Source organism: Ruminococcus flavefaciens, assembly GCF_900119075.1.
Classification (GTDB): Bacteria; Bacillota; Clostridia; order Oscillospirales; family Ruminococcaceae; genus Ruminococcus; species Ruminococcus flavefaciens_Q.
Map to the genome: position 1 here is coordinate 57,672 of NZ_FPIP01000004.1, position 57,671 is coordinate 115,342.

Annotated in this window: 48 protein-coding genes and 1 tRNA gene (2 of these 49 cut by a window edge); 36 read left to right on the plus strand and 13 right to left on the minus strand. The window is 47.3% G+C overall.

The window, feature by feature from the left end:
* On the plus strand, positions 1 to 98 hold the 3' end of the coding sequence (locus BT105_RS07220; RefSeq protein ID WP_072300104.1) for an EAL domain-containing protein. Its footprint begins 1,825 nt before the window's first position; only the last 98 of its 1,923 coding nucleotides appear in the window; the start codon falls outside the window, past its left edge; it ends in the stop codon at positions 96 to 98.
* 127 nt (positions 99 to 225) lie between these two features.
* Here BT105_RS07220 and BT105_RS07225 read toward each other — a convergent pair whose 3' ends face one another.
* A complete protein-coding gene (locus tag BT105_RS07225) occupies positions 226 to 3,570 on the minus strand; it encodes an EAL domain-containing protein (RefSeq protein ID WP_072300105.1) in 3,345 nt (1,114 codons plus the stop codon).
* A 383-nt stretch (positions 3,571 to 3,953) separates the two neighbouring features.
* On the opposite strand from BT105_RS07225, the gene BT105_RS07230 reads away from it, so the two are divergent.
* The 16 genes from BT105_RS07230 (at position 3,954) to BT105_RS07305 (ending at position 20,423) form a co-directional block, all read left to right on the plus strand.
* Positions 3,954 to 5,153 (plus strand): ABC transporter substrate-binding protein, encoded by a 1,200-nt coding sequence (locus BT105_RS07230; RefSeq protein ID WP_072300106.1) that lies wholly within the window; start codon positions 3,954 to 3,956, stop codon positions 5,151 to 5,153.
* Positions 5,140 to 5,958, plus strand: coding sequence for an ABC transporter ATP-binding protein (locus tag BT105_RS07235; protein ID WP_072300107.1), 819 nt, complete (start codon positions 5,140 to 5,142; stop codon positions 5,956 to 5,958). Before BT105_RS07230 ends, BT105_RS07235 begins: the two co-directional genes overlap by 14 nt.
* The gene (locus tag BT105_RS07240; RefSeq protein WP_028515934.1) at positions 5,955 to 6,875 is read left to right on the plus strand and encodes an ABC transporter permease; all 921 of its coding nucleotides are present in this window, start codon (positions 5,955 to 5,957) and stop codon (positions 6,873 to 6,875) included. Before BT105_RS07235 ends, BT105_RS07240 begins: the two co-directional genes overlap by 4 nt.
* A 545-nt stretch (positions 6,876 to 7,420) precedes the next feature.
* Positions 7,421 to 8,317 carry a class I SAM-dependent methyltransferase gene (locus BT105_RS07245; RefSeq protein ID WP_072300108.1) on the plus strand — a complete coding sequence of 299 codons (897 nt, stop codon included), beginning with the start codon at positions 7,421 to 7,423 and terminating at the stop codon, positions 8,315 to 8,317.
* A gap of 113 nt (positions 8,318 to 8,430) precedes the next feature.
* Complete coding sequence (locus tag BT105_RS07250) at positions 8,431 to 9,591, plus strand: trans-sulfuration enzyme family protein (RefSeq protein WP_072300109.1); 1,161 nt, start codon at positions 8,431 to 8,433, stop codon at positions 9,589 to 9,591.
* Positions 9,592 to 9,601: 10 nt separating this feature from the next.
* Positions 9,602 to 10,513, plus strand: coding sequence for a PLP-dependent cysteine synthase family protein (locus tag BT105_RS07255; RefSeq protein ID WP_072300110.1), 912 nt, complete (start codon positions 9,602 to 9,604; stop codon positions 10,511 to 10,513).
* Positions 10,514 to 10,589: 76 nt separating this feature from the next.
* Positions 10,590 to 11,501 (plus strand): LysR family transcriptional regulator, encoded by a 912-nt coding sequence (locus BT105_RS07260; protein ID WP_028515939.1) that lies wholly within the window; start codon positions 10,590 to 10,592, stop codon positions 11,499 to 11,501.
* 145 nt (positions 11,502 to 11,646) lie between these two features.
* Positions 11,647 to 12,987 carry a phenylacetate--CoA ligase family protein gene (locus BT105_RS07265; protein WP_072300111.1) on the plus strand — a complete coding sequence of 447 codons (1,341 nt, stop codon included), beginning with the start codon at positions 11,647 to 11,649 and terminating at the stop codon, positions 12,985 to 12,987.
* A 152-nt stretch (positions 12,988 to 13,139) separates the two neighbouring features.
* Positions 13,140 to 14,306, plus strand: coding sequence for a pyridoxal phosphate-dependent aminotransferase (locus tag BT105_RS07270; protein ID WP_072300112.1), 1,167 nt, complete (start codon positions 13,140 to 13,142; stop codon positions 14,304 to 14,306).
* 150 nt (positions 14,307 to 14,456) lie between these two features.
* Positions 14,457 to 15,044, plus strand: a complete 588-nt coding sequence (locus BT105_RS07275) for a cyclase family protein (RefSeq protein ID WP_072300113.1) — start codon at positions 14,457 to 14,459, stop codon at positions 15,042 to 15,044.
* A gap of 184 nt (positions 15,045 to 15,228) precedes the next feature.
* Positions 15,229 to 15,744 (plus strand): 2-oxoacid:acceptor oxidoreductase family protein, encoded by a 516-nt coding sequence (locus BT105_RS07280; protein WP_072300114.1) that lies wholly within the window; start codon positions 15,229 to 15,231, stop codon positions 15,742 to 15,744.
* On the plus strand, positions 15,741 to 16,034 hold the full coding sequence (locus tag BT105_RS07285) for a 4Fe-4S binding protein (RefSeq protein WP_028515944.1): 294 nt from the start codon (positions 15,741 to 15,743) through the stop codon (positions 16,032 to 16,034). The genes BT105_RS07280 and BT105_RS07285 overlap by 4 nt, the downstream gene beginning before the upstream one ends.
* Positions 16,031 to 17,203: a transketolase C-terminal domain-containing protein gene (locus BT105_RS07290; RefSeq protein ID WP_072300115.1), complete on the plus strand. Its 1,173-nt coding sequence runs from the start codon at positions 16,031 to 16,033 to the stop codon at positions 17,201 to 17,203. The genes BT105_RS07285 and BT105_RS07290 overlap by 4 nt, the downstream gene beginning before the upstream one ends.
* Positions 17,193 to 18,086, plus strand: a complete 894-nt coding sequence (locus BT105_RS07295) for a thiamine pyrophosphate-dependent enzyme (RefSeq protein WP_028515946.1) — start codon at positions 17,193 to 17,195, stop codon at positions 18,084 to 18,086. Before BT105_RS07290 ends, BT105_RS07295 begins: the two co-directional genes overlap by 11 nt.
* A 346-nt stretch (positions 18,087 to 18,432) precedes the next feature.
* Entirely contained in the window at positions 18,433 to 19,719 is a 1,287-nt protein-coding gene (locus BT105_RS07300) for a sensor histidine kinase (RefSeq protein ID WP_072300116.1), read from the plus strand.
* Positions 19,716 to 20,423, plus strand: a complete 708-nt coding sequence (locus BT105_RS07305) for a LytR/AlgR family response regulator transcription factor (protein ID WP_072300117.1) — start codon at positions 19,716 to 19,718, stop codon at positions 20,421 to 20,423. The genes BT105_RS07300 and BT105_RS07305 overlap by 4 nt, the downstream gene beginning before the upstream one ends.
* 473 nt (positions 20,424 to 20,896) lie before the next feature.
* On the opposite strand, the gene BT105_RS07310 is transcribed toward BT105_RS07305, so the two are convergent.
* The 5 genes from BT105_RS07310 to BT105_RS07330 all read right to left on the minus strand — a co-directional run bounded on the left by BT105_RS07310 (position 20,897) and on the right by BT105_RS07330 (position 28,548).
* Positions 20,897 to 22,096 carry an LL-diaminopimelate aminotransferase gene (locus BT105_RS07310; protein ID WP_072300118.1) on the minus strand — a complete coding sequence of 400 codons (1,200 nt, stop codon included), beginning with the start codon at positions 22,094 to 22,096 and terminating at the stop codon, positions 20,897 to 20,899.
* Positions 22,089 to 22,934 carry a diaminopimelate epimerase gene (gene dapF, locus BT105_RS07315; RefSeq protein WP_072300119.1) on the minus strand — a complete coding sequence of 282 codons (846 nt, stop codon included), beginning with the start codon at positions 22,932 to 22,934 and terminating at the stop codon, positions 22,089 to 22,091. Before dapF ends, BT105_RS07310 begins: the two co-directional genes overlap by 8 nt.
* 5 nt (positions 22,935 to 22,939) lie before the next feature.
* Positions 22,940 to 25,027, minus strand: coding sequence for a glutamine synthetase III family protein (locus BT105_RS07320; protein WP_072300120.1), 2,088 nt, complete (start codon positions 25,025 to 25,027; stop codon positions 22,940 to 22,942).
* 13 nt (positions 25,028 to 25,040) lie between these two features.
* Positions 25,041 to 26,636 carry a CTP synthase gene (locus BT105_RS07325; RefSeq protein WP_072300121.1) on the minus strand — a complete coding sequence of 532 codons (1,596 nt, stop codon included), beginning with the start codon at positions 26,634 to 26,636 and terminating at the stop codon, positions 25,041 to 25,043.
* A gap of 103 nt (positions 26,637 to 26,739) precedes the next feature.
* Positions 26,740 to 28,548 carry an ammonium transporter gene (locus tag BT105_RS07330; RefSeq protein WP_072300122.1) on the minus strand — a complete coding sequence of 603 codons (1,809 nt, stop codon included), beginning with the start codon at positions 28,546 to 28,548 and terminating at the stop codon, positions 26,740 to 26,742.
* Between the two features lie 454 nt (positions 28,549 to 29,002).
* Here BT105_RS07330 and gltB point away from each other — a divergent pair, with 454 nt between their 5' ends.
* The 6 genes from gltB (at position 29,003) to asnB (ending at position 40,011) form a co-directional block, all read left to right on the plus strand.
* Entirely contained in the window at positions 29,003 to 33,538 is a 4,536-nt protein-coding gene (gene gltB, locus BT105_RS07335) for a glutamate synthase large subunit (protein WP_072300123.1), read from the plus strand.
* Between the two features lie 3 nt (positions 33,539 to 33,541).
* Positions 33,542 to 35,029 (plus strand): glutamate synthase subunit beta, encoded by a 1,488-nt coding sequence (locus tag BT105_RS07340; RefSeq protein ID WP_072300124.1) that lies wholly within the window; start codon positions 33,542 to 33,544, stop codon positions 35,027 to 35,029.
* Positions 35,030 to 35,040: 11 nt separating this feature from the next.
* Positions 35,041 to 36,318 carry a glutamine synthetase family protein gene (locus tag BT105_RS07345; RefSeq protein ID WP_072300125.1) on the plus strand — a complete coding sequence of 426 codons (1,278 nt, stop codon included), beginning with the start codon at positions 35,041 to 35,043 and terminating at the stop codon, positions 36,316 to 36,318.
* Between the two features lie 12 nt (positions 36,319 to 36,330).
* A complete protein-coding gene (locus BT105_RS07350) occupies positions 36,331 to 36,912 on the plus strand; it encodes an ANTAR domain-containing response regulator (protein ID WP_072300126.1) in 582 nt (193 codons plus the stop codon).
* Between the two features lie 9 nt (positions 36,913 to 36,921).
* The gene (gene purF, locus BT105_RS07355; protein ID WP_072300127.1) at positions 36,922 to 38,343 is read left to right on the plus strand and encodes an amidophosphoribosyltransferase; all 1,422 of its coding nucleotides are present in this window, start codon (positions 36,922 to 36,924) and stop codon (positions 38,341 to 38,343) included.
* Positions 38,344 to 38,430: 87 nt separating this feature from the next.
* A complete protein-coding gene (gene asnB / locus BT105_RS07360; RefSeq protein ID WP_072300128.1) occupies positions 38,431 to 40,011 on the plus strand; it encodes an asparagine synthase B in 1,581 nt (526 codons plus the stop codon).
* A 77-nt stretch (positions 40,012 to 40,088) separates the two neighbouring features.
* Here asnB and BT105_RS07365 read toward each other — a convergent pair whose 3' ends face one another.
* The 5 genes from BT105_RS07365 to BT105_RS07385 form a co-directional block, all read right to left on the minus strand.
* On the minus strand, positions 40,089 to 41,537 hold the full coding sequence (locus BT105_RS07365) for a sensor histidine kinase (RefSeq protein ID WP_072300129.1): 1,449 nt from the start codon (positions 41,535 to 41,537) through the stop codon (positions 40,089 to 40,091).
* Positions 41,527 to 42,204 (minus strand): response regulator transcription factor, encoded by a 678-nt coding sequence (locus tag BT105_RS07370; protein ID WP_072300130.1) that lies wholly within the window; start codon positions 42,202 to 42,204, stop codon positions 41,527 to 41,529. Before BT105_RS07370 ends, BT105_RS07365 begins: the two co-directional genes overlap by 11 nt.
* 71 nt (positions 42,205 to 42,275) lie before the next feature.
* Positions 42,276 to 43,874, minus strand: a complete 1,599-nt coding sequence (locus tag BT105_RS07375) for an FMN-binding protein (RefSeq protein WP_072300131.1) — start codon at positions 43,872 to 43,874, stop codon at positions 42,276 to 42,278.
* A gap of 4 nt (positions 43,875 to 43,878) precedes the next feature.
* Positions 43,879 to 44,796 carry an FAD:protein FMN transferase gene (locus tag BT105_RS07380; protein ID WP_072300132.1) on the minus strand — a complete coding sequence of 306 codons (918 nt, stop codon included), beginning with the start codon at positions 44,794 to 44,796 and terminating at the stop codon, positions 43,879 to 43,881.
* 17 nt (positions 44,797 to 44,813) lie between these two features.
* Complete coding sequence (locus BT105_RS07385) at positions 44,814 to 46,109, minus strand: carbohydrate-binding domain-containing protein (RefSeq protein ID WP_072300133.1); 1,296 nt, start codon at positions 46,107 to 46,109, stop codon at positions 44,814 to 44,816.
* A gap of 293 nt (positions 46,110 to 46,402) precedes the next feature.
* Here BT105_RS07385 and BT105_RS07390 point away from each other — a divergent pair, with 293 nt between their 5' ends.
* On the plus strand, positions 46,403 to 46,900 hold the full coding sequence (locus BT105_RS07390; protein WP_072300134.1) for a CarD family transcriptional regulator: 498 nt from the start codon (positions 46,403 to 46,405) through the stop codon (positions 46,898 to 46,900).
* Positions 46,901 to 47,026: 126 nt separating this feature from the next.
* Positions 47,027 to 47,266, plus strand: a complete 240-nt coding sequence (locus BT105_RS07395) for a hypothetical protein (RefSeq protein WP_072300135.1) — start codon at positions 47,027 to 47,029, stop codon at positions 47,264 to 47,266.
* 250 nt (positions 47,267 to 47,516) lie between these two features.
* Here BT105_RS07395 and BT105_RS07400 read toward each other — a convergent pair.
* Positions 47,517 to 47,598 (minus strand) — tRNA-Leu (locus BT105_RS07400).
* A gap of 198 nt (positions 47,599 to 47,796) precedes the next feature.
* Entirely contained in the window at positions 47,797 to 48,342 is a 546-nt protein-coding gene (locus BT105_RS07405) for a hypothetical protein (protein WP_072300136.1), read from the minus strand.
* A 377-nt stretch (positions 48,343 to 48,719) separates the two neighbouring features.
* Here BT105_RS07405 and BT105_RS07410 point away from each other — a divergent pair, with 377 nt between their 5' ends.
* From BT105_RS07410 to BT105_RS07455, 11 genes are all read left to right on the plus strand, one after another.
* Positions 48,720 to 48,968, plus strand: coding sequence for a TM1266 family iron-only hydrogenase system putative regulator (locus tag BT105_RS07410; RefSeq protein ID WP_072300137.1), 249 nt, complete (start codon positions 48,720 to 48,722; stop codon positions 48,966 to 48,968).
* Between the two features lie 12 nt (positions 48,969 to 48,980).
* Positions 48,981 to 49,448 (plus strand): pyridoxamine 5'-phosphate oxidase family protein, encoded by a 468-nt coding sequence (locus BT105_RS07415; RefSeq protein WP_072300138.1) that lies wholly within the window; start codon positions 48,981 to 48,983, stop codon positions 49,446 to 49,448.
* Between the two features lie 18 nt (positions 49,449 to 49,466).
* Positions 49,467 to 50,918: a [FeFe] hydrogenase H-cluster radical SAM maturase HydG gene (gene hydG / locus BT105_RS07420; protein ID WP_081367830.1), complete on the plus strand. Its 1,452-nt coding sequence runs from the start codon at positions 49,467 to 49,469 to the stop codon at positions 50,916 to 50,918.
* A 123-nt stretch (positions 50,919 to 51,041) separates the two neighbouring features.
* Positions 51,042 to 51,209: a hypothetical protein gene (locus BT105_RS15015; RefSeq protein WP_177243946.1), complete on the plus strand. Its 168-nt coding sequence runs from the start codon at positions 51,042 to 51,044 to the stop codon at positions 51,207 to 51,209.
* 574 nt (positions 51,210 to 51,783) lie between these two features.
* Positions 51,784 to 53,316, plus strand: coding sequence for a hypothetical protein (locus BT105_RS07425; RefSeq protein ID WP_072300140.1), 1,533 nt, complete (start codon positions 51,784 to 51,786; stop codon positions 53,314 to 53,316).
* Between the two features lie 22 nt (positions 53,317 to 53,338).
* A complete protein-coding gene (locus BT105_RS07430) occupies positions 53,339 to 53,638 on the plus strand; it encodes a YlmC/YmxH family sporulation protein (RefSeq protein WP_072300141.1) in 300 nt (99 codons plus the stop codon).
* A 159-nt stretch (positions 53,639 to 53,797) separates the two neighbouring features.
* Positions 53,798 to 54,547: a 30S ribosomal protein S2 gene (gene rpsB / locus BT105_RS07435; protein ID WP_028515970.1), complete on the plus strand. Its 750-nt coding sequence runs from the start codon at positions 53,798 to 53,800 to the stop codon at positions 54,545 to 54,547.
* An 83-nt stretch (positions 54,548 to 54,630) separates the two neighbouring features.
* Complete coding sequence (gene tsf, locus BT105_RS07440; protein WP_072300142.1) at positions 54,631 to 55,548, plus strand: translation elongation factor Ts; 918 nt, start codon at positions 54,631 to 54,633, stop codon at positions 55,546 to 55,548.
* 66 nt (positions 55,549 to 55,614) lie between these two features.
* Positions 55,615 to 56,301, plus strand: coding sequence for a hypothetical protein (locus BT105_RS07445; RefSeq protein ID WP_072300143.1), 687 nt, complete (start codon positions 55,615 to 55,617; stop codon positions 56,299 to 56,301).
* A gap of 216 nt (positions 56,302 to 56,517) precedes the next feature.
* Positions 56,518 to 57,453, plus strand: coding sequence for an AAA family ATPase (locus tag BT105_RS07450; RefSeq protein ID WP_072300144.1), 936 nt, complete (start codon positions 56,518 to 56,520; stop codon positions 57,451 to 57,453).
* A 2-nt stretch (positions 57,454 to 57,455) separates the two neighbouring features.
* Positions 57,456 to 57,671, plus strand: partial view of a DUF58 domain-containing protein gene (locus BT105_RS07455; protein WP_072300145.1) — the 5' portion only. The gene runs 954 nt beyond the window's last position; 216 of the gene's 1,170 nt are visible here — the first part of the coding sequence; its start codon is at positions 57,456 to 57,458; its stop codon lies beyond the right edge, outside the window.

Consider the following 57,671-nt stretch of genomic DNA (forward strand, 5'->3'; position numbering starts at 1 on the left):
TAACATCGTTCGGCGGTAATCTGATACAGGGCTATTACTTCTCTAAGCCGCTTCCTGCCGGTGAGTTCATCGCCTACTGTAAGAGACTTGCAGGCTGACGCAAAGCAATACCGCATCATAAAGGTCAGATGCGTGAGCATAATAATTCTGTAAAAAAACGTCTCTCTGAAGCTTCAGGCTTCAGGGAGACGTTCTTCTTTTATCAAGCGTCGAGCAGGCGCTTTTTTATGTGTAATCAATAGTAACAGCCCGTTTGATCTCCGAGCCGTTGACGATCACTCTATGTCGGCTGTTTTTAATTATAATGTTTTCGTCGGTAGCAAATGTTTCCTTACCGAGAGCAGACCTTACGTCCACCTTTGTATCGGAGTCTGAAAGCATTATATGAGTATCCTCGCTGTATCCTCCGAAAGCAAGAGCTTCCTGACCGATAATCTCGATATGGAGATGACAATCTCTCAGAGAGATATCCGAGCTTTTATAAAGAGCTCCGAAGCAGGTGGAATTATCCGCCATAGTATTGAGTACAAGGCTGACCTGTTCGGTTTTTATTGAAGCCTTGTCGCCGTTGAGAGTGCCGAATACCGTCAGGCATTTGCCGTGGGCATAGAAGTTTATCGCGCTCTTGATTATGGTTATATCGGCGCTGTTTTCAAGTGAGCCTATAAAGGTTCCGATACTTGCCGAGAAATCGGTCTCTATGTGGCAGGTGCTTATCACGATATTGACTTCGCCCTTGATAGCGCCTATGCCGACCTCGGTCTCGGTATTTACATTGAGGTTGTACTCTCCGCGGTTTATATGGATATTTCCGCCGTATCCCGAACCGATACATATGCCGTCCTTTCCGCGGCAGCTGATATTAATGGGACCGTCCTGCTCGAAGATAAGCTCGCCGTGGCGTGAAGCGTGGTCGTTGCCTATGCCGTAGGATTCTGCGGCGTTAAGATCAATATTCAGCGCACCGTCGCCCTCGATAATGAGCTTTGAGGATTCGGGCACCTGTATACCCGACTCAAACAGTGTATTAGTGCCCACAAGTACGAGAGTAACGTTTGAGTTTTCGCCAAGCTCGATACAGGGACGGTTCTTGACATTGGCAAAATAAACGTCCTCCAAGGTTATGCGCCCTCTGTAATCAGGCTCGATACGCATATGTATATTGGTCTTCATCTGTGGAGTACCTATTATAGAGATATCCTTGTAGACCATTTCGTCGTGTCCGATAACGATATCCGTACAGCCGTCCTTAGCAAGCTTTGCAAGTGAGACGCGGTTTGTCTTGCCTGCGGTATAGATATGCTTGACATTTCCGTCGATATGTTCCTGATGATACTGTTTTATCTCGCTGCGGCATTTTTCGTCTATCTGACTGATGATATCGGCGGACGGTCTTGCGGTATAGAAGCCCTGAATAAGGTCAGCTCCGAGGTGTATCACAGTCTGGAGCTCCTTTGCGGTCTCGACGCCCTCTGCAAGAGCCTTTATGCCGTTGTCATGGCAGAAGTCGATTATCTCGCGGACGAAATGCTGCTTCTGAGGGTATTCATGTATATCGCTGAGCAAAGAGCGGTCTATCTTTACGAAATCAGGCATATAGCGCAGCAGGTTGCTGACGTTGGAATAGCCTGTGCCATAGTCGTCGACAGCGATGTTGATATGCATCTTTTCAAAGTTTGCCTTGAGTATTTCAAGGTCTGAGTCCTTTAGCTCGGCTTCTTCGGTAAGCTCAACGACTACCTTGCCTGCATGAGCGGCAAGCGACTTGTCCAGTTCTGAGGTTGCTTCTTCGCCTACGCTGACGCCTGGGATACTGTTGATGAACACCTTTTTATCGCCCAGCTCTTTGGCCTTTTTGTCTATGAGACTGAGAACGTTCATGAATGTAGCACGTTCAACATCGGGCAGTCGCTCCTGCATAGCCGCATATTTTAAAATAGAAAGGGGAGAGACCTTTGACTCGGTTCGCGCCCTCATAAGAGCTTCAAAAGCGTAGACGCTGCCGTCAACAGCGCTGACAATAGGCTGGAAATAGTAGTCCAGCAGGTTTTCGTCCAGTATCCTTGTAACAAGCTGATACTGGGCTTTTTCGTTTGTATCAAGGCTCTCATAGGCGTGGCTTGTGACTGCGAACTTGCTGCTGTGGAGGCGTTCAAGCTGCTCCTGCATATTTTTCAGCATAAGATTGCGGCGCAGTATCTCAAAGCCCCTGCAAACAGAGCTTATCCACAGTCTGTATGTCTCGTCGTAGCTCCGCAGCTTGTCTCCGTAGCTTAAAACTGCATATCCGAAGCATTCGCTCTCGTAGAAAACGGGAGTGAAGAAATAAGCCGTAGGATAGCCGCGCTCCTCGTCAAGGTCGGGGAGCATTTCCGCCGTTTCAAAGCTTTCATCAAGACCTGCGATATTGTTCTTGCGGTTGCTGCAATAGCGTATAGCGTGTATCATGCGCTTGGGATAACCGTTGTTTTTGTGGTGTATTCCTTGAGAAGCGCTTTTCCATTCGCTTGATATGCAGAGGTGGAATTCCTTTGCGTCGTGTATCTGGTACACATAGGAATACACCGTGCTGAGGTATTCCTGCACGGAGGACTGCATAATAAGGTTCTCGTCCATTGTATTGAAAACCGAGTGATATCTCTCCTCGGAGATATCTGTACCCCAGTCGTCGCGCTTTATCTGATAATGGGGCATGGACTCACAATTACAGCCGCAGCTTTCACCGAGAAGCATCTTGGATCTCAGCTTGAATGAATCGGGTATTTTGCCCTTAATCCAGTCCATGAGAAAATGGAATGCATATTCTCCGAATTCCTCGGCAGGGATAAGAGCCGAGGTTATGGGCTTGGGACTGGTCTGTCCCTCAAAGGTAGAATCATAGCCTATAACGGCTATATCCTCGGGGACGCGGATACCTCTCTCCGCAAAAGCCTTGCAGAGTCCGATAGCCATCTGGTCGTTTGCACAGGCAACTGCGTCAGGCAGCTTTTTGCCGTCAGCAAGGAGCTCCTCTGCGCATATCTCTCCGCTCTGATACCAGAAATCACCGTAGATTATGCGGCTCTCGGGAACCTCAAGACCTGCCTTTGCCATAGCGTCGCGGTAAGCCTGCAAGCGCTCCTTGGAGTGCTTATGCCATTTCTTGCCTGACAGATAGGCTATATCCTTGCAGCCGTGAACCTCTATAAGATGTGTTACAAGGTCAAAGACCGCAGAATAGCAGTCTGTGCATATGCTTGGGAACAGGTCGCTCTCTTTTTCGATGACAACTATGCGGTTGTCGAAGAAATCCTTTAGATAAAGCTCCAGATTATCTGCGGCGTTTTCTGTCTGGATACTGTCTTTAAGTATGACAGCGCCGTCGAATTTCTCGGGATTCATAAGTGAGAAGATATTAGCTTCGCCCTGTTCGCGCTCCTGTGTATCCTGATATTTGCGGTACATTGAAAAGATACATACGTCATAGCCCTGCGAAAAAGCCTCTTTAAGAAAGCCGCTGATAAAACGGCTCTGGTATGATTCATCTGCCTGTCCCACAAATAAAGCTATTCTTTTTCTGTGTTCGATCATGCATATCCCTTCCTTTAACAGGTGATTTATCTCAGATACATAGATTTATCATTAATCTTTCAGAATACATATTATTAACTATTATATATTATATCATAAAAATATTTGAATTGCATGGAGAATTATTGTATATGTTAAATAAGTTGTGTAACGATTTTGCGGCTGTATGAGGACTTATAGCTCCTGCCTATAATAAACGATAGTCCTTTCGTATTGGACAAATGCCTATAGGTATGGTATGATTAGTTCATCAAAGGAAAACAGGAGTGAATAACATGAGAAATTACAGAAATATCACCAATTCGGAGCGAATGCGATGTCGTGATTGATTCGTCCGAAAGAATAATGAGTTTATAGTTTTTAAGATTTGAAAGGTGATAAATATGAATAACAAGGCTAAATACATTTCTATACTTGCAGCATTTTCGCTGCTCACAGGCTGCGGAGCATTAAACAGCAGCTCCAACAGCACAGAAACAGGCATACAGGCAAAGACAGAGGCTTCCACAGCGGCAGACACCACAACAGACTGCTGTGAGGGCAAGGAAAAGGACTGCTGCAAGGAGGAGCCGAAGGACTGCTGCGGAGACAGCGCTGAGGCAGTTATCGGCAAGCCTGAAAAGACCGACATCAACATCGGCTATCTGAATTCAACAGCTCATCTGCTTGCATTCGTTGCTGCCGAGGAGGGCTACTTCAAGGAGGAGGGACTCAACGTTACTCTCACACAGTTCTCCAGCGCAGCAGAGCTGGTAAACGGTCTTGAATCCGACAAGCTTGACGTTGCGTTCATCGGCTCGGTGCCGACTCTCACATTCCTCAGTCAGGGACATGATATCTCGGTCATCGGCGGAGCAATGACAAACGGTCACGGCTACGTTATTAAGTCCGAATTTGCGGATAAGGACGAACAGGGCGTTGAGATACTCAAGGGCAGAAACGTTGCTTCCGTAAAGAACAGCGTTCAGGACGCAGAGCTCCAGATACTTCTCAAGAATGCACACATTGAGATAGGCGAGGGGGCTGACAAGGTAAATATCGTTTACTTTGACAGCCAGAAGGACGCTTATGCAGCTCTTCTCAACAAGAATATCGACGCAGCTTCGGCATATTCGCCATACACTTCACTTGCAAAGTCGCAGGGCTACAAGGTAGTTTACTACTGCGCACACGAAAAGGCACTGGAGAACCAGCCATGCTGCCGTCAGGTCGCAAAGACTTCTGCTGTAAAGGATAATCCAAACACATTCACAGCTCTCGAAAGAGCATTTATCAAGGCTTATCACCTTACACAGAGCGACCACGCAAAAACAATAAAGGACGTTAAGAAATACATCGACATAGAGGAAGATTTCATCGAAACAGAGGTTTACGGCGGCTTCAGCGTATCAAGCCCCGATCCTGACAAGCAGGGTACTCTGACTCTTAAAGATACTATCGTAGAGCTTGGCTACACCGAGGACTTCGACATTGAGCCGCACTACAACACAGACATCTACAAGAAAGCTCTTGACAGCATTTTAGCTGAGAGCAAAGATGACATCTACTCATCATTAAAGGAGCATTTTGATGACTACGAATAAAATTGAGATAAAAGACCTTACGGTCAATTACATTGAAAACAAACGAAGCTTCAACGCCCTCCACGACGTATCATTCGGAGTGGGCAGGGGAGAGTTCGTCAGCGTTATCGGAGCCAGCGGCTGCGGAAAGTCCACGCTTCTCAGCGTACTTGAGGGACTTTATACTCCCGCAGGGGGCTCGGTGCAGATAGACGGCAAGGAGCTTCACGGCACAGGCACAGAGCGCGGAGTGGTATTTCAGCACTACTCCCTGTTCCCGTGGATGACTACAAGAAAGAACATCGAGTTCGGCATAAAGCAGTCACGCCACGACGTAAAGCGCAGCGAACGCGCTAAGATAGCAGACGAGTTCCTCACAAAGGTGGGACTTACAGGCTTCGGCAGCAAGTATCCCTCACAGCTCTCAGGCGGTATGCAGCAGAGAGCGGCTATTGCAAGAGCTCTTGCAATGGATACCGAGATACTCCTCATGGACGAACCGTTCTCCGCTATTGACGCAAAGAACCGCGTTATATTGCAGGAGCTTCTCCTTAAATTATGGGAGGGCGACGGCACTGAGGAGCGCAAGACAGTAGTTTTCGTAACTCACGATATCGACGAGGCTATACTTCTTTCCGATAAGATAGTAGTTCTTACAGCTCACCCCGGTACTGTAAACGAGGTAGTGAACGTTCCTTTTGAGCGTCCACGCAGACGTGAGGACTTGGTAAAGACAGACGAGTACGGAAAGTTCCGCAACAGGCTCCTGTCACTGCTTTACAGCGATATTGCCGAGCGTATCGGCGGAGATGAGGTGGTACTATGACATTCAGAAAACGCTACCTCCGCATAACACATCTGCTGTTCATAGCACTGCTGCTGATACAGCTTCTTCCCGACAAGTCCACAAAGGACGTATTCACAAGCTCACTCATTATATTTGCAGTAGGACTTGAAATCATAGTCCTTGCCGCTTCTTCATTTATCAAAAAGGAAGAGGGACTGTCGCTTCTTCTGGATATAACAGGCTTTGTATATGTGCTTCTTGCAGTATGGTCACTGGCAACGGCAAAATACAACGTGCTCAACGACCTGCTTTTCCCTGCACCGGGCAAGGTGATACACCAGTTCACCGAGGACAGGTCGGCTATCCTCACAAATATAGTCAGCTCACTGGGAACCACTGTCAAGGGCTTTATCCTTGCAGCTGTAGTGGCTATCCCACTGGGACTTTTCATAGGCTGGAGCGCAAGAGTTGGCGGAGCTGCCACATACATCACAAAGTTTTTCAGCTCAATACCGCCTATAGTTTACATTCCTTACGGAATAGCACTTCTCCCAACATTCAAGTCAGTATCCGTATTCGTTATCTTCCTCGCAACATTCTGGCCTGTATTCGCAGGAACCATGAGCGGAGTTCTCGGCGTTGACAAGAAGATAATCGACTCGGCAAAGGTACTCAACGTAAGCAAGCCCGAAATGCTGTTCAGAGTAATACTTCCTGCGTCATTACAGCAGATATTCCTCGGTTGCAATCAGGGACTCAGCGTATCATTCATACTCCTCACATCTGCGGAGATGATAGGCGCAAGGGACGGAATGGGCTACTATGTCAAGTATTATTCGGACTTCGGCGACTATACACGTGCTATCACAGGACTTCTCGTTATCGGTTTTGTAGTAATAGGAGTTACTTTCCTGTTCAATAAGCTCCAGAACCGACTTTTAAGGTGGAAACGATGAGCGCAGAGCCTGCGCCCCTTTAAGGTGGAAAAAATGAAAAAATATAAGATGATAAAGCCGAAGAGCGATGATTGTTCGTTCTTTGGCTTTCTTTATTTCAGAACTACGTGCTTGATATTGCAAATTTATTCAAGACTTTGTAGGGAACACCGCCCTCGGCGTTCCACGTCATACGCAATATCATCAAACGGAGAGGGCGCCGTTCCCTACAAGTTTAACAAAATCTATAAAACCTACAGGAATAATAGAATAATTCTATAACTATCGCTGAATATAGTCTAAACCTATTGACATTGTATGCTAATCATGGTATAATGCATATAGTTCCGATAGGAATACAAGAGATTAACAAAAAGGAGTGCTGAACATGAGAACCAATATGATGTGTTGTATGCAGTGTTGTTGTATGAACAAGTCAAACGATATCCGTATTCTGCATACCTATGCTCAGCGATGTTGCGTCATCTCCTGACTTTAAGCGAGTAAAATGTTATGCGTGGAATGCGAATGTCATTCTGCGCATTTTTTATTAGGGAGAGTTTACTATGGTCAATGAAAGAGAAAGCGTTACCGCTAAGATATGTGCCTTTGTTAGAGCCTGGCACTCAAACAGGGCGCGGCAGAAGATATACGACGACTACCTTGCCTACGATATGCTCGGCAAGGAGGAATACGACAGCATTTACGAGCTCATCAGCAGCGGACTGGACGGCTCCCAGCAGTTCACCCGTGAAGACACAGAGGAGATAATCAGCGAGTACTTCGCACCAATACCTCTGTCAAGGATACACTTTAATGAGAGCAGGCTGGCGGATTTCGCAAAGGAAAACGGGAAGATACAGTACGTCATCTGCGGAGCAGGTTCGGATACCTTTGCATTCCGCAACGACAACGAGAACATTGAGGTTTTCGAGATAGACCACCCCGACACTCAGCGCTACAAGCTGGAAAAGATTCGGGAGCTTGAATGGAATATCCGCGATAATGTCCACTATGTGCCTGTTGACTTCGAGCGCGAGCGAATGTGCAGCAAGCTTCTTGCAGCAGGCTTTGATCCGAAGAAAAAGACCTTTTTCAGCATCCTCGGAGTTACCTATTATCTTACGCTGGACGTATTCACGGATACATTGAAGCAAATGGCGGAGCTTTCGGCTCTCGGCAGTGCTGTGGTCTTTGACTATCCCATAAAAACAGGGGAGTTCCCCAGACGAGTACAGCGTCTTGAACAGATTACCGAGGGCATGGGTGAGGTAATGCGCGGCGGATATGATTACAATGAAGTATCCCGTGCGCTTTATTCACTCGGCTTTCAGATAGACACATATATGCCGCCCGAAAAGGTGCAGAGAGAGTACTTCGACGGCAGAGAGGACGGCTTGAAGGCATTTGAAAATGTCAGCCTGATATCGGCTATATATACCGCAGGCTACGATTACGAATAAACGTCATTAACCATATATTTTGTAGGGGGCGATGCCCACATCGCCCCGCAATTAACGAATTATGTCAGACGGGCTGATGTGGGCATCAGCCCCTACAGAAAAGGAGAATTATTATGAGCAATTATAAAAATACAGAAACCACACTTATCCACGGAGGTATCTCCATTGACGAGCGCACAGGCGCTGTAAATATCCCGATATACCAGACCTCTACCTACAAGCAGGACGGTCTCGGTAAAATGCGCGGCTATGAGTACTCCCGTACAGGCAACCCCACCCGTGAAGCTCTTGAAGCTCTTATCAGAGACCTTGAAGGCGGCGTTGCAGGCTTTGCATTCGGCTCGGGAATGGCAGCTCTTACCGCAGTTCTCAGCCTGCTTCACAGCGGCGACAGAGTTCTTATCTCCAGCAACGTTTACGGCGGCACATTCCGCCTGCTTAGCAAGGTATTCGACCACTTTAACATCACATATACTATCGCAGACACTACAGACCTTGCAGTTTACGAGAGCCAGATAAGCTCCGATGTAAAGGCAGTCATCATCGAGAGCCCTGCAAATCCGCTCATGACAGTTACCGATATAAAAGCTGTTGCAGAGGTATCCCATAAGCACGGACTTCTCGTTATCGTGGACAATACATTCATGACGCCGTATCTTCAGAAGCCCCTTGAGCTGGGCGCTGATATCGTAGTTCACAGCGCTACAAAGTACCTCGGCGGTCACAGCGACGTTGTTTCCGGACTTGCAGTTGTAAATTCAAAGGAGCTTGCAGAAAAGATAGCCTTTATCCAGAATTCCACAGGCGGAGTCCTCGGACCTTTCGATTCATTCCTGCTTATCCGCGGTATAAAAACTCTTGCAGTACGCATGGACAGACACGTTGAGAACGCTGAAAAGATAGCAAAGCTCCTTGAAAATCACAAGGCAGTAAAAAGCGTCTACTACCCCGGACTTGAAAGCAGTCAGGGCTATGAGATAAACCGCAGACAGGCTAAGAACGGCGGTGCTATGATATCATTCGAGCTTCACGAAAACTACGACATAAATACATTCTTTGAGAGTCTGGAGCTTGTCTCACTGGCTGAGAGCCTCGGCGGCGTGGAGTCCCTTGTATGCCACCCCTCATCAATGACTCATGCTTCCATTCCTGCCGATATCAGAAAGAAAGTCGGCATAACAGACGGACTTATCCGTTTATCGGTCGGAATAGAAAATATTGAGGATATTATCGCAGATATCGAACAAGCTATTGCAAAATCAGAGAGAAAGTGAGATAATATATATGAGGTACTATGATTCAATGCAGGCTCTCATCGGAGATACACCTCTGGTAAGGCTTGGAAATCTCGTTCAGAATGAGGGCGTGAACGTCTTTGCGAAGCTGGAGCTCTACAATCCCTCGGGCAGCGTCAAGGACAGAACAGGTCTCTACATGATAAACGACGCCGAGAAAAAAGGGCTTCTCAAAAAGGGCGGCACTATCGTTGAGGCTACCGCAGGAAATACAGGACTTGGCATAGCATTTGCGGCTCTGAACCGCGGCTACAGGATAATATTTGTAGTTCCCACGAAATTCTCAGCCGAGAAGCAGTCTCTCCTCCGCGCACTGGGGGCAGAGGTGATAAATACTCCCCGTGAAAAGGGAATGCTTGGAGCTGTTGCAAAGGCTGAGGAGATAAAGGCTCAGATACCCGGCTCTATCTCACTGGAGCAGTTCAAGAACCAGAGCAATCCACTTGCACATTACGAAACTACAGGCAGGGAGATATTTGAAGCTCTCGACGGCAGGATAGACTATGTAGTTGCGGGCGCAGGCAGCGGCGGCACCTATACGGGAATACTCCGCTATATCAAGGAGCGCGTACCCAATGCAAAGGGCATACTTGCAGATCCCGTAGGCTCTACTATGGGCGGCGGAGAGCACTCCGACTACAACATCGAGGGCATAGGCAATGATTTTATTGCCGAGACCATGGATATGTCCCTTGTGGACAAGGTCATCAAGATAAACGACGAAGAGGCTTTCAATACAGCCCGTCTGCTGGCAAAGACCGAGGGCGTTATCGCAGGCTCCTCATCGGGAGCGGCTATGTCGGCAGTCCTCAAGCTCATCGAAAGCGGCGCAAAGGGCAATATCGTGACGGTGTTCCCCGACCGCGGAGACCGCTATTTCAGCACGGGGCTCTTTGATTAGTGAGCAGAAGAACTAAGAACTATGTGTAGGGGACGGCGTCCTCGACGTCCCGTCTGAGAATTAATGGAGGTACACAATGACTTTACAGCAGCTTAAATACATACTTGCAATATCTGCAACAGGCTCAATGAACAAGGCGGCTGAGCAGCTTTATGTCTCTCAGCCCTCGCTGACATCGTCAGTACAGGAGCTTGAAAAGGAGATAGGCATCAAGATATTCAACCGCAGCGGCAGGGGAGTTACCCTTACCAATGACGGTGCGGAGTTCATACAGTATGCCCGTCAGGTGGTAGGACAGTTCGACGTTCTTGCGGAGAAGTATATCAGCAAGGGTAATGTGAAAAAGAAGTTCGGCGTGTCCACTCAGCATTACTCCTTTGCAGTAAAGGCATTCGTGGAAATGGTCAAGGAGTTCGACACAGCGGAGTATGAATTTGCAGTCCGCGAGACCAAGACTGCCGAGGTCATCAGCGACGTTGCGACTATGAGGAGCGAGATAGGCATTATCTACCTCAACGACTTCAACCGCAAGTCCATAACCAAGCTGCTGCATTCAAACGGTCTGGAGTTCCATACGCTGACAAAGTGCAGTCCATTCGTTTACCTGTGGAAAGGACACCCCCTTGCCAAGGAAAAGAAGATAACCTTTGAGCAGCTTGCTGATTATCCCTGCCTCTCATTCGAGCAGGGCGACAACAGCACATTCTATCTGGCTGAGGAGCTTCTCAGCACTGCCGACTATCAGCGTACTATCAAGGCTAACGACAGAGCTACAATGCTGAACCTGATGATAGGACTGAACGGCTATACACTGTGCTCGGGAATCATCTGCGAGGAGCTCAACGGCAGCGACTACATCGCCGTTCCCTTTGAGGACGACTCCGATGAGATAATGGAGATAGGCTATATCACGCTGAAAAACGTGATACTCAGCGAAATGGCAGAGATATACATCGACGAGATAAAGGCTTATCTTAATATCACTTGAAAGCCGTTTGCGAATCGATTATATAAGCTATAGTCTTAGCTTATAACTCGGAATAACCCTTTGGTATTGGACAAATGTCATCAAGGGGTGTATAATTAAAACATACCAAACAGATATATATTATAGAATATGGAGGATAAATACAATGAGCAGAGATATCAATAACAAATTCTGGAACGAGGAGCTTGAAACTCTTCCCCGTGAGGAACTGGAAAAGAGACAGCTTGAAGACCTGAAGGAGATCGTGAAGTTCGCATACGACAACGCTCCCTACTACAAGCGTTCATTTGATGAGGCAGGCGTAAAGCCCGAGGACATCAAGACTCTCAAGGACATCGAGAAGTTCCCGTTCATCAACAAGAAAACACAGCGCGACACTCAGGGCGTTGGTTCATTCCTCGGTGAGCTGGCAGCAGTTCCCGAAGAGGACGTAGTTTTCATCTCAACATCATCCGGTTCCACAGGCGTACCTACAATGAGCCCCTTCACAAAGAAGGACTTCGACGAGTTTCAGGACACTGAGAGCCGCTGGTTCTGGCAGATAGGAATGAGACCGAATGACCGCTACGTACACGCTCTCAACTTCTCACTCTACGTTGGCGGACCTGACGTAATCGGCGCACAGAACCTTGGTGCTTTATGTATCTGGGGCGGCACTCTCCCCAGCGAGAGACTTCTCTTCATACTTAAAACATATCAGCCTACAGTTATCTGGACTTCGCCTTCCTACGCATGGCAGCTCGGTGAAAAGGCTCTCAAGGCAGGCTACGATCCAAAGAAGGACTTCAACATCAAGAAGATAATCGTTGCAGGCGAGCTCGGCGGTTCTATCGACGCTACAAGAAAGGCTATCGAGGAGATATGGGGCGCAGAGGTATTCGACTTCTACGGTCTGTCCGATATTTTCGGTGCCTGCGCTGCACAGTGCGAATACCACGACGGACTTCACATTGCTGAGAACCATATCCTTGTTGAAACAGTTGATATCCACACAGGCGAGATTCTTGAACCAGGCCAGACAGGTGAGCTTGTATTCACAACTCTCCGTAAGCACGCAAGACCTCTTATCAGATTCAAGACAGGTGATATCGGACGCATTGACACTACAAAATGCCGCTGCGGACGTACACACGGCAGGATCAGCATTCTCGGCAGAAAGGACGATATGTTCATCGTTTCCGCTGTTAATGTATTCCCAAGCGATATCGAGGCTGTTATCCGTGAGCAGAGCGACCTGACAGGTGAGTACCTTATCCGTATTTTTGAGAAGGACTTCACAAGCAAGTATGCAGTTGAGGTTGAGAAGGCAGCAGGTGTTGCAAAGGACGACGATACAGTAGCAGCTGAGGTAAGCGCAGCACTCAAGGCTCGTATCGGTGTTAAGCCTGCAAGAGTAGTAGTTCACCCTGACGGCGGACTTGATACACGTTCAGAACATAAGTCAAGACGTGTTATCGACGAGAGAAATATTGACTACAATATATAATAATGTTATAATATAAGAGATGATTGTAGGGGCTGATGCCTACATCAGCCCGTAAAAATCGTGGCGATGTGGGCATCGCCCCATACAAATTATTTTTGCAGGGGCGGATATTATCCGCCCGATTCATTTATTATTTTTTAAGGAGAAAAAATATGCCAGAACTTTCAAACCGAACAGCGACTTTTACCGATTCCGTCATCAGACGTATGACGAGAATTTCCAATAAATACGGCGCAGTAAATCTCTCACAGGGTTTTCCAGACTTCGAGCCGCCCAAGGAGATACTTGACCGTCTTGCAGAGGTCACCAGAGAGGACTTCCACCAGTATTCCATAACATGGGGAGCTCAGAATTTCCGTGAGGCTCTTGCCGAGAAGCAGTCCCGTCTTATGGGACGTCAGATAGATCCCAACGGTGAGATAGTAGTCACCTGCGGAAGTACAGAAGCCATGATGGCGGCAATGATGTCCGTTACAAATCCGGGAGACAAGGTCATCGTGTTCTCGCCCTTTTACGAGAACTACGGCGCAGATACCATTCTTTCGGGAGCCGAGCCTATCTACGTTCCACTGATACCGCCTGCATTCAGCTTTGATGCAGACGTTCTCGAAACCGCATTCAAGCAGCACCCAAAGGCGCTGATACTCTGCAATCCATCTAATCCCTGCGGAAAGGTGTTCACCCTTGGAGAGCTTCAGATAATTGCAGACCTTGCCAAGAAGTACGACACCTTCGTTATCACTGACGAGGTATATGAGCACATCGTTTACGCTCCCCACAAGCACGTTTACTTTGCAAGCCTGCCCGATATGTGGGAGAGAACTATCTCCTGCTCGTCACTCAGCAAGACCTACTCCATAACAGGCTGGAGACTGGGCTATGTCATAGCTCCGCCACATATCATAGATACTGTGAAAAAGGTGCACGATTTCCTTACAGTAGGTGCTGCTGCACCATTGCAGGAGGCTGCCGTTACGGGACTTCGTTTCGGCGACGATTACTACAAGTGGCTTCAGGACAAGTATACCGAGAAGCGCGACCTTTTCCTCCGCGGACTTGACGACATCGGCATACAGCATACCGTACCAGAGGGAGCTTACTACATTCTTCTTGATATCTCGGAGTTCGGATACAAGAGCGACCTTGTATTCTGCGAAAAGCTTGCGGAATATGTGGGCGTGGGAGCAGTTCCCGGTTCAAGCTTCTTCAAGGAGCCCGAAAACCGCTACATAAGATTCCACTATGCAAAGAAGAATGAAACTCTCGAAAATGCATTGAACCGACTTAACGATATAAGAAAGAAAATGCCCAAGGAATGAGTTTTTCATTTGCTCATATCGTATCTGAATAAAAAAATCCGCAGTTCATAAACCAGAGCTGCGGCTTTTTGTTGTATTGTCAAAAGAACTGTGATATAATAATTACATAGCTTTGGTACATAACAATGCAGAAAAGGATATGAGGTAAAAATGAATAAGATAATCGACATTTCTCAGGAGATATTCTCATGCAAGGTGTTCCCTGGGGATCCTGCGCCGAAGAATACTCAGCTATTAAGCATAAAAAATGGTGACGTATGCAATCTGACGCAGCTTTCGATGTGCGCTCATAACGGAACTCACGCTGACGCGCCGTTCCATTTTCTCAATGACGGAAAGACCATAGACCAACTGGGACTTGTGCCTTTTGTGGGGAACTGTTTTGTGGCTCGTCATGACGGCAATGTTACAGCAGCTGACGCAGCAGCCATAATGGAAAAAGCAAAAGCAGCAGGCGCGGCTGAGCGCATACTTATCGCAGGAAAAGCGACGGTAACTGCCGAGGCAGCCCGTGTATTTGCAGCGGCAGGCATAAAGCTTCTCGGAAACGAAAGCCAGACCGTAGGTCCCGAGGACGCGCCAAAGGAGGTACATCTTATCCTGCTTGGAGCTGAGGTAGTTCTGCTGGAGGGGATAGTTCTTGACAATGTTGACGAGGGAAGATACTTTCTCAGCGCAGCTCCGCTTAATTTAGGCGGCTGTGACGGAGCTCCGTGCAGAGCATATCTCATAAAGTAAGAAGCAAGCCTTGAAAATACGAAATACAAATATCATGAAAAAGGTCCGATGATTCGGACTTTTTTTTATGAAGCCCTGATTCGGATATAGCATTTCCCTATAACCTATGATAAATCTATCGTATTGGACACCTACGAAAAACAGGTGTATAATTAATACATATTAAAACGATAGGAGAAATGGTATGAAAGAGATTCTATGGCTCGGAAGAGGCGGTCAGGGCGCATTTACCGCTGCAAAACTTCTCGGAGCAGCCTATACGATAGATGATGACGATAAGTACGCCCTTGCATTTCCGTCATTCGGTCCCGAGCGCCGCGGAGCTCCCGTAAGAGCATTCACAAAGCTTGATACAAAGCCTGTTGCGGACAGAAGTCAGACCGAAAAGGCTGACTATATCGTTATCCTTGACGATACGCTGTACAGCCCCCAGCTTCTTGAGCTTCTGAAAGACAGCGGAAAAATTATAGTCAATTCAAAGCAGGATATCGGAGGAGTCTGTACCTTTGACGCTGAGAAAATAGCCGCAGAATTCAGACTCCCGACGGTGAATACAGTTATGTTCGGACTTCTTATAGGTATTTCGGGAGTCGTTTCGTCTGACAATGCAGCAGAAGCTATAAAAGGCTATATGCCGCAGAAAATACAGGAGCGCAATATCAATGCGCTTCTCAGAGCTGTTCAGGAGGTGGCAAAGTGAGACCGCATATCAGAGAGAAAAAGAGCTTCACATTTGATGAAGTTCCGGAAAATACGTCATTTGAAGCAGGCTACCTCACTACCGTCAACAGCGGCTGGCGAAGCATAAGACCTGTTATAAACAGCGCAAAATGCGTGGGCTGTGAGCAGTGCTATCTCTACTGTCCCGACGGAGTTATATCCATACAGGACGGCAAGGCAGTCATCGACTACGATTTCTGCAAGGGCTGCGGAATATGCGCGAAAATATGTAAGATAAAGGCAATAGAAATGGAGGCGGAGCGCAAATGAGCAAAAAATTCTTATCAGGCAACGAGGCTTTTGCCGAGGGCATACGTCTTGCACGTCCGCAGGTCATTTCGGCTTATCCTATAACTCCACAGACCATAGTTGTTGAGCGTCTTTCGGAAATGGTGGAGGACGGCAGTCTCAACGCTGAATACGTACACGTTGAGTCCGAGCATTCGGCTATGTCATGTGCTATAGGAGCAAGTGCCGTAGGCGCGAGAGCCTTTACGGCGACCTCCTCTCAGGGACTTCTCTACATGGCTGAATGTCTCTACTATGCATCGGGCGGACGTTTTCCCATAGTTATGATGAACGCAGACCGTTCAACTGCTCTTCCGTGGAATATCTACGGCGACCAGCGAGACAGCCTTTCACAGCTTGACAGCGGCTGGATACAGGCGTATGCCGAGAACGCTCAGGAGGCTCTCGACCTTGCGCTCATGAGCTACAGGATAGCGGAGGATAAGCGTGTTTCCACGCCCTATATGGCTAATCTGGACGGCTTCGTGCTTACACATACATACGAAACAGTGGATATCCCCGACCGTGAGCAGGCAGACAGATTCCTGCCGCCCTATGAGACCGACAACCGCATAGACCTTGACGCTCCTAAGAATATGGCGTTTTCGGCAGGTCCCGATACAAACTACATCTTCAAGTACAAGGAGCATGAGGGCGTACTTGCGGCTCGTGAAGTCATCACCGAGACCGAAAAGGCTTTTGCCGAGATATTCGGCAGAAAATACACAGGACTGCTTGAAAATTACCGCACCGAGGACGCTGACTACATTATCGTTACTCTGGGCAGTATCGCAGGTCTCTGCCGTGAAACTGCGGATAAGCTCCGCGAAAATGGCGTAAAGGCAGGCGTTGTCCGCATTCGCTACATGAGACCATTCCCAAATGCTGAGATAGCTGATGTACTGCGCAATGCCAAGGCATATGCAGTTCTTGAAAAGGACATCAGCTTCGGCAATGAGGGAACGGTTTTCACCAATGTTAATTCCGCCCTGAAAAAGGCAGGAGCGGACGTAAAGGGCTATAACTTCATTGGCGGTCTGGGCGGACGCAATATCTCCGCTTCTGATATTGAGAAGATATACAATGACATCGCAAATGGCACGGAAAGTGTCAATTTTATAGGAATAGGAGGCGAGAGCAATGGCAAATAAGGTTGCAGACAGCATTTCCCGTGAGGAATTCTTCTACGGACACAAAGCCTGTGCAGGCTGCGGCGGAAGTCTTGCTGTAAGAGCTGCACTGAAGGTCCTCGGACCAAATGCGGTATCGGTTCTTCCGGCGGGCTGTATGTCGGCAGTAGGCTTCAATTTCCCACAGCTTTGCTTCTCAAACAACTCCATAATCTCGACCTTTGCAGGTACAGCCTCCATGCTCACAGGCGTCGAAGCAGGTCTCCGCGCAAGGGGAATAAAGGATTTCACGGCAGTTGGCTTTGCAGGTGACGGCGGTACGGCAGATATCGGTATACAGGCTCTTTCGGGAGCTATCGACCGCAACGACAATATCATCTACATCTGCTACGATAACGAAGCCTACATGAATACGGGCATACAGAAGAGCGGTCTCACGCCTTTCGGTGCAAAGACCACAACTACTCCGGCAGGAAAGAATATCCACGGAAATATCCGTCCCAAGAAGAATATGTTCGAGATAGCCGCTGCACATGATATACCGTATGCTGCAACTGCAAGCGTGGGTTATATCTACGATTTCATTCAAAAGGTGCAGAAGGCTTCACAGATTCAGGGTACAAAGTATATCCACGTAATCGCTCCATGTCCTACAGGCTGGGGAGTTGCTCCCGATGAGACTGTTGAGATAGCCAAGGAGGTCGTTGACTGCGGACTGTGGTATCTTGCAGAGTACGAAAACGGCGAATTCAAGCTCAATCACAAGCCCAAGGAGTTCACCAGTGTTGAGGCTTATCTGAAAAAGCAGGGACGCTTCAAGCACCTTACCGACGAGGATATAGAGGTGATAACGGCTTCAAGGGACAAGAAATGGGAGTTTATCGGCAAAAACTTTGCGGTTTGAGTTTATTTGCGCAGAAAAAACTGTTTTGAATACAAGCAGTAATATCTGCGTCAACATCAACTGTCGATATAATTTGTTTATAAATTATTAATTCAATCTGATGCAGAATGTGTTATAATAATATCTATAATATTTTATAGGCAAATTATCACCGAAAAGAGTTGACAATGATATGATGAACTATACTGATAAAATGACGCACAACACCGCAGTAAATTCTACAGTACAGCATAACTGCGCTCTTTTTAAGATAGGATAGATGTAATAAGTGTTCTCGAAGGGATAAGTGGTTCCTTTGAGGACGCTTTTTATTTGAACAGATAATTCTTCTGAAAGGGGGCAATCCATGAATATAATAATAGAATTTATCGGACAGAGCTACATGACGCTCATGCTGCTTTTGGGACTTATAATCATAATGCTTGTAAACCGACGGATAAAAATAGACGGAGTTCAGTACGTATGGGCGATTGCAAGCCTTGTATTCATCATTACCGTATGTGAATACGTGGAATACTGGTGCGACACATATAATAAGCCTATATGGATAAGATATGTAAAATCAGCGATAACCTACTCGCTGAATCCGCTGCTCATATTGCTGGAGCTTTATCTTATCGCTCCCATAAAGCATAAATTCCTGCTGGTTATACCATACATAATAAATGTGGTATTGGCAGTATCTGACCTTTTCGGCACTAATTTTATCTACGCCTACACAGAAGACCATAATTTTATTTCGGGAAAGCTGAAAGTGGTACCTGCCATAGTCGTATGCTTCTATATCCTGCTGCTGACCTTTTATTCCAACTATTTTATCAAAAACGACGAGCGTTCAAAGGCGATAATAGTATTTTTCATGTCTTTTACCACTATAATCACTGTCTATCTGGAATACGAAAACATTATCGTCAATCACACTACCGATATAGCTGCAATGGAAATGCTGATATACTATTTCTATCTTGCGGCGATACATCACAGCAAGGTACAGCAGAAACTCCACGCAAGCGAGCTTGCGCTTGAAAGGCAGAACAATGAGCTCCTTATGGCACAGATACAGCCTCATTTCATCAATAATTCACTGCTTGCCATACAGGCGAGGTGCATGGATTATCCCGAGATATACGACAGTATCAGGAACTTTTCACGGTATCTGCGGTCGAATTTCGACAACATAGGCAATACTCATTCTATCACCTTTGAGCAGGAGCTGAAGAACATCAAGGCGTATCTTGCCCTTGAAAAGATGAACTTCGGCGACAGGCTCACAGTGGAATACGATATTGATAACGAGGACTTCATGCTCCCTGCTCTCAGCGTTGAACCCCTTGTGGAGAACGCAGTTCGGCACGGAGTAGCCGCAAGAGAGAACGGCGGCGTTGTACAGATAATACAGCGCGACGAGGAGAGCGGCATAATTATTGAAGTCCGCGATATCGGACAGGGAAAGCTCAATCTGACAGAAAAACAGGAAAAACGCCGCGGTATCGGAGTTGCCAACGTCCGAGCCCGCCTTGCGGTCAATAATAAGGGTGTTCTGGAGCTTATTCCCGAGGATAACGGGTACTGCGCCAGAATAATTCTCAAGGATATAAGATATGCTGATGAAAAAGGGGAGAAAGATGTATGATAACCGTATTTGCAGACGATAACGAGTCATCAAGACGCATGATGAAAATGGTGATGAACTCCATTGATCCTATGGGTTCGCACTATTTTGCGGAAAATGCCGCAAAAGCCATTGACCTTGTGGCAGAGCATAATCCCGATGTGCTCTTCCTTGATATTGAAATGCCGGGGCTAAGTGGTATTGAAGCCGCCAATCACCTTAAACAGGTGCAGCCCGAGCTCAACGTCATATTCGTTACGGGACACCCTGAGTACGCAAGGGACGCTCTGCGCCTGTATTGCAGCGGCTTCATCGAAAAGCCCTATGACGAGTACGATGTGCTGGAGGCTCTTAAGCACCTGCGCTATCCATTGAAGCAGGCTATTTCGCCGCTGGTGGTTCGCTGTGAGGGGCATTTCGCGGTATTCTTCAAGGGCGAGCCCTTTACATTCAAGCGCAGGCTTACTATGGAGCTTTTTGCGTATCTGGTATACAAAAACGGAGCTATGTGTACAAACGGCGACCTTTTGGGCATACTCTGGGACGGCGATCCCGAAAAGGGGGATCATCTTCGTCAGCTGGTCAAGGATATGCGGGACTGCTTTGAAAATGCAGGCATAACCGATATCATCGTAAAGCGCCACGGCAGTCTCGGACTGAATACAAGCGCTTATGAGATAAAAGGGAACACCGCTTCTCTGAACGAGGAATTCAACTGGGTATAAGCCTATTGTATACTGTTGAACCTGCTTTGTGATATACGATTAGTAAAAAATAATGGAACAGAATTTCATTTAAGTCGCATTGTTTACAAAATATTAATTGAATGTTTTCAGATTATTCATAAATACTATACTATATGTAACGATTCTGTCACAGACTGTATGGTATAATATAATCAAGATAAAGGAAAGATTATAGAGGCTATAACATAAATCCCTAAGTCATAAACCATAACCCCACATCTCAGCATACACCATTATCCAAAAGGCTGAAAAGCCCAAATCAAGAAAGAAAGCAAATCATGTTTCACTTTCTTTCTTGACTCAATTAACCATAAGCGGCTGCGCAATAGTGTAGTCGCTTCAATTTTTTTATCTGGAATTATTTGCTGTAAATACGTAAAATCGCACAATGAAAAAGACCTCCTGCGGCAGAGCATAAGCCGCGGGAGGTCTTTGCAATATAAGGAGGGAGATTACTTGAATATTGAGCGGAATCGTTTCATAGCCTCGACAGTATTTTCCTTGTTATTGAATGCTGTAAGTCTGAACCACCTGCTGCCGTTCTGACCGAAGCCTGCACCGGGAGTTCCTACAACGCCTGCCTTTTCAAGCAGGAAATCGAAGAACTGCCAGCTGTCCATGCCGAAGGGGCACTCGAACCATATATACGGAGAATTGATACTGCCTGTGAAGCGAATAACCAGTTCTGTCATGGTATCTGAGATTATCTTTGCATTCTCCATATAATGAGCTATCATAGCTTTTGCTTCTGCCATGCCTGCTTCACTGAAAACAGCTGCTGCGGCACACTGTACGATGTAGGGAACACCGTTGAATTTGGTGCACTGACGGCGGTTCCACATCTTGTTGAGGCTCATTTCTCTGCCGTCTGCGGACTTTGAGGTTATAGCCTTAGGAACTATGGTATATCCGCAGCGTGTACCTGTAAAGCCAGCAGTCTTGGACAGGGAGCAGAACTCCACAGCGCACTTTTCTGCGCCCTCTATCTCATAGATACTGTGTGGGAGCTCGCTGTCCGAGATAAAGCATTCGTAAGCCGAATCAAAGAGTATAACAGCGTCGTTTTCAAGGGCATAATCCACCCATTCGCGGAGCTGAGCCCTGTTGTAGCAGGCTCCCGTAGGATTGTTAGGAGAGCAGATATAGATTATATCAGCGTGAACGCTCTTATCGGGCATAGGGAGAAAGTTGTTCTCGGCAGTGCCGTTGATAAAGACGATTTTCCTGCCGTTCATGGTATTTGTATCAACATAAACGGGATATACAGGATCAGGTATCATAACAGTGTTATCCTTTGAGAAAAGGTCGGTGATATTACCTGTGTCGGACTTAGCACCGTCGGAGACGAAAATCTCATCGGTGTCAAGCTCCACGCCGAATGTCTTGTAATGTCCCTGTATAGCCTCGCGGAGAAAGTCGTAACCCTGCTCGGGACCGTATCCGCGGAAACTCTCAGCTTTGCCCATTTCATCAGCGGCGGAGTGCATAGCTTCCACTACAGTTTTGCCGAGAGGCAGGGTAACGTCGCCGATACCAAGACGAATTACGGATCTATCGGGATTTTTCTGCTGAAATACAGAAACACGTTTAGCTACCTCGCTAAAGAGGTAGCTTTCTTTAAGATCTAAGAATTTTTCATTGAAATTAGCCATTGTAATACTCTCCGTCAAATGTAAATTCCGCAGGACCTGCCATATAAATGTGACCGTCCTCTGCGTTCCATTCTATTGTCAGCTGACCGCCAAGCAGGTCTACCGTTACGGGTTCTCTCGGACTGATACCATTGAGACAAGCCGCCGCAACAGTTCCGCAGGTGCCTGTTCCGCAGGCAAGGGTCTCTCCTGTACCGCGCTCCCATACGCGCATTTTCAGATGTGTGGGTGAGAGAACGTTTACGAACTCGATATTAGCCTTGTGTGGGAAGTGTGCGTCCTGCTCAAAAACTCTGCCGTATTTCTCAACTTCAAATGTGCTGACGTCTTCATCTATAAAAGCTACAGCATGGGGATTTCCCATTGATACGCAGGTAAATGTGAACTCTCTTCCGAATGCTGTCAGCTTCAGGTCTTTAACAGGTGATTCATAAGCTGTAACAGGTATCTCAGCCGCCTCGGTTATGGGAGCTCCCATATCAACTGTGAGGGTACGTGCGATATCGTTTTCGTCGGTGTTGACAGTTATCAGCTTTATGCCTGCCAGCGTTTCAACGGATATCTCTTTTTTGTGGATAATATCTCTGTCGTAGACGTATTTTGCCACACATCGAATGGCATTGCCGCACATTTCGGACTCGCTGCCGTCAGGATTGAACATACGCATTTTGCAGTCGGCTGTCTTACTCGGACATATCAGCACCAGACCGTCAGAGCCGATACCGAAGTGTCTGTCGCTTACTGCGCAGGCAAGCTGCTGGGGAGAGCTTATGCTCTCCTCAAAACAGTTTACGTACACGTAATCATTGCCGCAGCCCTGCATTTTTGTAAATCTCATTTATATCACACTCCGAAAAGAAGCTTGTCATATGTCGGGAATGGGTAATAGTCCTCAGCTGTCATAGTTTCAGCCTTGTCAGCAGCTGCACGGAGCTTATCCATTGCAGGGAGCATAGTGTCGCGGACAAACTCGGAAGCCTTGATGATAACATCAATCTTCTTGAAGTCTGCAACAGCCTTTTCAAGCTTGCTTGTTGCGGCGTCCATTTCGTCTATGAGCTCTGAAAGTTCTGTAACAAGCTTTGTTTCATACTTGCAGGCTACCTTGGATACGCTCTTTTTAACGGATACGGCAGAAGCAGTATCAGCTGCAAATTTAGCAACAGCAGGGATAATTTCCTTGCGAGCCATGTCTATCATTGTAACAGCTTCGATGTTGACTGTCTTGATGTAGTTTTCGAGCATGATATCGCAGCGTGAGAATATCTCGGCTTCTGTGAAGATACCGTGAGATGTGAGCATTTCCACGTTCTTCTTGTCGCAGATGTGAGGCATAGCGTCAGCAGTGGTCTTATAGTTGCAGAGACCGCGCTTCTCAGCTTCCTTTATCCAAGCGTCATCGTAGCCGTTGCCGTTGAAGATGATTCTCTTGTGCTCCTTGATCGTCTTCCTGATAAGGTCGTGGAGTGCCTTGTTGAAGTCCTTAGCCTTTTCAAGCTTGTCTGCGAACTGTTTCAGTTCCTCGGCAACAGCTGCATTGAGGTGAATGTTAGCGCAGGAGATACTGTTTGAAGAACCGAGCATACGGAACTCGAACTTGTTTCCTGTAAATGCGAATGGGGAAGTTCTGTTACGGTCAGTGGAATCCTTGCTGAACTTAGGCAGAACATCAACGCCAAGCTGCATTTTTTCTTTCTTAGTGCCGCCGTATGGCTTATCAGCCTCGATAGCGTCCAGAACTGCGGTGAGCTCGTCGCCGAGGAAGATAGAGATTACAGCAGGCGGAGCTTCGTTAGCACCAAGTCTGTGGTCGTTGCCTGCAGTTGCAACGGACAATCTCAGTAAGTCCTGATAATCGTCAACAGCCTTGATAACAGCTGCAAGGAAGAGCAGAAACTGTGCGTTCTCAGCAGGTGTCTCACCGGGAGAGAGGAGGTTCTCGCCCTGGTCTGTGGAGATAGACCAGTTGTTGTGCTTACCAGAACCGTTTACGCCTGCGAATGGCTTTTCGTGAAGCAGGCAAACAAGATTATGGCGGAGAGCCACCTTCTGCATAACCTCCATAGTGAGCTGGTTGTGGTCGGCAGCAATATTTGTTGTATCGTAAATAGGAGCAAGCTCGTGCTGTGCAGGAGCAACTTCGTTATGCTTGGTCTTTGCAAGGATACCAAGCTTCCACAGTTCCTTGTCAAGGTCTGCCATGTATTCGGCTACTCTTGGCTTGATAGAGCCGAAGTAGTGGTCGTCCATTTCCTGTCCCTTTGGAGGCATTGCACCGAAAAGAGTACGTCCTGTCATAATAAGGTCCTTACGTTTTTTCCACATATCGCGGTCAACAAGGAAATATTCCTGCTCTGGACCAACGGAAGTCTTAACGCTCTTGACGCTTGTGTTTCCGAAGAGCTTCAATATACGCAGAGCCTGCTTGTTGATAGCTTCCATAGAACGGAGAAGCGGAACTTTCTTATCAAGTGCTTCACCTGTGTATGAACAGAATGCTGTAGGAATGTACAGAGTGCCGTCCTTGATGAAAGCGTATGAAGTAGGATCCCACGCCGTATAGCCTCTTGCTTCAAATGTAGCGCGAAGTCCGCCAGAAGGGAATGATGAAGCGTCAGGCTCGCCCTTTACGAGCTCCTTGCCCGAGAACTCCATGATAACACGTCCGTCGGGTGCAGGTGAGATGAAGCTGTCGTGCTTCTCGGCTGTAACGCCTGTCATTGGCTGGAACCAGTGTGTATAGTGAGTAGCGCCCTTTTCAATAGCCCAGTCCTTCATAGCAGCTGCAACTGCATTTGCTACAGATATATCAAGAGGAGTACCTCTGTCTATCGTTCTTTTCAGTGATTTGTACACCTTTTCGGAAAGCATTGCTTTCATGATTCTGTCGTCGAATACCATTGAGCCAAAATAATCTGTTACCTTTTCCATAATAAAATCCTCCTTAGTTGTTTTCGAGCGAAGCTCTTATAAAATCCGCAAACAGCTTGTGCGGTTTGTTTGGTCTTGATTTGAATTCGGGGTGGAACTGAACTCCCACGAACCACGGGTGTGTTGGGAGCTCTACTATTTCAACCAGCTTTTCGTCCGGTGAAAGTCCTGCAATGTGAAGTCCGTTTGAAGTCAGCACCTTGCGGTATGCGTTGTTGAATTCATAACGGTGGCGGTGGCGCTCATAAATGAGCTCATCGCCGTATATATCGCGGCATCTTGAGCTTTCACTCAGCTTGCAGGGATAAAGTCCAAGCCGCATTGTGCCGCCTTTCTGGTCGATGTTTCTCTGCTCGTCCATGATGTCAATAACGGGATATGGAGTTTCTCCGAACTCCGCGGAATTTGCACCGTCAAGCTTGCAGACGTTTCTTGCATATTCAATGACTGACATCTGCATACCAAGACATATTCCGAAGAACGGTACATTATTCTCACGGGCATAGCGGATAGTTTCTATCATGCCCTCAACTCCTCGATGACCGAAGCCGCCTGGAACTATCAGTCCGCTGCAATCTGCGAATTTTTCCGCAGCATTCTCGGCTGTTACCTCCTCGGAGTCTATCCATTTTATATCCACAGCCGCATCGTTTACGATACCGCCGTGACGGAGCGCCTCTGCTACTGATAAATAAGCGTCGTGGAGCTCCACATATTTTCCAACAAGTCCTATAGTTACATTTTTGTGTGCGTTTTCAGCTCTGTGGACCATTTCCGTCCACTCTGTCAGGTCGGGAGCATTGTCTGTGAGCCCGAGATGACGGCATACCGAGTGAGCAAGTCCCTCGTTTTCCAGCCACAGCGGAACTTCATACAGTGACGGAGCTGTCAGGTTCTGGATAACGTCCTCCTTGCGGATATTGCAGAAGAGGGCTATTTTTTCAGCCATATCGTCGGGGATGCGTTTTTCTGTTCGGCAAACGATAATATCAGGCTGTATGCCTATTGAAAGAAGCTCCTTTGTGGAGTGCTGGGTGGGCTTGGATTTCAGCTCCTCAGAGCCTGCGATATAGGGAACAAGGGTAACGTGTATGTAGCATACGTTCTCGCGTCCCTGCTCGGTGCCTACCTGACGTATAGCCTCAAGGAAAGGCGTTGACTCGATATCTCCGACTGTACCGCCTATCTCTGTGATGACTACGTCTGCATTTGCTTCATTAGCCGCGCTGTAGACTCTGTCCTTTATCTCGTTGGTGATGTGGGGGATTACCTGAACCGTACCTCCGAGATAGTCGCCGCGGCGCTCCTTTGTGATTACGTTCCAGTAAATTTTGCCTGTAGTCACATTGGAGTGAACCGACAGATTCTCGTCTACGAAACGCTCATAGTGACCGAGATCAAGGTCGGTCTCAGCGCCGTCGTCGGTAACGAATACCTCACCATGCTGGAAAGGTGACATAGTTCCCGGATCGACGTTGATGTAGGGATCAAATTTCTGAATGGTGACCTTATAGCCGCGCTGTTTGAGAAGTCTTCCCAATGAAGCTGCCGTGATACCCTTGCCGAGTCCCGAAACGACTCCGCCTGTTACAAAAATGAACTTTGACATTTGCATATGCTCCTTGAAATACATTTATGATAAAGGCTGTCTGCGGATACTGGGAGATTTTTAAGATATACATTTTGTTTTATCCGCAGACGCCCTTGTCAGCTTATGCTTTTTCCCACTCCGCGGAATCGTGGAGTGCGTTGTAGCCCTCTTCGCCTGTTCTTATCTTGATTACGTTCTCGATGTCATAGATGAACATCTTACCGTCACCGTAGTTGCCTGTATAGAGAGCTGTTTTTGCTGCTGCAACTACCTTTTCTACAGGTACTGCACATACTGCAATTTCAGCCTTGACTTTCGGGAGCAGATTCATTTCAACACTTGCACCACGGTAGTAATTCTTCTGTCCGTTCTGCATTCCGCAGCCGAGGACGTTTGTTACTGTGATACCCTTTACGTCGATAGCCTCCATAGCCTCGATGAACTGCTGGAGCTTCTGCTGTTTGAATATTACTACGATGTTTGTGAGCTTTGCTGCGCCGTCAGGTGAAGGAACTGAGTAGTTCTCAACTTCAACTGCCTTGTCAACAGGAACAGCAGGTGTTCCGGGAGTACCGACTTTCTTTACGCTCTTTGCGTCGTCCTTTGTGTAGCCCTTCATGCCGATGTCAGTAAGTGCGGGAGCGAAGTCTGCATAAGAGGAAATAAGACCGTGTTCTGTAACGTCAAGACCGAGTATCTCTTCCTGCTCTGAAGCACGGAGACCGATAGTCTTTTTAATTAAGATGAATACAAATGCCATTGAGATAGCTGTGAAAGTTGCGATAGCAACGAAGCCTGTGAGCTGTCTGCCAAGGAGTCCGAAGCCGCCGCCGTAGAAAAGACCTGCAAGCTGGTCACCGTTCTGGTCAACCAGTGAATAACCGGGAACCTCAGGGTTTGCAAGAAGACCAACTGCAATTGTTCCCCAGATACCGTTCATCATGTGAACTGCTACTGCACCAACAGGATCGTCGATGTGGAGTTTATAATCTAAGAACCATACGCCGAAGCATACAAGTAAACCTGAAACGATACCAACTATTATAGCGCCAAAGCAGTCTGTTACATCACATGGAGCTGTGATACCTACAAGTCCTGCCAGTGAAGCGTTGAGACACATTGAAACATCGGGCTTGCCGTATTTGACCCATGTGAATATCATACAAGTTACTGTTGCGATTGCAGGAGCAACTGTTGTTGTAAGGAATACGGAACCCAACTGGTCGATAGAAGTACAAGCTGCGCCGTTGAATCCGTACCAGCCGAACCAGAGAATGAAACATCCGAGAGCACCAATTGTAAGGTTGTGACCTGGGATAGCGTTTACCTTGACTTCGCCGTCCTTAGTCTTGTGGAACTTGCCTATTCTTGGACCGAGGATAGCCGCACCTACGAGAGCTGCGATACCGCCGACCATGTGGATATGTGCGGAACCTGCGAAATCGTGGAAGCCCCACTGGCTGAGCCAGCCGCCGCCCCAGCCCCAGTGAGCCTCGATAGGATAAACGACGGCACTGATGATAGCCGAGTAAACACAGTAGGATAAAAACTTTGTACGTTCAGCCATTGCACCGGAAACGATAGTAGCTGTTGTTGCACAGAATACAAGGTTGAATACGAAGTTTGACCAGTCGAATGAGCCGTAGGAAGTGAAGATATCAAATCCGGGCTGTCCGATTATACCGACGAGGTCCTCACCGAAGAGAAGACCGAAGCCTATGAGAATGAAAACAACTGTACCGATACAGAAGTCCATTAAGTTTTTCATGATGATATTGCCTGCATTCTTTGCACGGGTGAAGCCTGTCTCCACCATTGCGAAGCCTGCCTGCATAAAGAATACGAGAGCAGCGCCTATAAGGAACCATACGCCAAAGACTATACCATTTGTCTCGTCCATGGCCTGTTGTAAGATTGTCTGAGAGTCCATAGAAATACCTCCTTGATAAGTTACAGCATAAATTTCAAAAGGGTGTACGACGCACTGATAGTCTCAGTACATCATACACCCCTTTGTGTATGGAATTAGCGCTATAAACCAAAAAAAGAGAGCTACGGACTCCATATCCGCAGCTCCCTTGCTGTTTATAATGCCATTATAGCCCTTTCATCAGCGTTTGTCAATAGCTTTTTTCAACTTTGTCAGAAATCAATATATTTTTGCCGCTTTAAATGCGAAAAGTACTTGCATTTTTACAAAAGTGATGATTTCAGCCTGATTTTACGTATTTTTTTGAAAAAGGCTCTTGACAATGCTGGTTTAAAGTGCTAAGATAGTGTACAAGAACAAAGACGTTTCATCAGGCTATCTGTCTGTTGAAGCGTCTTTTTTATTATGCGATACGGATCAATGGCGCTCCGAATCGGAAAGGCAAGTGAAAGACATGGATAACTTTAGAGATGAAGCTCCATACGAGCAGCAGGGACTTTACGATCCCAGATTTGAACATGATAACTGCGGCATTGGTGCTGTAGTAAATATCAAGGGAGAGCAGTCAAGATACGTAGTGGACAGTGCTCTTACTATTGTTGAAAAGCTTGAGCACCGTGCAGGCAAGGACGCTGAGGGCAAAACAGGCGACGGCGTTGGCATTATGGTGCAGATGCCCTACACCTTCTTTATAAGTGAAGCAGAAAAGCTCGGTCATGATATCGGCGGCGAGGGCGATTTCGGTGTGGGAATGTTCTTCTTCCCACAGAATGAAATGAAGCGCGGTCAGGCAATGAAGCTCTTTGAGCTCATTATAAAGAAGAACGGCATGGAATTCATCTGCTGGAGAGATGTTCCTGTATCTTCTGATATCCTCGGACAGAAGGCGCTTGACAGTATGCCCTATATCATGCAGGCTTTTGTAAAGCGTCCAGAGAAATGTCCAAAAGGACTTGATTTTGACAGAAAGCTCTTTATTGCAAGACGTGAATTCGAGCATTCAAATGAAAACACCTATGTCTGCTCACTTTCCAGCCGTACTATTGTATATAAAGGTATGTTCCTCGTTGATGAGCTGAGAAAGTTTTACACAGACTTACAGAGCGAGGAATTCAAGTCTGCTATCGCTACAGTTCATTCACGTTTTTCAACAAATACCAATCCGAGCTGGCAGAAGGCTCACCCAAACCGCTTTATCGTCCACAACGGCGAGATAAATACTATCACAGGCAATGCCGATAAAATGCTTGCACGTGAAGAGAGCATGACCTGTGAAGCTCTGAAAAGCGATATGTACAAAATACTTCCTGCTATAAATGTAAACGGTTCGGACTCAGCAAGACTGGACAACGCCCTTGAATTTATGGTAATGTCGGGAATGCCACTTCCTCTTGCAGTCATGATAACCATTCCCGAGCCATGGAAGAATGACAAGACCATTTCCAAGTCAAAATACGACCTTTATCAGTACTACGCTACCATGATGGAGCCATGGGACGGACCTGCTTCCATCATTTTCTCAGACGGTGAGGTAATGGGAGCTGTTCTTGACAGAAACGGTCTCCGTCCGTCAAGATACTGCGTAACAAGCGATGGTTTCCTTATTCTTTCTTCGGAAACAGGCTGTATTGATATAGCTCCCGAAAAGATAATCAAAAAGGACAGACTCCGTCCCGGCAAGATGCTCCTTGCTGATACAAAGCAGGGACGTATCATCGAGGACGATGAGATAAAGAGCACATATGCTTCACGCCAGCCCTACGGTGAGTGGCTGGACGCTAACCTTGTACGTCTTCACGATCTTCATATCCCGAACAAGGGCGTTGAGACTTACTCGTCAGACCAGCTTGCGAAGCTTCAGAAGGCATTCGGCTATTCATACGAAGATATACGTACAAGTATTCTTCCAATGGCTGAAAAAGGCGGAGAGCCTATCGCATCTATGGGCAGCGATATTCCGCTTCCCCCTCTTGACAAGCAGTCGCCTCCGCTGTTCAACTACTTCCGTCAGCTCTTTGCGCAGGTAACGAATCCTCCTTTTGACGCTATCCGTGAGGAAGTCGTAACAGATACCAGCGTTTACATCGGCAAGGACGGCAATATCCTCGAGGAACGCCCCGAGAACTGCCACGTTCTCAAGATAGAGAATCCTATCCTTACAGAGACTGATATGCTCAAGATAAAGGCTCTGAACAGAGACGGTTTGAAAAGTGCAGTTATTCCTATCACATATTATGTAGGAACATCACTGGAAAAGGCTGTAGAGCGCCTGTTTATCGAAGCTGACAAGGCTTACCGCGACGGAGCTTCTATACTGATACTCTCTGACCGCGGCGTTGACGAGTTCCACTGCCCGATACCGTCTCTCCTTGCAGTTGCAGCTCTCCAGCAGCACCTTGTTTCCACGAAAAAGCGCACAGCAGTTGCAATGATACTTGAATCCGCAGAGCCCCGTGAGGTACATCATTTTGCAGCACTTCTCGGCTATGGTGCCTGCGCAGTCAATCCTTATCTTGCACATGAGACTATCCGCTCTCTCATTGAGGACGGCACACTTGACAAGGACTTCTACGCAGCAGAGGACGACTACAACAGCGCTATTCTCCACGGTATCGTCAAGATAGCTTCAAAAATGGGTATCTCCACTATCCAGTCCTATCAGGGCAGCAAGCTCTTTGAAGCAGTCGGTATCTCAAAGGAGCTTATCGACAGCTATTTTGCAGGAACAGTCAGCCGTATCGGCGGCATTGGTCTCAGCGATATAAGCAAGCGCACAGAGAAGCTCCACACAGCAGCATTCGATCCCCTCGGACTTACTGTGAATGCAAATATCGGCAGCGCAGGCAGCCACAAGCTCCGCAGCGGCAAGTCAGACCACCTTTACACTCCCGAGACCATACATCTGCTCCAGCAGGCAGCATGGACGGGAAATTACAATACCTTCAAGGCATACACCGCAGCTATCACACGTGAGGACAACGAGCTCACCCTCAGAAGTCTCCTTGACTTCAACTATCCAGAGGACGGCGGTATCGCCATTGACGAGGTAGAGTCCGTTGAGAGTATCTGCAAGCGCTTCAAGACAGGCGCTATGTCCTACGGTTCTATTTCGCAGGAAGCTCACGAGTGCATGGCTATGGCTATGAACAGTATTGGCGGCAAGTCCAACAGCGGTGAGGGCGGCGAAAGCCCCGAGAGACTGAAATCTGATAAGTGCTCCGCTATCAAGCAGGTAGCATCTGGACGTTTCGGCGTAACAAGCGAATACCTTGTTTCCGCACAGGAGATACAGATAAAAATGGCACAGGGTGCAAAGCCCGGCGAGGGCGGTCATCTGCCGTCAGGCAAGGTATATCCTTGGATAGCAAAGACTCGTCATTCAACCGCAGGCGTGGGACTTATCTCGCCTCCGCCTCACCATGATATCTACTCTATCGAGGACCTTGCACAGCTCATCTATGACCTGAAAAATGCCAACGACAAGGCTCGTATCTCAGTAAAGCTCGTATCGGAAGCAGGCGTCGGAACAGTTGCAGCAGGCGTTGCAAAGGCAGGCGCACAGGTAATTCTCATTTCGGGATATGACGGCGGTACAGGAGCAGCTCCAAAGAGCTCTATCTACAACGCAGGACTTCCATGGGAGCTCGGACTTGCAGAGGCACATCAGACTCTCATGCTCAACGGTCTCCGTTCAAGAGTCCGTATCGAGACTGACGGAAAGCTCATGACAGGACGCGACGTTCTTGTAGCGGCACTTCTCGGCGCTGAGGAATTCGGCTTTGCAACAGCTCCGCTGGTAACAATGGGCTGCGTAATGATGAGAGTCTGCAACCTTGATACCTGCCCGATGGGCATAGCAACTCAGAATCCCGAGCTCCGCAAGCGTTTCCGCGGCAAGCCCGAGTACATCGTGAACTTCATGCACTTTATCGCGCAGGAGCTCCGCGAGTACATGGCTAAGCTTGGAATACGCACAGTTGACGAGCTTGTGGGACGTACAGACCTTCTGAAAACAAAGGCAAGCGCAGCTGAAAACAACATAGATTTCGCAAATATCCTTGCAAATGATCAGACAACCGAAAAAACTCACTTCGATCCTGCAGATATTTTTGATTTTGAGCTTGACAGCACCATAGACAGACGTGTTATAATAAAGAAGTTAGGAGCTGCACTGAAAAACGGTACTTCCAAGAGCATTTCCATTGACGTTGTGAACACAGACCGCTCTGTGGGAACACTTACAGGTGCTGAAATTACCCGTATCCACGGCGAAAACGTTCTTGCTGACGACACATTCACAGTAAAATGTACAGGCAGCGGCGGACAGTCCTTCGGCGCATTTATTCCTAAGGGACTTACACTGGAGCTCAGCGGCGACAGCAACGACTACTTCGGCAAGGGACTTTCGGGCGGAAAGCTTGTGCTTTCACCTCCGAAAAACTCAGCATTCAAGGCTGACGAGAACATCATCGTCGGAAACGTTGCACTTTACGGTGCGACCTCGGGCAAGGCGTTCATCAGCGGTATCGCAGGCGAGCGCTTCTGCGTAAGAAACTCGGGAGCTATCGCTGTCTGTGAGGGCGTGGGCGACCACGGCTGCGAGTACATGACAGGCGGACGCGCTGTTATCCTCGGCGGCACAGGCAAGAACTTTGCCGCAGGTATGTCGGGCGGAATCGCATATGTTCTTGACGAGAACCACGACCTCTACACCCGTCTCAACAAGGCTCTTGTATCCCTCGAGTCAGTTGAAAACGAAGTCGATATCACAGAGCTTAAGACTATTATCACAGAGCACGCAGAAGCTACAGGCTCCGAAAAGGCGAAGGCTATACTTGCAGAATTTGAGCGCTATCTGCCATGCTTCAAGAAGATAATCCCGCATGATTACGCAAAGATACAGAAAACAGTCAGGTCTCTTGAGCTGTCAGGAGTACCCCATGAAAAGGCTGAGATAGAAGCCTTTGAGCTTATCAGAAAGGAGGCGTGAGCCATGGGAAAAGCAACAGGATTTCTTGAATATACAAGAACAGAAGCAGCTGCAAAGGAGCCGCTGGAGCGAATCAAGGACTTTAACGAGTTTCACGTGCCGCTCAGCGATGAGCAGCGCAAAATACAGGCTTCACGCTGTATGGACTGCGGAGTACCGTTCTGTCAGAACGGAAAAATGCTCTGCGGAATGGTTTCGGGCTGTCCGCTGAACAACCTCATTCCCGAATGGAACGACCTCATTTATCACGGACAGAAGGAGCAGGCGCTGAGCCGTCTGCTGATGACAAACAACTTCCCCGAGTTCACATCGAGGGTATGTCCCGCACTTTGTGAAAAGGCTTGTATCTGCGGAGTTTACGACAGTCCCGTTACCGTAAAGGAAAACGAGAATTCTATCATCGAGTACGGTTTTGAGAGCGGACTTATCAAGCCTCAGCCGCCGATAGTTCGCAGCGGCAAGCGTGTCGCAGTTATCGGTTCAGGTCCTTCGGGACTTGCCGCTGCTGATACTCTCAATAAGCGCGGTCACAGCGTTACTGTGTTTGAGCGCTCCGACAGAGTGGGCGGACTTCTCATGTACGGTATACCAAACATGAAGCTGGAAAAGCACATAATCGAGCGCCGTGCCGAGCTCATGAGAGCAGAGGGCGTGGAGTTCGCAGTAAATTCAAATGTTGGCGATAACATCTCCGCAGAGGATATAAAGAGCGGCTTTGACGCTGTTGTACTTGCCTGCGGTTCGTCAAATCCCCGTGATATCAAGGCTGAGGGACGTGACGCAGAGGGCATTTACTTCGCAGTTGATTTCCTCAGGGCTACTACAAAGAGCCTGCTTGATTCAGAGCTGACTGACGGCAAATACATTTCCGCAAAGGGCAAAAATGTGGTCATCATCGGCGGCGGTGACACAGGAAATGACTGTGTCGGTACTTCTGTCCGCCACGGCTGCAAGTCTGTTACACAGCTTGAAATGATGCCTAAGCTTCCCGACGAGAGAGCCGAGAACAATCCATTCCCACAGTACCCGAGAGTCTGCAAGACTGACTACGGTCAGGAGGAGGCTATCGCGGTATTCGGTCACGATCCGAGAATCTACTGTACCACCGTCAAGGAGTTCATCAAGGACGAAAAGGGAGCATTATCGGCAGTAAAGACTGTAAAGCTGGAGTTCGTACAGGACGAGACAAGCGGCAGAAGAGTTCCCAAGGAGATAGCAGGCAGCGAGGAGATACTTCCATGTGAGCTGTGCCTTATCGCCGCAGGATTTTTAGGCTGTCAGAGCTACGTTGCCGAGGCTTTCGGCGTAGAGCTGGATCAGCGCACCAATGTTAAAACTGCTCCTAACTATCATAAGACAAACGTTGAAAAGGTATTCACCGCAGGCGATATGCACATCGGACAGTCGCTGGTAGTACGCGCTATACGCGAGGGACGTGACGCCGCCGCCGAGGTTGACGAATACCTTATGGGATACACCAATCTGAAATAAAGGAGAACGATATGATCTATTCAGAAAATGAGATCTTACAGTATATCGAGGAAAACGACGTTAAGTTCGTGAAGCTGACCTTCTGCGACCTTCGCGGCAGACTTAAAAACATATCCATTCTTTCATCTGAGCTGGCGGTAACATTCGAGCGCGGACTGCGCATTGCCGCAAAGAAGATAGCAGGCTTTGAAGCCGCAAAGGGCAGGGATCTTTTCCTGTTCCCTGACGCTCAGACCATGACAGTTCTGCCGTGGAGACCTCAGCAGGGACGTGTTATCCGTATGTTCTGCTATATCAGATACAAGGACGGCACTCCCTTTGAGGGCGACAGCCGCTATTTCCTCAAAAAGGCTATGAAATCAGCTGTTTCGGCAGGCTACTGCTTCCGCTTCGGTACTTCCTGCGAGTTCACATTGTTTCTGAAAGATGAAAACGGACTCCCTACAAAAACTCCTCATGATTTTGCAGGCTACTGCGATACCGCGCCTGACGACAAGGGCGAGAATATCCGCCGTGACGTGTGTCTGACCTTGGAGCAGATGGGCATTCAGCCTGTTTCATCACGTCACGAGAGCGGCTGCGGACAGCATGAGATAGACTTTAATTCCTCCTCTGCGCTGAAAGCTGCTGACACATTTCTCAGCTTCAAATCCGCTGTAAAATCCGTAGCCGAAACTCACGGAGTTCATGCAAGCTTCATGCCGAAGCCTCTGAAGGACGACTGCGGAAACGGTATGCATATAAGCTTCACTGTTTTCCCTGACAGCGATTTTCTTGAGGAACACGCTGCCGAGTGCGGAGACATGGTAAAGAGCGCTGCCGCAGGTGTTATGCAGCATATCCGCGAGTTCACGATGTTTACCAACAGTACGGTCAATTCCTACGAAAGACTGGGAGAGTTCACGGCTCCCCGTGATGTGATCTGGTCTGACGAGGAGGGCTCACAGCTTATCCGTATGTCGCCCGACAGTGATGATGTTACCATTGAACTGAGAGCTCCCGACTGCGTCTGCGATCCCTATTTTGTACTGGGACTTATGATATATTCCGCAATGGAGGGCATAGCCTCGGGAGCAAAGCTCCCCAAGAAAAACAGCGGTAAGGAGCGCCTTCCCGAAACTCTTGAAGAAGCGGCTGATATCGCTGAAAAGTCTGAGTTCCTGAAAAAATATATACCTGAGAATACACTTGAAGTCCTTATAAATAACAGCCGCGAGGAGTGGAGGGAATATAACTCCGCCTTTGACAAGGACGCATTCGAGGACAAGAAATATTTCTGTTCGCTGTAATGGAGGTTCATTTTGGAAAAGATCCTTGTAGTTTCAAGTAATAAGAATGCTACTGAAACACTTCTTGATTTTCTCCGCGGATCGTTCAAATGCTCTCCAAAGATAGTCGAATCGGCTTATCAGGCGAAAACTCATCTTGAATCCGATCTGCTGACAGAGCTTGTTATGATAAATTCGCCCCTCATGGACGAATCGGGAGTCGAATTTGCCGAGTATGTCACCGAAAATACCACGGCGAACTGCATACTTCTGATAAAAAGCGAAACTGCCGAAAAGATAAGCGAACGCGCAGAAAAAGCAGGAGTTATCATTGTAGGCAAGCCCTTCAGCAGAACTATCCTGTATCAGATAGTAAGGACTGTGGACATTGCGGTGAACCGCTCCGCCGAGCTCTATCTCAGAAATGCCCGTTTAGAGGAAAAGATAAACGAGATACAGAGCATAGACAAGGCAAAGTTCATGCTCATGGAGTACAAGGGCATGACCGAGAGCGAGGCGCACGCCTATATCGAGCAGTACGCCATGAACAAGCGCAAAAAGAAGAGTATAGCCGCTCTTGCCATAATCGACAAGCTCAGCGAGCAGTATCTGTAGAGGTGCGAAATGTTTGACACGATACACGAAGAATGCGGAGTTTTCGGCATTTTCGAGAATAAAACAGCCAATGTTGCTGCTTCTGTATATTTTGGTCTGTACGCTCTTCAGCACAGAGGGCAGGAGAGCTGCGGCATAACGGTCTGCGACGACGGTGTGTTCCGTCATAAGCGTGCTGACGGACTTGTCTCAGAGGTTTTCACCCGTGAGGAGCTTGACAAACTGGGCAGCGGCAATATGGCTGTCGGACACGTCCGCTATTCCACAACGGGCGGTCACAACCACAACAATATCCAGCCACTTGTTATCCGTCACATCAAGGGCAATATGGCTCTTGTTCACAACGGCAACCTTGTCAATGCGGCGGAGCTCCGCCGTTCCTTTGAGATGTCGGGAGCTATATTCCACGGCACCTCTGATACCGAAGCCATAGCCTATTCAATAGTCCGTGAGCGTCTTACGACAAGCTCCACTGAGCAGGCTGTAGAGCGGGCAATGCCATTCATCAAGGGAGCGTATTCATGCATACTTATGACGGCGACAAAGCTGATCGCATTCCGCGATCCCAACGGTTTCCGTCCGCTGTGCATAGGCAAGACTCATGACGGCGCATATGTTGCGGCTTCCGAGTCATGCGCCCTTGAAACAGTCGGTGCGGAGTTCATACGCGATGTTGAAGCAGGGGAGATAGTGGTCATCGATAAGGACGGACTGCGCTCTATAACCACCAACTGCGGAAACAAAAAGCATATCTGCATTTTCGAGTACATCTACTTTGCACGTCCCGATTCGGTCATCGAGGGAGTATCGGTACATCACGCAAGGCTGAAAGCAGGGGAGCTTCTTGCAAAGCACAGTCCCGTTGAGGCTGATATTGTTATCGGAGTTCCCGATTCAGGACTTGACGCGGCTCTGGGCTATGCAAATGCCAGCGGCATACCCTACGGTATTGGCTTCATCAAGAATAAGTATATCGGACGAAGCTTCATTCAGCCCGACCAGAATCAGCGTGAGAACGCCGTAAAGATAAAGCTGAACGCAGTCCGTGAGAGTGTTGAAGGCAAGCGTGTTATAATGATAGACGATTCGATAGTCCGCGGCACTACAAGTGCACGTATAGTGCGGCTTCTCCGTGAAGCAGGGGCAAAAGAGGTACACGTCCGTATCTCGTCGCCGCCGTTCCTGCACTCCTGCTACTTCGGAACGGATATCGACTCCGAAGAGAATCTTATCGCAGGCAAGTGCAGTTCAACGGAAGAGATAGCGGAATATATCGGTGCAGACAGTCTCGGCTATCTGCCTGTAGAATGTCTCGGAGACCTTGTGGACAACAGGTTCGGCTGCTGCAAGGGCTGCTTCACAGGTGATTATCCTGTTGATACCTCAGGAGCAGGCTATAAGAATAAATTTGACGAAAAAATTCACAAGTAGCGGCTGATTTTATCCGCCCGTGTGTGGAAGTGCACATCAATGGCGATATGCACTTTATAAATTACCTATTATTCGGAGGAAAATACTATGTGTACGATAATGGCATACTGCGGCGTCAGCGGCGGTACAGGAAAGGTCATGGAAGGACTGAAAGCGACGGTGTCACGCGGTCCTGACGACCAGAGAATAGTTAAGGTGCCTGACGGTATCCTGGGCTTTCAGAGGCTTTCCATAATGGGACTTACTCCCGAGGGAATGCAGCCCTTTGAGCTTGACGGAGACTTTGCAGTCTGCAACGGCGAGCTTTACGGATTCCGCCCTCTCAGGGAAAAGCTCGTTGATATGGGCTATGTTTTCAGAAGCGACAGCGACTGCGAGATAATCCTGCCTCTGTACAGGGAGTACGGAACAGATATGTTCGCAATGCTTGACGCAGAGTTCGCCTGTGTGATATATGACAGCACCGAGCGACAGTTCATCGCAGCCCGTGATCCGATAGGCATTCGTCCGCTGTACTACGGCAAGTCCGAGGACGGCACAATGGCTTTTGCCAGCGAACCTAAGAACCTTGTCAAGTGCTGTGAAAAGATAATGCCTTTTCCGCCCGGACACTACTATAAGGACGGAAAATTCCACTGCTACTGCGATATTACAGCAGTTGATAAGGTTATACACGACGACTTGGATACAGTCTGCAAAAATATCCATGATAAGCTTGTTGCAGGTGTCAAAAAGCGTCTTGACGCCGATGCAAAGGTAGGATTCCTGCTGTCGGGCGGTCTTGATTCCTCACTTGTCTGCGCAATTGCACAGCGTGAGAGCGACAAGCCGATACGCACCTTTGCAATTGGTATGAATACCGACGCTATAGACCTCAAATACGCAAAGCAGGTGGCAGACTACATCGGCAGCGAACATACCGAGGTCATTATCACCAAGGACGACGTAATCAACGCCCTTGATGAGGTAATACATCTTCTTGGTACATACGATATCACAACTATCCGTGCCAGCATGGGAATGTATCTGCTTTGCAAGGCTATCCATGAGCAGACCGATATCCGCGTGCTTCTGACAGGCGAGATATCCGACGAGCTCTTCGGCTATAAGTATACGGACTTTGCTCCTTCAGCAGAGGCATTTCAGGCAGAGTCAGTAAAGCGCGTTCATGAGCTCCATATGTACGATGTTCTCCGTGCGGACCGCTGCATATCAGTAAATTCTCTTGAAGCGAGAGTGCCCTTCGGAGACCTTGATTTCGTGAAATACGTTATGGCTATCGATCCCGAGATGAAGCTGAACAAGTACAACAAGGGCAAGTATCTGCTTCGTCATGCATTCGAGGGAGACTATCTGCCTCACGATATCCTTTACCGTGAAAAGGCAGCTTTCTCCGACGCTGTAGGACATTCAATGGTGGATTATCTCAAGGAATATGCCGAAAACTATTACTCAGACGAGGAGTTCGAGCTTGACTGTACAAAATATGCTCATTCCAAGCCGTTCACCAAGGAGTCTCTGCTCTATCGTGAGATTTTCGAGAAGTATTATCCGAACAACAGCGAAATGATAGTTGACTTCTGGATGCCCAACAAGGAGTGGGAGGGCTGCAACGTCAACGATCCTTCTGCTCGTGTACTGTCAAACTATGGCGAGAGCGGAAAATAATCGCAATAACAAAGCCGCAGGGGAGACCTGCGGCTGTTTTATGTGTATCTGAATGTATCAGTAATTCTGAAAGATGTTCATTTGTTAATGCTGAGTTCGATACTGAAAACGCTGCCTGCGCCCACCTCGGATTCAGCCTTGCAAACGCCGTTATGCTGGCTGACTATCTGCTTTACGATAGCAAGTCCCAGTCCCGAAACGCCCTTGCCGCTGCGCTGACGCTTTGTGTAGTATCTGTCCCATATGTGCTCAAGCTCCTCGGGAGCGATACCGCTGCCGTGGTCTGATATCTTGATTATAGCCTTGTCATTATCAGTTCTCAGCGATATGCCTAACCATTTGTCCTCGCCTGCATGGCGGACAGCGTTGTCAAGCAGATTATAAATAGCTCTTTGAAGCCGTGAGATATTACCCTTAATGTGAATATCATCGGCGATATTCCGCTCAAAGACGTAGCCGTCCTTGGAATACAGTTTATCGAAGCTGTCAGCAACAGAGGCTACAGTTTCGCTGAGGTCAATGTCATTCATCACAGCTTCACTGTCGGACATCTGAAGCTCTGAATATTCAAGTATCTCGTTTACAAGAGCAGTGAGCCTGTCCGTTTCCTCAACGATAACAGCAACGTCCTCGGCGCACTGCTTCTCGTCCTCACGGGAAATATCCCTTATCATTTCGGCGTATCCCTTTATCATGGTCAGGGGAGTACGCAGGTCGTGGGATACGTTTGCAAGGAGCTCGTTCTGAAATTCTCTGTTCTTTTTCAGCTTTTCGGAAGTAGTATCAAGAGTTTTGTTCAGCTCGTCAAGCTCCGTACAGAAGCCCTCGCTTAACTCCGCATCATTATCCTTTTCGCCAAGCTTATGAGCTTTTTCATTGAGCTGTGAAACAGGCTTTGAAAAGCTCTTAGACATGAACAGCGCCAGCACAAAGGCTATGATTATTGACAGCAGAGTTACCCATATGAGCTGTATGCGAATGATACGGGCAGTTGAGCCTACTGCATTGAGAGTAGTTCCCACATAAAGAACGGCTTTTTCGTCATTGCCGTAGAAATCTATGAGCCTGCCGTAAACGTAGATATCATCGTTTTGCAGCTCGGCTTCACCGTTGTCGGAAGCGTTGACAGCACTGAGAAATTCGGTATAGTTCTCGGGCAGCTCCCTGTAGTGGAAACGCATTTCCTTGCCATTGCCGTTATATGGCATTTCAAGTCTTTCGTCTTTGAACTTATGTCCTTTTTTGTATTCGTCGGAGCTGTACATGATATTCCCGTCAGTATCGGTCACGAATACAAGTATGGAATTGCTCCGCGAAATATCGTCTATATATGACGTGATATCGCTGCTCTGACTTTCCGAGGAGATCTTATCAGCTACTTTAACAGTGTTTCTGATTATCATGCTGTTGTAGAATTTTTGCAGGAAGACTGTCTGCAAAAGCCACAGAACAGTGAATATGACAACTGTAAAAAACATGAACCAGCTGAGAAGCTTTTTTCGGAATGAATTTGTTTTACGTTTCAAATTTATATCCCACCCCTCGCACTGTTTTTATGCTGTCGCGGTATGCTCCAAGCTTGCTGCGGAGAAGCTTTATCTGCCAGTCAACAGTTCTGTCAACGCCGAAGCTGTCATAGCCCCACACTTCGTTGAGTATCCTGTCACGGGAAAGAACAATGCCCTTATTCTTTACGAGAATGAGAAAAAGAGCGTATTCCTTTGCGGTAAGGTCAGCCTTTTCGCCGTCTATCAGCACAGTCCTGCCTAGAGTGTCTATATCTATGCCGTCAACGATTATATGTCTGCTGTCTGCACCGTCAGCCTTTGGTGCAGGCTTTCGGCTTATGACGACCTTGATACGCGCCATAAGCTCCATAGGAGAAAAGGGCTTCGTTACATAGTCGTCGACGCCCACCTCGAAGCCGAAGAGCTTGTCGAACTCCGTACCTCTTGCGGAGAGCATTATCACGGGGATATCCTTGAACTCCTTTATCTTCTTGCAGGCTGTGAAGCCGTCAGTATCGGGCATCATAACGTCCATGATTATGACGTCGAAATCCTCTTTTTTGCACTTGTCTATAGCTTCTCTTCCGTCAGAAGCTGTAACGATATCATATCCCTCACGCTGAACGTAGCGGCTTATGAGGGTTACTATATTGGGTTCATCGTCAACTATGAGTATCTTCGCCATGGTACACCTCCGCAGTATTTATTGTTAATATTATACATGAAAAGCGCCCTTTTGTAAAGAGCGCCTTTATTTTAATGAGAATGCCTGCCGCCGTGACCTCTCTGTTGTGTGCTGTTGGGATTTGTGAATTCGATACCGAGGGCGTCAGCAACAGCTTCTTTTATGCCGTTGCTGCTGAATGTAGCACCGCTTACTGCGTCAACATCTGTGCTCTGAGACTTGATTATCGCTGATATCACGCCGCTTTCCGCACGGCTGAAAAACTGCTGGTCATCACTGTAGGAGTTGACTGTTATATCGGTTATCTCGCCGTTTTCAACGGTAACAGTAACATTTGTAGCTCCTCTGAAACCATTTCCTGTGCCAGTATAAACGCCGTCTGCGAATTGTCCAGCTGTATCTGCGGCTGTGCTGCTATCATCGGAGGTCGCAGCTTCGGCAGTTGCTTCTGTAGTAGTTTCACTTTGCTTTTTCTGCTTTTTGCTCTGTTCTGTTGCTGGTTCAGTAACTTCACTTATTTCCTCGCCAAGCGCATTTTTTACAGCTTCGATTATGCCGTTGGTGCTGAATGTTGCACCGCTTACTGCGTCAACATCTGTGCTCTGAGACTTTATTATATCGGCTATCACGCCGCTTTTTGCTTTCTGGAAGAACTCCTTATCGTCCTTGTATGAATCAATTGTAATATCAGTAATAACACCGCTTTCCACAGTTACCGTGACTTCTGTTTTGCCTCTGAAACCGTTTCCGCTGCCTTTATATGTTCCGTCTGTGTATATGCCGTTTGTTTCAGCTTCGGTAGTATTCTGGACCTGTGCTTTGCTTTCTTCGGCGAAATCTGGAACAGCTGTGAGAACTCCTGCGTAGTAAAGACCTGCAACGGCTGTTACAGCAACAGTTCCCGATATTGCAGGAAGTGTTTCAGCGGATATATTCTCATTGGGACAGACGGAAGTACACTTCATACAGTTTATACATTTGCCCGAGCGGACTTCGTCGTACTTGTAAAGAGGTATGCCCATTGAGCATTTTGATGTGCAGAGTTTGCAGTTTCCGCACTTTTCGGGCTTACGGTTCAGACTGTAAATTCTGAACCGTGCTACCAGCGAGAACAACGCTCCAAGGGGACAGAGATATCTGCAAAAGAAGCGCTCTATGAACAGCGAGCCTATGATAATGAGGAGCAGAAGTGCTCCGCCGAGGGTAAGAAAATATTTCAGACTGCTCCAGCCGCTGAGAGAGCTGTATATGCCGAATACCGTCCACGGGCTCCATACTGTATCGCCTGTGACAGAGAAGCCCCATACTCCTACTGCAACAAATGCAAGAACTGCGTATTTCAGAAGCTTGAGCCATTTATCTGCCTTTTCGGGAACCTTTACCTTGAATGGTATCAGCTTTCCAATGAAATTCAGCAGGTCCTGCATTGCACCGAAAGAGCAGATAAATCCGCAGAAGAATCTTCCCCAGACAAGTGTTATGAGGAATACTCCCAGTATCAGAACTAACCTGCCTAAATTATCAAGCAGGACAAAGCTGCCGCCTGCTATTGAAGTTATAATTCCGCCTATTGATGAGAATATGGTGATAAACAGGGCAGGTACGGTCACAAAGGCTATCAGCTGAATGACCGCTCTGACAATCTGTATGGGGGATATCTTTTTCTTCATAGGATCACATCCTTATTTTTTCTCTGAGATTTTCTGTGACGTAGACCTTTTTGTCGTCTGTTATGAATAGTGCTTCGATATTGCGATGTTTAAGAAGCTCCATGCTTTTCTCTGCTCCCATTATGAAAGCAGCAGTTGCAAGTGCGTCAAGCTCTTCGGCGTTGTCTCCCACAAGACTAACGCCCAGCAATCCCGAATCTGAGGGCTTTCCTGTCCGTATATCGGTTATGTGATGTATAAAACTTTCGTCTATGATACAGAACTGCTCGTAAAGTCCAGATGATACAACAGCTTTTCCGTTTCCGATTTTTATTGAAGCAGCGGATTGCCCGTTAGGAGCAAATGGCTTTTGTATGCCGATATTCCGCTGCTGTCCCATATTTATAACAGTTCCGCCGAAGTTGATAACAGCATTTTCTATGCCATAGGCGTGAAGTATATTTCTGACTTCGTCTGCGGCATAACCCTTTGCGATAGCGCCGAGGTCTATCTGCTGTCCCTTGTTTTTCAGCATTACTGTGCGTTTTTGATAATCGAGGATAATGTCCCTGTAGTTTACAAGCTTTCTCGCTTCATTGAGTGTATTTTCATCGGGGAGCTGTCCGCATTTTACCGCATTTTTCCACAGCTGTGACAGTGGTCTTGACGTTATATCGAACAGCCCGTCCGTCAGCCTTGAATACATTACGGAGTGCTTGATGAGTCTGAAAGTGTCCATTGAAACAGCAACAGGGGAAATGCCTGCACGGCTGTTTATTGCGTATATCTCGCTGTCATGGGAATATGCCGACAGCTTGCGGTCAAGGTCTTTTACCCGTTCCTTGGCTGCTGACAGAGCTTCATCTGATTCCTCGAATAAAGTCACGGTATTGACAGTCCCCATTGCGAAGAATATCTTCTGAGTCCGAACAGTGTCGATCATAATATCACCTCATGCTGTCAGAATCTGCCGCCGCGTCCGCCGCCGAAGCCTCCGCCCATGCCGCCGTTCATTCCGCCACGCATACTGCCGCCCATCATGCTCTGTGGTATCTCAGAAACTTCCTGTCCATTGACTATGATTGTACCGCCGTTGAATTCGGCAGTTCTGTCGTAGTCAAATGAGGACATCTGAGCAGTAACATTTATCGTTCCGCCGTTCACATAGATTGAGCCGTTGGAGTCAATGGCGTCCGTATCGCCCTGACCTACTGAGACATTGATATTTCCGCCGTTGAAAACTATTGCTGTTTCGTAAGCATTTGTATTTGTTACAGCGTTTATTCCGTCATCGCTGGCATCTATAGTGATATTGCCGTCATTGATAACTATGTATGTAGCTTCAAGACCTTCTGCGGCTGTGATATTGAAATCGCCGCCGTCTATCTGAAGAACTGCACAAGCCTGTATACCGTCACTTCCACCGTTGATAGTGAATGTGCCGTCTGAAATAGTGATACTTCCCTCGGCTTCGTCATTCTCGCAGTGGAAACCGTCTTTGTTTGTGGTGATATTGAAATTTCCGTCATAAACCGAAATAGTATCGTTAGCTTCAAATGCGTCCAGAGCAGCCTTGATATTGTATGTTCCGCCTGTTATCTTCATATCGTCCTTGCAGGTGATACCGTTGCCGTAATAAGAGGTAACATTCAGAGTTCCCGTGCCGTTGAGAACAAGGTCGTCCTTGGAGTAGATAACTGCGTCGGTATTGTTCTCGCCGTCAGTGGTGAACTGTCCGCTGACTGTGAGAGTATTCTCGCTGTCGGTAGTGGTTATGAATACCTTATCTGCTGAAAGGACATATATAGCAGGGAAGTCCTCATTCTCAATGTCAACGCCGTCAAGTACAAGCTGTACCTTTGCGGAATCGTCTGCATTAACTCTGATAGTGCAGTTTTCAGCACTGCCGCTTATAGTATACACGCCCTCATCAGTGATGTCAATGGTCTTGTTGTCTGCAACGGTTATGTTTTGAGCTTCACTTGTGTCTGCGGTCTGCTCAAGGTCACGCTTTGTAAATGTGGTTTCCTCAGTAGTGTTTGAAAGCTGTTTTACCTCAGCGGAATCTGTATTCTCAGAAGAAGTTTTATCTGCCTTTGCAGTCTTTTCTACGTTTTCAGAGCTGTCTGATACAGCAGTCTTTGCATTTGTGCCTGTCGATGTGTTTTCGGATACTGAACTATTATTTCCGCAGCCTGTCATGTAAACTGCCATTGCTGCCATTAAAAAAGCTGAAGCTATATAATTTTTTTTCATAATGATACTTCCTTTCATCGGGAGAGTTGTGTTTGTTTCTATGATTGTATTATATCGCAGATATTTGAAGATAAAATGGAACGAAAGTGGAATGTCAGCCTTTTACTGTGGAATTTGCAGAAGCATTATGTGACAGGAATGTGAAAGTGCAAATACAAACATTCCATTTTTGTGCAAAACTGCCTTTGCTTTTTCATTGAAAAAGTGCTATAATAAAGCAAGAGAACGTGTAGCAGTTACTGCGTAAGTCCAGTTGCTTGCTGCACGTTCTATTTTTTTGCGAGGTGATATTGATGTATAATGTGGGTGATATTGTTATGTACGGAACATTCGGCATATGTAAGGTCACAGCTATAGAAAAGCGTGATTTTACGGGAGAGGAGCAGGAGTACTATATACTCAGGCATACAAGTTCAGAAAAAAACACTTTCTATGTCCCTTTAAGCAATGAATCGGCACTTAGCAATATGCATTATGTATGCTCAAAGGCTGAAGTTGACGAGCTTATCTCACATATGAATTCACATGACATGATATGGATTGACAACGATATGCAGCGCAAAGCAGAATACAGCCGTATCATAAAGGACGCTGACAAGCATGAGATGATAAGCCTTATAAAAACGCTGTATCTCCGCCGCAAGGAGCTTGCCGAAAGCGGAAAGAAGCTCCGCTCTACCGACGAGAATTATCTCAATCTTGCAGAGAATATGCTCTTTGAGGAGTTTGCCTACGCTCTTGACATTGACAGAAGCGAAGTTGTTGAATATATCGAAAAGCATATCGCATAAACTTTGTGCAAAACTGCCTTTGAAAACTTCTGAAATAATTGATATAATTAGTACATAACGAGTAGCAATTCTGCGTAAGTCCGGTTATTGCTGCTCGTTTTATTATTTTTATGGAGGTCGATCATAATGAAAAGGATCAAAGAAGCGTGTATCTGCCAGACACTGCATTTTATGCTGAAGGAGGATGCTCCGTGGGATTACGCTGCAAGACTTGTAAAGGAAGAAATAGAAAAGTACAAGGAATCACTTGCAAAAACAGGTACAAAGTACAGAATTATCGAGGAAACACCGCAGTCTGACGGCTCGGTCATCATCAAGATAAAGAAGCAGTACAACGCCTCGCCCGTTGGATCATATCTCGACTGATACAACTATAATAAAGAGAGCCGCAGGGGAGACCTGCGGCTTTCTGTCTATCGGCATACTCACGAACTACACCTTCCGCCCCCCATCACATGGTACCAAGCAGAAAAAGAGTGCTATAAAAGAAAAAAGCCCGAATAATCGGACTTTTGAATGTGTCATTTATACGAAATGGAAGACTTTCATGCGCGGAAAACAATTCGCGTCCCAGAAAAACTGAGACGCGAAACTGCCCGCGGGGGCTCCCCGCTAGTGCGGGTGACAGGACTTGAACCTGCACACCTTACGGCATCAGAACCTAAATCTGACGTGTCTGCCAATTTCACCACACCCGCATATTCAATTTTGATTGTCGATTTTGACTGCCGACAGGGACAGCTTTACAACTCCAATGTCGTAGCGCAACCTAAATCTAACGTGTCTGCCAGTTTCACCACATCCGCATAGACCAACAAAAGTAATTATACTCTATAATCGTAGTTTTGTCAAGAGAAAAAAAGAGGAGCTCAAAAAGCTCCTCAGTTTTATTTGATTCAAGCCTTTTCGGTTTCCTCGGCTTTTGCAGCAGCCTCTTCAGCAGGTGCGTTTACAGCAAAATTCTTGATATCATTTTCGGCAGGCTTCTGTTCTACGGGCTGTTCAGGCTTAGCAGCTTCTTCTGCCTGCGGAGCAGGAGCGTTCTGAACAGGTTGAGAAACAGGAGCAGGCTGTGGAACCGGAGCAACAGGAGCCGCCGGAGCTGACGGTGCAGGAGCAGCCGGCTTAGCTTCGGGCTTCTTGTTTTTCTCGGCATTCTTGTTTTCTGCCTCTTCCTTTTCGGTACGGTCGCCCTTGGACTCGATATAGAGCTCATCGTCGGCAATACTGCCCACAAATCTGAGCTGTTTTACAGGAATTCTCTTTAACGGAGAATATATAAAAGCTTTACATGAATAATTCTGTTCAACGAGGCCTCTTTTTTCGCAAAGGACACGATTTCCGTCCTTTGTTCTCTTACCGTACATACAGTAATCGCACTTAGGCTCTATTTTCTTATCAAAATATTTAGCCCCGCCCTGAAAAAATGAGAATAAACCCATTAATAATCACCTCAAAAATAAATCTAACAATAGTATATCACAAATAAAAGATTTTGTCCAGTGATTTTTGAAAAATTATATAAATTCTTTAAAAAACGGCTTGACCATTGTATAAGCTGTACAAAATGAGCGGGAACCTATGTTTTATGATACTAACTAAATAAGATTGACATTTTTGTATCAAAGTGTTATGATAAATACAGCGGAGGTCAGGATTTATTCTGATTTTGGCTGGTTTAATAATATTGTTTTCGGGCAGCAGGGTGGATACTCTGTTATCGGATGGCAGTTGCACAGTATAACTATACAGGTAAGCTCCGTCCGTTTTTGGGCGGATTTTTTTGTATACTGCCGTTTTTCTGCCGAAGGGAGGAGAAATGGAAAATAAAAGAATTGCCGTGGCGGCTATAGTCATTGACGAACAGTCCGCGGCAGTAGAGGTGAACAACGTGCTTCATGATTACAGCGATATAATCATAGGACGAATGGGGCTTCCTTACAAAGAGCGAGGGATATCCCTCATCTCAGTGGCACTTGACGCAGAACCCGATGTTATAAGCAGTCTTACGGGAAGACTCGGGCAGATACAGGGCGTATCCGTTAAAGCTGCTATATCGAAGAAGTGACAGGAGAGTCTTATGAGAAGAAACGATCGCGAGATAACCGACAGTGAGCAGATAAAGAGCTTCATTTCAGCTGAAAAGATACTTCGTGTGGGCTTCTGTGATAACGGAGAGGTTTATATTGTACCTGTGAATTATGGCTTTTCGGCAGATGATACAGGATATACTTTCTATTTTCACGGTGCAAAGGCGGGAAGAAAATATGAGCTTGCACAAGCGTGTCCGTCAGTCGGCTTTGAGATAGACAGCAGATATGAGCTCGTTTCAGCTGATACCGCCTGCGGCCATTCAGCGAAGTTTTGCAGCGTTATCGGTACGGGAGTCCTTTCACTTATTGAGGGCTCAGAAGAAAAGAAAGCCGCTCTTGAATATGTAATGAAGCAGGCGGCAGGCAGAACGGGACTTGAATATTCCGAGGAAGTTCTTTCGCGGACTGCGGTGTTTAAAATTGAAGTAAAAACAATGTCTTGCAAGGAAAAATAATAAAGGAGAAAGATGAATATGTATGATGTAAAATCTTTAAAAGCAGAAGAATTTATAAACGATGAGGAGATAATGGCTACACTGGAATATGCTGAGCAGAACAAGCATAACCGTGAACTCATCGAGCAGATACTTGAAAAGGCAAAGCCGAGAAAAACAGGCAGGGGAGTAGAGTGCGCAGGACTTACTCACCGTGAGGCAAGTGTGCTTCTCGCCTGTGATATCCCTGAGATGACAGAGAAGATGTACGAGCTTGCCAAGGAGATAAAGCAGGCTTTCTACGGCAACAGAATAGTTATGTTTGCACCTCTTTATCTTTCAAATTACTGTGTAAATAAGTGCGTATACTGTCCTTATCATATGCAGAACAAGGAAATACCTCGTAAAAAGCTCACACAGGAGGAGGTTCGTCAGGAGGTCATCGCCCTTCAGGATATGGGACACAAGCGCCTTGCAATCGAGTCAGGCGAGGATCCTGTAAACAATCCTATCGAGTATATCCTCGAATGTATCAAGACTATCTACTCGATCAAGCACAAGAACGGTGCTATCCGCCGTGTAAATGTCAACATTGCGGCAACTACAGTTGAAAACTACCGCAAGCTCAAGGAAGCAGGCATAGGTACATATATCCTCTTCCAGGAGACCTACCATAAGGAGAGCTACGAGGTTCTCCACCCCGCAGGACCAAAGCACAACTATGCATACCACACAGAAGCTATGGACAGAGCTATGGAGGGCGGTATCGATGATGTAGGTCTTGGCGTTCTCTTCGGACTTGACAAGTACAAGTACGAATTTGCAGGACTTCTCATGCACGCCGAGCACCTTGAAGCTGTTCACGGTGTAGGACCGCACACTATCAGCGTTCCTCGTATCAGAAGAGCTTCGGATATCGATCCGAGCGTATTTGACAACGGTATCGACGATGATACTTTCGCAAAGCTCGTAGCTTGTATCAGAATAGCAGTTCCTTACACAGGCATGATAATCTCCACCCGAGAGAGCGAAGCCTGTCGTGAAAAGGTTCTCGGACTTGGCGTATCACAGATATCAGGCGGTTCGAGAACATCTGTCGGCGGCTATGCAGGCTATACTCCCGAGGACAGACCACACGATACAGAGCAGTTCGACGTATCCGACCAGCGCTCTCTCGATGAAGTTGTAAAGTGGCTCATGGACGGCGGCTATATCCCGTCATTCTGCACAGCCTGCTATCGTGAGGGACGTACAGGCGACCGATTCATGGCACTTTGCAAGGTAGGACAGATACAGAACTGCTGTCACCCTAACGCTCTTATGACATTGCAGGAGTACCTTTCGGACTATGCTTCACCCGAAACAAAGGCAGTAGGCGAGGCACTTATTGCCAAGGAGATACAGAATGTTCCCGACGAAAAACGCCGTCAGCGTGCTATTGAGTACCTTGACAGCATAAAGAACGGCGGACAGCGTGATTTCAGATTCTGATATTAAGCCTGAGAGTGAAAAAGCTCTCAGGCTTTTCATATATAAGCAAAAATTTATTTGACAAATAGGAGCCAATGTGCTACAATAATTCATAACACAAAATTATATAAAGGAGAGCTTGTAATGTTTGCAGCATTAATGCTTTTAGCAGCAAATGTACCACAGACGGGAGACAGATTCCCGAGAGGCGTACTGTTCATAATTATCGCGGCTGCGATTCTTCTTGCAGTGGGAACTGCGATTTTTGCCAAGAAAAACGGCGGCGACAGCGACGACGATGATGAAGAATGATTTCGCGGCAGCTGCTTTTGCAGCTGCCCGATTTTTATCTGTACGACTAAATCATAATTTAACGCAATAACTTACCGAGCCCATGAACGGGATTCCAAAGGGACTGTGTTCCTTTGGCAGAGTGACTCCCCATAAGATGGGGAGATGTCCGAAGGACAGAGGGGACGTACCGGTAAGGTCAGAGGCGGCGCCTCTGGTGGGGTGACTTCCCACAGTGTGGGGAGATGTCGCAAAGCGACAGAGGGGCTGGGGCGGTTAGCCTGGGGCAAAGCCCCGCAGTTACGAAGCGCTCCTAACAGGAGCGAGTACCCTCTGTCAGCTACGCTGACATCTCCCTGTACCACAGGGAGTAACCGCAAAGGGTGAATCAAAAAACAGTCCAGTGGACTGTTTTTTGAGAGGGAACGCCCTGCAAGAGAGGGCGTTCCCTAAACGGGACGTCGAAGACGCCGTCCCCTACATTTTTCAACGGGCGGATAATATCCGCCCCTACAAACATAAATCTGATTTATTGCATATGATTCTTTTCAGTGCCAAAGATAACATATAATGATAGTGAAAGGAGGCGGAGCCTGTGGAGCTTTTATGCAGGATATGCGGCGGAATATTGCAGCCCGATGACGATACGGGCGTATGCGAGTGTGACAGCTGCGGTTCGAGACAGACCTATCCTATGGGATATGACATCGAAAGACTTGAAATATTCAACAAGGCACGCAGTCTTCGCCAGAAAACGGACTTTGAGGGCGCGGAAAAGCTGCTTGCACAGCTCTGTGCCGAGGCCCCCGACGAGCCCGAGGGCTTCTGGGAGCTTGCTCTCTGCCGCTGCGGAATAGTCTACGAGAACGACGAATCAGCCGTAAAAGTTCCCGTATGCCGCCGAGCTTCTATCACTCCCGTGACCGAAGACGTTAACTATCTCACTGCCATAGCTTACGCTACAGACGAACAAAAGGCGGTCTATTGCCGTGAAGCTGCGGCTATTGACGTTCTGCGCCGCGAGTTTGCGGAGCGTGTGGGCAACGGCGAGAAATATGACGTATTTCTTTGCAGCGGTTCGTCCGAGAAGTGCGTAGGTATCACCTCTCAGATATACGACCAGCTCTGCGAGGAGGGCTTCAGCGTGTTTTATGCCCCCAAGTCCTTGAATGAAGTCCGCGGCAGAGCAGGGGAGCTTTACATAAATGCGGCGATAAACTCAGCGGAAGCTTTGCTTGTTGTCTGTACTGACTCCGAGGATTTTGCAGAGCCGCACATGAAAAGCCAGTGGAGCAGATGTGCTTCGGCAGTCCGAAAGGACAGTGAAAAGCTGCTCATCACCTGTATCAGCGAGGTCTCAGAGGGGGATATCCCCGAGGAACTCTCAGACTATTCGGTTATGGATATTGAAAAGCTTGGCTTCATGGCGGAGGTAATAAGGCTTATCCGCCGCAGGGACAGCGGGCACAGCGCTTCTGTGCGGAATGCTCCAGAAAAGCTTATACGCAGAATGAATATATTCCTTGCAGATGAGGACTTTGAAGCTGCCGAGGAGTACTGCGGCATAATCCTTGACGCCTCCCCCGAGTGCTGGCAGGCTTACTGGGCGCGGTTCCTTGCGTATAACGGCTGCCGAAACAACGGCGACCTGCTGCTGGAAGAAGTTGTGGAGAGCTTTGCTTCTGATTATATAGAGCATTTCGGCTATGATTTTGCCGAGGACGACGTATTCGGAGCGCAGCTTGCTCAGCTTTTGGGCGAGTCTCCGCGGAAAGCCCTTGAATATGCCGAGGGCGATGAAAAACTGAACCTGGAGACGGTATACGAGCGCTTTGTGAACGCCGTCAGGGACGCGGTTTTTGCAAAGGAACAGGAAAACATCGAGACCGAGGAAAAGCAGGAGCTTGAAGAGATACGCCGTCGCCACGATGAGGAGGAGGAGCGTAAAACTGCTGTCGAGAACAAAAAACAGGCGATTCGCAACCGTTATATCACCTATGCGGCTGTTATATTCACGGTGCTCATTATAATATGTGTAAAGTTCAGCAGCATACTGGCTGGCGCACTGATTGTGATAATGATAATTGTTTCGGTGCTTGTTCTCGGAGGACTGAACAGAAACAACTGACTGCCGCTTGTGAGGTGATGATATGCTTCTGGGATTTGAGGAATTATGCAGAAAGGAAGTTATAGACATCTCCACGGGAGAGCGGCTGGGTTTTATCGACGATATAGAGCTTGATATCGAAAGCGGCACCGTGAAGTCGCTTATCATATACGGCGGAGCGCGGCTTTGGGGCTTTTTCGGCAGGGAAGAGGACTCTGTCATAGCCTGTTCTGAGATAAAGGTCATAGGCAGCGATGTGGTACTTGTGGAGCGTCCTAAGGAGAGCCTGCGTATGAAATCAACAAAAAAATCAGGAAATAGTTTTTTAAGTTTGTGGAAATAAACACTGCAAAAAAGCTTGAAATACTTGCCTGTATATGATATAATATTAAGGCAATTCGCACGGCTGTACTTTCGGTGGTTGGTGCGCAGATATCTGCGTTGCTGCTGAGCTAAGTCGGTCGGAGGATTAATATTAACCAATTTTAAGGAGGACTACACCATGGGAGTAGTATCAATGAAGCAGCTTCTTGAGGCTGGCGTACACTTCGGACACCAGACAAGAAGATGGAACCCGAAAATGGCACCATACATTTTCACAGAGAGAAACGGAATCTACATCATCGACCTTCAGAAGACAGTTAAGAAGCTCGAGGACGCTTATATGTTCGTTCGCGACATCGCTTCACAGGGCGGCGAGGTACTTTTCGTAGGTACAAAGAAGCAGGCTGGTGATTCCGTTAAGGAAGAAGCTACAAGAGCCGGCGCACACTATGTAAACGCAAGATGGCTGGGCGGTATGCTCACCAACTTCAAGACAATCCAGACAAGAATCAAGAGACTTGAGCAGCTCCACACAATGGAAGAGGACGGCACATTCGCTCTTCTCCCCAAGAAGGAAGTTGTTAAGCTCAACCTTGAAATAGAGAAGCTCGAGAAGTTCCTCGGCGGTATCAAGACAATGAAGAAGCTCCCTGCAGCACTCTTCATCGTTGATCCACGCAAGGAAAAGATCGCTGTTGCTGAGGCTAAGAAGCTCAACATTCCGATCGTTGCTATCGTAGATACAAACTGCGATCCTGACGAAGTTGATTACGTTATCCCCGGTAACGACGATGCTATCAGAGCTGTAAAGCTTATCGCAGGCACAATCGCTAACGCTGTTATCGAAGGCAGACAGGGCGATGACGCTACAGCTGCACAGGAGGCTCCTGCTGAGGAAGCTGAGAGCGCTGAGGCTGACGCTGAATAATCATAAAACAATGAAAACAATCAAAAACCCGAACTAACCCTTCGGGTTTTTGCGGATTTAATAATAATTAGGAGGTAATTACAATGGGTAAGGTATCCGTTGCTGAAATCAAAGAACTCATGAAGTCCACAGGCGTTGGTATGATGGACTGTAAGAAGGCTCTCGAAGAGAACGATGGCGATATGGACAAGGCTATCGAGTTCCTCAGAGAAAAAGGTCTTGCTACACAGGCTAAGAAGAGCGGCAGAGCTGCTGCTGAGGGCGTAGTTACAGCTGTTGTAAACGGCGAGGTAGGCGTTCTCCTCGAAGTAAACACAGAGACTGACTTCGCTGCTAACACAGACGATATCAGAAACTTCGTTGCTAACGTAGCAAACACAATCATTGAGAAGAATCCTGCTGACGTTGAGGCACTCAAGAATATGCCTATCAGCGGCGGCAATGGCACAGTAGGCGAGGCTCTCACAGAGCTCGCTGGCATGAAGATCAGAGAGAACATCGTTATCCGTCGTTTCGTAAGACTCGAGGGCAAGCTTGCTTCTTATATCCACAACAACGGCAGCATCGGTGTTATGGTAAAGATGGACACAGACCTTTCTGCTGATCAGGTAGCTGCTATCGGTAAGGACGTTGCTATGCAGTCTGCTGCTCTCAACGCTCCATACGTAAGAAGAGAGGACGTTCCTGCTGAGGTTATCGAGAACGAGAAGAAGATCATGCTCGCTCAGATGGCTGAGGATCCTAAGATGGCTTCCAAGCCCGAGCAGGTTCGCGTAAAGATCGTTGAAGGCAAGGTTGGCAAGTACTACAGCGAGAACTGCCTCCTTGAGCAGGCTTTCGTTAAGGATGACAAGCTCACAGTTCAGGGCTATGTTGACGCAGAGGCTAAGAAGCTCGGCGGTTCTATCAAGGTCGTTGACGTTGTTCGTTACGAGCGCGGCGAGGGCGTTGAGAAGAAGGAAGAGAACTTTGCTGACGAGATCGCTAACATGATCAAGTAATCAAAGCTTTTACAGACAGCGGCGGAATAATTCTGCCGCTGTTTTTTGATATAGGGAGAAAAAATAATGGCAGTAACTTCAAATCCTAAAAGAACTATGTTATTGATAGCGTTTATGGCGGCTTTTGCAATATTTGCATTGGGCTGTATGGAAACCGTGATGTACTTCAAAGGTGATCCGTACTATGTACATATTGATGATCTTGATTATTGCAACGAGGAGAGGGCTATCGAGGGGGAATCGGGGCGTGTTTTTTCGCTGTACAGAATACAGGAGGTAAAAACGCATCAAAGACATGGACGTTCAAAGTATAAAATTTCATATCTGTACTATTATATATTTGATAATGCAAGTACTGATGATATCGAAAAAATGAGAAAAGACAGAAGCTATGTCCCGGAAAATTACCGCGTTTACTCGTTTTATACCAGCGACGAGGATAAAAAGAAAGAGCTTGACGAGCTTTGCGTTAAGTGGAACGCCTATATGAACGGCAGTTCGGATACAATGCCGGATACGTTTTGCATAGACGGGCGTGTTTCGCCTAAATCCTTTTATGAATATGATGTAGGGGAATTCAAAAATGCCGCAAGAAAATGTGGATTTGCTGAAGATCAGATCACATCGCTGCTTATATTTGATGATCCTGTCAGCATAAACGGAGTGTTTGCGACTATAGCAGCCGCAGCTGCTCTGGTAGTTCTGACGTTTTTACTGATAAAGAATCGCAGAAACGATAAAGGGTACTATTGATAGTATCTTTATGTTGATATTGGGGCGAAAATCAGCAGCAACTGCTGCTGAAAACAATTAATTGGACAAATTTTCCACATTATAACACCTGTATTATTGTAAGATGTTACAATAATACAGGTTTTTTTTCGTATGGTTTTCCCTTGAAGTAATTTGGAAAATATGTTATAATAGTTTTAATTGGATAATATGCTCAAAAGTATGAGGTACTGAAATATGAATGCAAATATAAGTAAACTCGCAGGATCTGTCGGCAAAGTCATTGTAGGTAAAAAGGATACGGTAATCAAGCTGATAGCTGCACTGTTATGTGAAGGTCACGTTCTTCTTGAGGACGTCCCCGGTGTCGGCAAGACGCAGCTCATAACGGCTCTTTCGCGCTCGATAGGCGGAAAATTCAACCGTATCCAGCTTACTCCCGACGTTATGCCATCTGATATTGCGGGCTTTACTATGCTCGATTCAAATAAGGGTGATTTCGTTTACCGCGACGGTGCGGTAATGTGCAATTTTCTTCTTGCGGACGAGATAAACCGTGCCTCGCCAAAGGTACAGTCGGCTCTGCTTGAGGCTATGGAGGAGCGCCAGATAAGTCTTGACGGCGTTACCCACAAGCTCCCGAAGCCCTTTCTCGTTATGGCAACTCAGAACCCTGTAGAGACCTACGGTACCTTCCACCTTCCCGAGGCGCAGATGGACAGATTCTTCATGAAGCTTTCCATGGGTTATCCCTCAATGGAGGAGGAAGTACAGATACTTGAAAGAACAGAGCTCAACAATCCTATTGTTAATATAGAAGAACCTGTAATGCACGTTGATGATATCATCACAATGCAGCAGGAGGTAAAGCAGGTGCGCGTAAGCGACGCTGTCAAGGAGTACATCGTTGATATCGTTGCGACGACAAGAGAGGACAGAAATACCGTTCTCGGAATAAGCCCACGCGGAAGTATAGCACTTTTCAAGGCAGCAAAGGCTTACGCTTACATCTACGAGAGAGACTATGTAACTCCCGATGATGTCAAGAATACCGCTGTTTCAGTGCTTGCTCACAGAATAATACTTTCACCTCAGGGCAAAACAGCCTTTGGCTCAGGCGAGGCATATGTTGAAAATGTCCTCAGGAACTGTGCCGTTCCTGCCATGAGCTGAATATGAAGCATTTCAAGAGTATTATAAGCGTACTTGCAGTAGCTTTTCTGGTCTATATCTTCACCTTCTATATCGACGGCGAAATGGGTATCATTCTGCTGGCTTTCGTGGCATTTGCGCCTCTTGTGTCCCTTTTTATCACGCTTTATGCAAGAAAGCGCGTAAAGGTCACTTTCAGCTGTGACGCCTATGTGCCGAAGGGCAGCAAGCTCATCGTT

Coding starts and splice junctions, on each gene's coding strand:
- BT105_RS07225 (WP_072300105.1), bottom strand. CDS start 3,570: ATGATCGAACACAGAAAAAGAATAGCTTTATTTGTGGGACAGGCAGAT.
- BT105_RS07230 (WP_072300106.1), top strand. CDS start 3,954: ATGAATAACAAGGCTAAATACATTTCTATACTTGCAGCATTTTCGCTG.
- BT105_RS07235 (WP_072300107.1), top strand. CDS start 5,140: ATGACTACGAATAAAATTGAGATAAAAGACCTTACGGTCAATTACATT.
- BT105_RS07240 (WP_028515934.1), top strand. CDS start 5,955: ATGACATTCAGAAAACGCTACCTCCGCATAACACATCTGCTGTTCATA.
- BT105_RS07245 (WP_072300108.1), top strand. CDS start 7,421: ATGGTCAATGAAAGAGAAAGCGTTACCGCTAAGATATGTGCCTTTGTT.
- BT105_RS07250 (WP_072300109.1), top strand. CDS start 8,431: ATGAGCAATTATAAAAATACAGAAACCACACTTATCCACGGAGGTATC.
- BT105_RS07255 (WP_072300110.1), top strand. CDS start 9,602: ATGAGGTACTATGATTCAATGCAGGCTCTCATCGGAGATACACCTCTG.
- BT105_RS07260 (WP_028515939.1), top strand. CDS start 10,590: ATGACTTTACAGCAGCTTAAATACATACTTGCAATATCTGCAACAGGC.
- BT105_RS07265 (WP_072300111.1), top strand. CDS start 11,647: ATGAGCAGAGATATCAATAACAAATTCTGGAACGAGGAGCTTGAAACT.
- BT105_RS07270 (WP_072300112.1), top strand. CDS start 13,140: ATGCCAGAACTTTCAAACCGAACAGCGACTTTTACCGATTCCGTCATC.
- BT105_RS07275 (WP_072300113.1), top strand. CDS start 14,457: ATGAATAAGATAATCGACATTTCTCAGGAGATATTCTCATGCAAGGTG.
- BT105_RS07280 (WP_072300114.1), top strand. CDS start 15,229: ATGAAAGAGATTCTATGGCTCGGAAGAGGCGGTCAGGGCGCATTTACC.
- BT105_RS07290 (WP_072300115.1), top strand. CDS start 16,031: ATGAGCAAAAAATTCTTATCAGGCAACGAGGCTTTTGCCGAGGGCATA.
- BT105_RS07295 (WP_028515946.1), top strand. CDS start 17,193: ATGGCAAATAAGGTTGCAGACAGCATTTCCCGTGAGGAATTCTTCTAC.
- BT105_RS07300 (WP_072300116.1), top strand. CDS start 18,433: ATGAATATAATAATAGAATTTATCGGACAGAGCTACATGACGCTCATG.
- BT105_RS07305 (WP_072300117.1), top strand. CDS start 19,716: ATGATAACCGTATTTGCAGACGATAACGAGTCATCAAGACGCATGATG.
- BT105_RS07310 (WP_072300118.1), bottom strand. CDS start 22,096: ATGGCTAATTTCAATGAAAAATTCTTAGATCTTAAAGAAAGCTACCTC.
- dapF (WP_072300119.1), bottom strand. CDS start 22,934: ATGAGATTTACAAAAATGCAGGGCTGCGGCAATGATTACGTGTACGTA.
- BT105_RS07320 (WP_072300120.1), bottom strand. CDS start 25,027: ATGGAAAAGGTAACAGATTATTTTGGCTCAATGGTATTCGACGACAGA.
- BT105_RS07325 (WP_072300121.1), bottom strand. CDS start 26,636: ATGTCAAAGTTCATTTTTGTAACAGGCGGAGTCGTTTCGGGACTCGGC.
- BT105_RS07330 (WP_072300122.1), bottom strand. CDS start 28,548: ATGGACTCTCAGACAATCTTACAACAGGCCATGGACGAGACAAATGGT.
- gltB (WP_072300123.1), top strand. CDS start 29,003: ATGGATAACTTTAGAGATGAAGCTCCATACGAGCAGCAGGGACTTTAC.
- BT105_RS07340 (WP_072300124.1), top strand. CDS start 33,542: ATGGGAAAAGCAACAGGATTTCTTGAATATACAAGAACAGAAGCAGCT.
- BT105_RS07345 (WP_072300125.1), top strand. CDS start 35,041: ATGATCTATTCAGAAAATGAGATCTTACAGTATATCGAGGAAAACGAC.
- purF (WP_072300127.1), top strand. CDS start 36,922: ATGTTTGACACGATACACGAAGAATGCGGAGTTTTCGGCATTTTCGAG.
- asnB (WP_072300128.1), top strand. CDS start 38,431: ATGTGTACGATAATGGCATACTGCGGCGTCAGCGGCGGTACAGGAAAG.
- BT105_RS07370 (WP_072300130.1), bottom strand. CDS start 42,204: ATGGCGAAGATACTCATAGTTGACGATGAACCCAATATAGTAACCCTC.
- BT105_RS07375 (WP_072300131.1), bottom strand. CDS start 43,874: ATGAAGAAAAAGATATCCCCCATACAGATTGTCAGAGCGGTCATTCAG.
- BT105_RS07380 (WP_072300132.1), bottom strand. CDS start 44,796: ATGATCGACACTGTTCGGACTCAGAAGATATTCTTCGCAATGGGGACT.
- BT105_RS07385 (WP_072300133.1), bottom strand. CDS start 46,109: ATGAAAAAAAATTATATAGCTTCAGCTTTTTTAATGGCAGCAATGGCA.
- BT105_RS07390 (WP_072300134.1), top strand. CDS start 46,403: ATGTATAATGTGGGTGATATTGTTATGTACGGAACATTCGGCATATGT.
- BT105_RS07395 (WP_072300135.1), top strand. CDS start 47,027: ATGAAAAGGATCAAAGAAGCGTGTATCTGCCAGACACTGCATTTTATG.
- BT105_RS07405 (WP_072300136.1), bottom strand. CDS start 48,342: ATGGGTTTATTCTCATTTTTTCAGGGCGGGGCTAAATATTTTGATAAG.
- BT105_RS07410 (WP_072300137.1), top strand. CDS start 48,720: ATGGAAAATAAAAGAATTGCCGTGGCGGCTATAGTCATTGACGAACAG.
- BT105_RS07415 (WP_072300138.1), top strand. CDS start 48,981: ATGAGAAGAAACGATCGCGAGATAACCGACAGTGAGCAGATAAAGAGC.
- hydG (WP_081367830.1), top strand. CDS start 49,467: ATGTATGATGTAAAATCTTTAAAAGCAGAAGAATTTATAAACGATGAG.
- BT105_RS15015 (WP_177243946.1), top strand. CDS start 51,042: ATGTTTGCAGCATTAATGCTTTTAGCAGCAAATGTACCACAGACGGGA.
- BT105_RS07430 (WP_072300141.1), top strand. CDS start 53,339: ATGCTTCTGGGATTTGAGGAATTATGCAGAAAGGAAGTTATAGACATC.
- rpsB (WP_028515970.1), top strand. CDS start 53,798: ATGGGAGTAGTATCAATGAAGCAGCTTCTTGAGGCTGGCGTACACTTC.
- tsf (WP_072300142.1), top strand. CDS start 54,631: ATGGGTAAGGTATCCGTTGCTGAAATCAAAGAACTCATGAAGTCCACA.
- BT105_RS07445 (WP_072300143.1), top strand. CDS start 55,615: ATGGCAGTAACTTCAAATCCTAAAAGAACTATGTTATTGATAGCGTTT.
- BT105_RS07450 (WP_072300144.1), top strand. CDS start 56,518: ATGAATGCAAATATAAGTAAACTCGCAGGATCTGTCGGCAAAGTCATT.